Source organism: Roseovarius sp. W115 (assembly GCF_032842945.2).
GTDB classification, from domain to species: Bacteria; Pseudomonadota; Alphaproteobacteria; order Rhodobacterales; family Rhodobacteraceae; genus Roseovarius; species Roseovarius rhodophyticola.
Window position 1 is genome coordinate 683,275 of the sequence record NZ_CP146606.1, and the last position, 55,506, is coordinate 738,780.

Consider the following 55,506-nt stretch of genomic DNA (forward strand, 5'->3'; position numbering starts at 1 on the left):
GTCCATAGACCATAGACCATGGCAAGATATTCCAATGAGAGCGTTCTTGCGTCATTTCTACGGAACCCCAAGCTGCGCAAGTCGTGCACAATATTACTGGTCATGCGTCTCGTATTGATTTTCTCCAACCGGGCCAGGGCTGGCGTATTCATGGCCTGTGCGCTTATGGCAAACCAAGTCGCGACCACCCGGGGTGTGACCATTTCGGCGCTGACTTGCGCCTCAAGAACAGCGTTGAGGCGATCCAGAGGTGAGCTCGATTGTTTCAATCGCACACGTGTGGCGGCGCCCAGCCTCACGTATAAGTGGCGATAGACAGCAGCAATAACGGCATTCTTATCGCCGAAGTAGTAAAGAATATGACTTGGCGCGACGCCAGCATAACGCGCTATGGCTTTGAGACTTGTGTTTTCGAAGCCTTCCGAATGGATGCAATCCATGACGGCCTCGATTATTTGTCTGCGGCGTACCGGCTCCATTCCAACCTTGGGCATGCGATCTCCATTCGCATTCTCACACTACGGTTCAAAAATAGTTTTTCTTGACCGAACGTTCAAACAAAATAAATTTGGAATGCAATCACTCCAGAGAATCAGCCGATGACACAGGAAATCTTCGATTGGCCAAACCGCGAGCTTGAAGCGGCGCAAACCCTTCCATCACGATACTTTTTTGACCCGGCGATCTTCGATGCCGAGAAGCGCGCGATTTTCTACAAGGCCTGGCACTTTGCCTGTCATCCGAACGAAATTGAGGAGCCGGGCCAGTTTGTCGTCGTCGATATTTTCGACCAAAGCGTCATCATTGTGCGCGGAAGAGATGGCGAAATTCGTGCGTTTCACAATGTATGCCAGCACCGGGGCAACAGACTGGTGACCGAGCGCCGGGGTCATGTCAGGACATTCGTATGTGCGTATCATGCGTGGACATACGGTCTTGGTGGAGAGCTTCGTGGTGCGCCACGCACCGAACGATTGGAGGGTTTTGACAAGTCAAAGTTTGGACTGAAAGCCGTGCGTGTTGAGTATTTTGCAGGGTTTGTTTACTTTAATCTGTATGAAGACGCTGCGCCCATGACGAACCTCTTTCCAGGCGCGGAGGCTTACTTTCTCGATCTTTGTCCCGATATCAAAGACATGCGGCTTGACAGTGAGGAAGACATGGTCGTGCCCGTGAACTGGAAAGTGATCGTCGACAACGCCATTGAATCCTATCACGTAATGCTGTCGGGCCCCTGCCACAAAGAGCTGGCTGACTTTCTCGATTTCGAGAAGGATTTACCCATCTGTCGGGGAAATTGGTGGACATTGGGAGGGCCAGTAAAGCCGGGACTCGACAAGATGTTTGGCGTTCCGATTGGTGACGAGCCTTACCAGACAGAGACCTACATGAATTGGTGGCTCTTTCCCGCCACGTGCTTGTACTTCGTGCCCTACACTGACCTTGTATCGACTTTTCTGATTATTCCGACGGGGCCAGAAGAAACCTTTGTGCGCTTTGGATATTACACCCCAAACCGCCCGGAAACGAAGATCACCTCTGCGTGCAAGGACTGGATGAACGGCGGTTTGGGGCCGGAAGACATTGAGTTGAACCTCACGGTGCAGAAGGGCCTGAAGTCATTCGGCTTTGATCAGGGGCGATACATGATTGACGCGGAACGGAGTGCAGAGAGCGAGCATGCCGTACATCACTTTCACAATCTGGTCCACGGTGCGCTGACGTCGCATCAGTAGGCGTATCAGGCTCTTGGCAAGTGCGTTTCCTGATGTCCCTTCCGGACTCAAACCGGCCCTTGCTCAAAGCCGCACCCCTCATCCAATCACCCGCGCGCCCAGTTCAGGCCCGTGTTCGGCGCGGCCAAGCCTTTGGTCCCACATCTGGCCCAGATCCTGCATCTCGGCTCGCAAGAGCGCTTCGTGCTGCCTGAGCCAACCCGGCACAGAGCCAAATTCGACCACTCTTGCGCGGCCCTTTTCAATGCGCACCACGGGCCAATCGCCTATCAACGCATTGTCGATGCCAAACATATCTGTGCCCCACCATTCGGCTGGGCCAAAGGCGTGGGTGACATGGCCCAACTGTTTCATTGCGGCCAATACTGAGGACGGCGTGACACTGTCGGCCTTCTCTACTGCGGCATGCCAGATATCGAGGATGGCGGCGTATTCCCAGCTCACCGCGGTCCAGCCGTCAGGATAGCGGCTGTTATATTCTTCAAAGAAGGCATTGGGCTGATTGAAGAAGAACGCTTTTTCACTGAGTGCAGGGTCGTCAAAATCAGGGAACTGGAAGGTGACACCTTCCATGAAGTCTCGCCCCAGTCGCTCCACCAGTTTCTGGTAGTGATCCAACGTACAGGACAGGATTTGACCGCCATACCCCTGCGCGGCTGCATATTCTGTCAGGGCATGCACCATGGGCGTATAGCTGGTGCACCAGCAAAGGATATCGGGCTTGGCCGCCAGCATGGGCCCCGCGACATCCTCGGCGGAGGCACCTTCGGCGGGGTATTGCACCTCTTTGACAATCTCGATGCCCGCCGCCTTGAAGGCCGCGCGGTAGGTGGCGAGAGATGGCAGGCCCATGCCATCCTGTTGGGCGCAGAGGGCCACGGTTTTCAGCTCTGGCCGGGTACGGGTGAGCCACTCGACGCCCGTCACAACATAGACAGGGTGCACCTCGGAGGGCGCGATCAGGTATGGCGAATCCGGAGACAGATCGGAGGGCAGAAGTGTCGAGGTCAGGATGCGACGCGCGTGCAAGTCATCGGCCACAGCTGCGTAAGCATCCCCGCCTAACATCATCATCAGCTTGATGTCATGGGTCTGTAAAAGCTGTGCCGCACCTTCCCGCGCGGTCTGTTCGGTATCGCCACAGTCTTGGGCATGAATGGCAATCGGATACCGCCGCCCATTGATGAGCACGCCGCCCGCCCGGTTCAGCCAGTTTTCCCAGATGCGGCATCCGTGTAGCCCGGGCAGACCCCAAGATACAGCCTGACCGGACAAGGGCGCCAGAAACCCAATATCCACCGTATTGGTCATGCCCACCGACAGACGTGGCATGGCGCCGGAGATGGCCAGTCTTTGGGCGAAGCTGGAGGTATCGATGGGGCGTCTCCGGTTTGGCGAAATGAATCTGTTGACAGACTGGTCCAGTCTTTGGCTTAATTCAAGGAACCAAAAGAACCAAAGTGAAATATTGGTTCAATCCAATCCAGGGAGAAAGACCACATGGCCAAAAAACGCGTTGCCGTGATCGGCGCAGGCCCATCCGGGCTGGCACAGCTCAGGGCGTTCCAGTCCGCCAAACAAAACGGCGAGGATATTCCGGACATAGTTTGCTACGAAAAGCAGGACGACTGGGGCGGTCTGTGGAAATACACCTGGCGCACGGGCGTCGGCGCGGATGGTGAGCCGTGCCATGGCTCGATGTATCGCTATCTGTGGTCGAATGGTCCCAAAGAGGGGTTGGAGTTTGCCGACTACACTTTTGATGAGCATTTCGGCAAAGAGATCGCAAGTTACCCGCCGCGCGCGGTTCTGTTCGACTATATCGAAGGCCGGGTGAAAAAGGCCGGCGTGCGCGACTGGATCCGGTTCAACAACACCATTCGCGATGTGCGCTATGATGAGGGTTCGGGCAAGTTCACAGTGACAGCGCGGGATTCTGTGAACGATTCCGAGACAGCCGAAGAGTTTGATCATGTGGTGGTGGCCAGTGGGCATTTCTCGTCGCCCAATGTGCCCTACTACCCCGGGTTTGAGAGCTTCAATGGCCGCGTGCTGCATGCCCATGATTTCCGCGATGCACGTGAATTCACGAACAAGGACATCTTGATCCTTGGCACGTCTTATTCGGCCGAGGACATCGGATCACAATGCTGGAAATACGGCTGCAAGTCGGTGACGGTGGCCCATCGTACGGCGCCCATGGGTTACGACTGGCCCGATAATTGGGAGGAAGTGCCTGCGCTTGTGAAGGTCGAGGGCAAGACGGCGCATTTCAAGGATGGGTCCAGCAAGGATGTTGACGCGATCATCCTGTGCACCGGCTACAAGCATCATTTCCCCTTCCTGCCCGATGATCTGCGCCTGAAGACGGCCAACCGTCTGGCGGCGGCGGATCTCTACAAAGGCGTGGTGTGGAACAAGAATCCCAAGATGTTCTACCTGGGCATGCAGGACCAGTGGTACACGTTCAACATGTTTGACGCCCAGGCCTGGTGGGTGCGGGACCAGATTATGGGCAAGATTGATTTGCCCGATCAGGCCACGATGGAGGCCGATCCGGTGGCGCGTGAGGCGGCAGAAGACGCTTTGGAGGATGACTACGCCTGTATCCGCTATCAGGGGGATTATGTGCGTGAGTTGATTGCCGAGACGGATTATCCCAGCTTTGATGTGGACGCGGCCAATCAAGCCTTCTTTGAGTGGAAGAAGCACAAGAAGAAGGGCATCATGGAGTTCCGCAACCATGGCTATACCTCGCCCATGACCGGCAAAAAGGCCCCGGCGCACCACACACCATGGAAAGACGCGCTGGATGACAGTCTGGAGAGTTATCTGCAGACGTAAGTTTGGCGGAATGAATTTGAGACCGGCTGCACCCGAGGGGTGTGGCCGGTTTTTTGTTGGGGTGTAGGTCTGGAATGCGGACAAAGCGGACCTTGAAAGGTCACTTCTTGTCTCGCGCGGCCTTCTCTTCTTTCGTCAGTTTATTGTTCCAAACGTTTTTGCTTAAGCCAAGCTCGCTTGGAAGCGGTTTGGTTTTTCCAACGCTGACCTTGCCGCCCTTGTTCATGAACTCCCGAATAAGCGCATCATCCGTGTTTTTTCTGGGAACATATTTCATGGGTTGGACCCTACATCGTCCCCGCACCCCAAGCAACGACGGCTTTGCGGACAAAGCTGCCGTTGAACACCCTCGCGCGGAATCAAGGGCCGCAGGCCCGCCGCGCGATCGCCAGACCGCCCCATCGGGCTGGCGATTGGCTCACGCAAGCGCGCCGATCCAAGGACATGCAGACTTGGCTGACATAAAGTGTTCAGAATTTGTAAAGGGTCGCCATCCCGCGGTCTGGCGATCGCGCGCCTCTGCTGATTAACGTGCAACACGGGCTCAAACCGGTCATTTAGACATAGCAGTGCGTTGATGAGATGAACGTGTGCCCTTACCCCGCCTTCACTGCCGCGCCAAGTTTGGCGGCTTTGCGGCCCGGTTCTTCGCGGCCGATGGAGCGGCAGAGGATCATCACGGGCAGCAGGCCAAACGCCACCAGCACGAGGGATGGTACAGCTGCTTGGGAGAGGCGTTCATCTGACGCAAGGCGGTGGGCCTGGACGGCCAAGGTCTGAAAGTTGAACGGGTGCAGGATGAGCGTGGCGGGGAGCTCCTTCATCACGTCGACAAAGACGATGAGGAGTGCAGTGAGCACCGAGCTGCGCGCGACAGGCAGGTGCACACGCCAGAGCAACCGTGGCCCGGATTGCCCCAATGACCGACCGATGGCATCGAAATGACCCGGTACTGTGGCCATGCCGCTGTCATAGGCGTTGAGCGCAGCGGCCATAAAGCGCACCATGTAAGCCAGCACCATGAGCCAGATCGATCCGGTGATCAGCAAGCCGGTGTCGATGCCGAAATTGCCTTCCATGAAACGGTCGATGACATTGTCGAGCCCCGCCATAGGCACCATCAGGCCAACGGCAATCACGCCACCGGGCACGGCATAACCCAGCCCTGCCCCGATGACGATGAGCTTGGAGCCACGTGTCGGCCGTGTGCGGGCGCGGAAGCCGACGAGGATGGCCCCGGCCACGGTGAGCACCGCTGCCACGCTGGCCACCAGAAGCGAGTTTTGCATGAAATCCAGGTAGCGGCTGGAAAACAGGTTCTGCCCTGAGCCGATGGCCATGCTGCCCAGCATGATGACCGGGATGATAAAGCCCAGCAACACAGGCAAGAAGCAAATCGCGAAGGCGATCCAGCCCGGTGCACCGGTCAGGTGAGGTTTCTCCATTGTCTCGAACCGCGCCCCGCGCCCCGCGGTTTGGGCTTTGCCGCGTTGGGCGCGCTCCAGCCCCGCGATAAGAAGCGCAAAGCAGAGCAGGCAGAGGGCAAGCTGTGCGGCGGCTGCGCGATTGCCGAGGCTGAACCACGCCTGGTAGATGCCGGTGGCAAAGGTCTGGACGTTGAAAAATGCCACGGTGCCGTAGTCGGCGATGGTTTCCATTACCGCGAGTAATGCGCCGCCTGCAATCGCCGGGCGCGCCATGGGCAGGGCTACGCGGTAAAAGGCGCGGATAGGTGAACGGCCCAGTGTGCGGGCGACCAGAAAGGCGTTTGAGGATTGCTGGCGAAACGAAGCACGCGCCAAAAGGTAGACATACGGGTAGAGCACGATGGTCAGCATGACCGCCGCGCCCCCAAGGCTTCGGATTTCAGGGAACCAATAATCGCGCGGGCCCCATCCCGTCAGGCCGCGCAGGAGCGTCTGCACCGGGCCGGGGTGGTCCAGCATGTGCGTGTAGGCATAGGCCATCACATAGGCCGGGAAGGCCAGCGGCAGAGCGAGAGCGATCTCCAGCCAACGCTGACCGGGAAAGCGGTAAACCGTCACAAGCCAGGCGGTGACAGAGCCGATGATCGCAGTCGATAGTCCAACCGTGATGACCAAAAAGAGTGTGGTGGCCGCGTAGCGCGGCAGCACGGGGGCCAGCACCTCTCGCCAGACGCTGAGGTCGCCTGTCAGCGCCGAAAGTGCAGCCGCCAGGATAGGCGCGACGCAAATCGCGACCACAAGCCAGGCCAGGCGGTGCAGCGTTTTTTCGGACATCAATTGCGCCTCTGGGTGGTTTTAACCCTTCCAGTGGCCATGGCTGCCACATTGCGGCGCAACTTGCCAGAAAAACCTGACAAAAACGTTTGTGTTTAGCGCTCTTGCGTGCCTTGGAAGGCATTTGCAGTGGACAGATACACAACGGCTGCGTCTCGCATGACCGTTGGGTCGTCACCTTCGGAGGCCTTGTGCAGTACTTCCAAGGTGTCCGGAAGGTCGGCCAATTCGGCATTTATGCGAGCGAGCGCCTCTTCCAGGGTGTAGGTCAGCTCATGCACCTTTTCCATGTCTTCCGCCGTCAGTGGGTCACGCGCGAGCACCTCTTCGACCAGGGCATTGTAGGTAATAAAATTTTTCACCGCTTGCTCCAATGTTTCTGATGGTTCCGCCGCATAGTGGCTCGGCGTTTCGTCAGCAAAGGCCGCGCCAACGAGGATTGCGGTCGCGAGGCTTATGCAGAGCAGGCTCCGGTTTTGGACAAGGGGCATCATGTGTTTGGTCTTTCTGAGGTATTTGGGAAGAGTTTACTTGGTCAGGATGAGCTTGCCTGCGCGGGTGATGCGCAGGGTATAATCCTTGTCATCCAGCGTGATTTGCGCAGTCGGCCCACCTTGGGTCAGGTCGCGCGCATCGTGTAGAACATCAGGTTCGGAATGTGCGGGCTGAGGCGGGGCAAACTCTGTTCTGGGAGGATGTAGCATCAGAGCCTCTCCTCATTGCGGTCGAGCATACGCTCGATCATCACATCAAGACACAAGCCACTTGAAAGCGCTGCGTGCAAAAGTGTTACGCGGCGTGGGCCGGGTGCGGGCGTGTGCAGAGGGACGGGGTGCGGAATTATGCGGTCCTTGAAGTCAGTCGAAACAGTCATCTTGTCGCTCCAATGGTTGCGATTAAGGTGCTGGCTGACCGCGTGTGGGCTAGCTTGCTTTTATTTCTGACTAAAATACTAAGCTTTGTCAAGCGCTCAAGTTTTGCTGGGCATTGCCCCGCCGCTGATGCTGCCTCTTGGCACGGCTGTTGCGTTGAGAATGGCATGGCATTGCGCGCCCGGTGCCAACTCCATTTCCTCAGCCGCACGGGCCGTGATGCGCGCCAAAAGGACGTCCTCTCCGGCGCGCAAACGCACAGCCACACCCGGACCAGCCCCGCGGTGCAAGGTTTCGACCGTCACGGGAAGCACGTTGTGAGACGACAGCCCTCGCGGCGGGTCACGCGACAACAACACATCCTGCGCCAGCACCCGAAGACGAATGATGGTGCCAGGTGCAGCGGTGACACCAGGCAAGATGATTTCACCCCCCGACAGTACAAGACGGCTGAGACCGTCAGCATCATGCCCTATCACCTTAGCGGGAAGGATCGCACCCGCCTCGCGCACGCCCAACAGCGGCAGAGCCTTGGGGTCACTCAGCACAGTTTCGGCGCTGCCGGACAAAGCGACTTTTCCGGATTGCAAGACGATCAGATCGTCGGCCAATCGCGCCACTTCTGCAAGGTTGTGGCTCACGTAGATGATCGGCACTTGCGCCACATCCCGCAGCCGTTCCAGATAGGGAAAAATCTCGTCCTTGCGCGGTTCATCAAGTGCTGCGAGGGGTTCATCCATCAACAACAGCCGCGGCCGTGAGAGCCAAGCGCGCGCCAGCGCGACCCGTTGTTTTTCACCGCCGGACAAGGTGCTGGGACGGCGGTCCAGTACTGCTTTAAGCCCTAGCAGTTCAACAAGGCGATTATCTTCTTTTGGGTCAAGGCCACCCGGCGCAAACCGCGCGCCAAAACGGATATTGTCGCGCACGCTCATATGCGGAAAGAGACGCCCGTCCTGAAACACGTACCCTATGCGGCGTTTGGCGGGTGGAGAGTGATGTCCACTTGCTTGATCAAACAGCACTTCGTCGCCCAGCGTGATCCGTCCCTCATCCGGCTTGAACAATCCGGCAATGGCATTCACCAGCGTGGATTTACCTGCGCCGGAGGGGCCAAACACGGCTGTGACGCCCGAACCTGCACGGCAAGTCACCTCCAGCGTGAAACCTTCAAAAGCGTGGCGGATATCAACCTGCAAACTCATGTCCGACCGATCCCCCGCGACACGCGGCGCGCCAGCCATTCCGAGATCAGCACAGCGCCGATGGCTACGGCCACGGCGAGCAATGTCAGACGAATGGCCCCCTCTTCACCTCCCGGCACTTGCAGAAAGGCATAGATCGCAGAGGGCAGTGTCTGGGTCTCGCCTGGGATGTTGGCAACGAAGGTGATCGTGGCGCCGAACTCGCCCATCGCTTTGGCAAAGCCAAGCACCACCCCGGCCAGAATGCCCGGCGCAATCAGGGGAAGCGTGATACGTGTGAACCGGGCTGTGCGGCCAGCCCCAAGGGTTTCAGCGGCCTCTTCCAGCTTGGGATCCACGGACTCAATCGCCAAGCGGATGGCACGTACCATAAGCGGAAAGCCCATGATCGCGGCGGCCAATGCCGCCCCGGTCCAACGAAAAGCCAGGACAATGCCGATCTCATTGAGCCAGGCCCCCACAGCGCCGGTTTTGCCAAATGTCAGTAAGAGCAGATATCCGGTGACCACTGGCGGCAGGACCAAAGGCAAATGCACCAGCGCGCTGAGCAGTGATTTACCCGGAAAGTCGCGTCGGGCCAAAAGCCAGGCCATGGCAATGGCGAAGGGCAGACTGATCAGAACCGCCCAGAAGGACACTTTGAGCGACAGGCCAAGAGCGGCCCATTCTGCACCTGTAAGGTTCATCTGAGACCTTCGGGGCGGGCAAAGCCGTGGGCAGCGAAGATGTCTTGCGCCGTTTTGGTGGTTAAAAATTTGTGAAACGCTTGCGCATCCGGGTGATCCCGTCCCGCAACGATAGCTGCGGGGTAGACAATCGGCGCGTGGTGTTCTGGATTGACGATATGGACCACATCAACGCCCAGCTCGGCCCTTGCATCGCTGAGGTAGACCACGCCCAAAGGCGCTTCACCTCGTGCCACGAGGGCCAATGCCGCGCGAACGTTTTCGGTTTCGGCAAGATGCGGGCGCAGGACCGACCAAAGCCCTGCGGTTTCCATCCATTCACGGGCATAGATGCCAGCTGGAACAGCTTGTGTTTGCCCAAGAGCCAAGCGACCGCCATCTAGTCGGTCCAGCAGCGCATCTGCATTTGGATCACGCAAGCGGTCTGCACCCGCAGGACCAACCACGACCAACTGATTGCTCAGAAACACCTGCTGCGACCCGGCTTTCACTGCGCCTTGTCCGTCCAGCCAAGTCATCCAAGCCGCGTTGGCCAGCAACACCAGATCAGCCGGAGCGCCCTGCGCCACCTGCCGCGCCAAGAGCCCCGATCCGCCATAAGAGATCACGATGTCCACATCAGAGGCCTCGGCCACATCTTCCAGTGCGCCTTGCAGCGAGGCAGCGGCGAAGACTGTCACTTGCGCGTGCACAGGCACGACTACAAGCCCTGTTAAAACAGCGCAAATCCTTAGGAAAAGGTGAAAAAACACGATCATTGGGGCGAGTATTTCTCAGCCCCATGGCATTGGCAAGCCCATGCGGCGCACCCATATGTCGAAGAACAGAGAGTCCCGAACACAACATATTGTCTGAAATTTTCAAAAAACAGTGAAAAATATAGATATTTATGGAATTTAGCTCTAGTTTGCGCATATACATTTTGAGGGCGGTGGCAGAAAAGTCGGGAAGAACCCGGTGACCCAAGCAAAGATGAAACAATTACCTTTATCCGTTGAAATCACTGACAAACGCGACATGCGAACGCAATTTGCAGCGCTGTGTTATCGTGTCAAAGACGACAAAACAGAAGTGCTGATGATCACCTCGCGGGGAACAGGGCGCTGGATCATTCCCAAAGGCTGGCCCATGGACGGCAAGACACCTGCTGATTGCGCCTTGACCGAAGCCTGGGAAGAAGCCGGCGTCAAAGGCAAGGTGTCAGGCGGGTGTCTTGCACTCTATTCCTATGTCAAAGGTATCAGCGCGGACGAACAACTGCCCTGTGCTGTGATGGTGTATCCGGTAAAGGTGAAATCTCTGTCGAAAAACTACCCGGAACATGACAAGCGCAAACGTCAGTGGATGAGCCCCAAAGCTGCGTCCAAGCGTGTGGAGGAACCAGAGCTTGCGCATCTGTTGCGTAAATTTGACGCAAAACGTTTTGTTGCATAAGCCCTGAGATTTGTCGAAAATTCTTGCACCAGTCGTTGGCGTGATTAGGTGTAGGTATACAAGGGTAACTGGAGCGCATCCTCGTGATCAAGTTCACATTGAAATGTGACCAGGACCATCGCTTTGAAAGCTGGTTCCAATCCTCAGACGCGTTTGACAAGCTCAAGCGCGCCGGAATGGTGACTTGTAGTATGTGCGGCTCGGAGGCGGTGGAAAAGGCGATTATGGCTCCCACCGTGCGCGCCAGCCGCAGCGTGGCTGCTGCCCCGACCGAGGGGACAAAGTCACCCGCGCTCACAACGCCGACGACGGAAATGGAACAGGCGCTGGCTGCGTTGAAAAAGCAGGTGGAAGAAAACTCCGAGTATGTCGGCATGAATTTCGCGTCTCAAGCGCGGGATATTCATGACGGATTGGCGCCGAACCGGGCGATCCACGGCGAGGCCAAACCCGAAGAGGCGCGCAAGCTCATAGAGGACGGGGTACCGGTCAGCCCCCTGCCCTTCATCCCCAATCGCAAGACAAATTAACGCGCTTGCCGCGCGTGCAACGGCTTCGTACTCTGCATCACCGATGGAGGGGCAGCCATGCATGTATTGATCACAGGAGCCAACCGAGGAATCGGCGCGGCTTTGGCAGACGCATTTAAAACAAACGGCGCGCAGGTCACCGGCACGTCCCGGCAACCGGGACTTGAAGCAGAGTTGGATGTGACAGACCCCAATAGCCATGCCGCTTTGGCCCAGTCATTGGATGGAGCGGCGATTGATCTTTTGGTGTGCAATGCAGGCGTTTATCTCGACAAAGGTCAAATGCTAAGCGATGGGTTTCCACCTCAGATGTGGGCCGATAGTTTTGCCGCCAATGTGACCGGTGTGTTTCTTGGCATTCAGGCCCTGATGCCCAATCTGCAGGCGGCAAAATCGGCCAAGATCGCGATCCTGTCCAGCACAATGGCAAGCGACACCCGCGCGCCGGGTGGCAGCTATATCTATCGCGCCTCCAAGGCGGCAGCGCTGAATCTTGGGCGCAATCTGGCGGTGGATTTGAAGCCTTTGGGGATTGCAGTGGGTATTTATCACCCTGGATGGGTCCGCACGGATATGGGCAGTGATGCGGCCGATATTTCGGTTGAGGAGTCGGTCGCGGGTCTGATGGAACGATTTGCGGCGCTGGACCTGAACTCCACAGGCTGCTTTGAGAACTGGGACGGGCGCAACCATCCATTCTAGCCGCACAAAAGTCTTTCAAAGACTTTTGCCAAATCCTTACAGAAAGGATTTGGTCCCAGCGACCACCTAAACCTTGCCCTTCTGCGGCTTGCGCCGTAAACCGCCTGCGACGTGATCCAAGGACATAGGCCATGCCTCTGCTCGTGATGAAATTCGGTGGCACATCTGTTGCCAATATCGACCGCATCCGCCGCGCCGCGAAACGCGTGGGCGTGGAAGTGGCCAAGGGCTATGATGTGATTGTCATTGTCTCGGCCATGGCCGGGCGCACCAATGAGCTGGTGGGCTGGGTCAATGAAACCTCACCGATGTATGACGCGCGCGAGTATGACGCGGTGGTGTCGTCAGGCGAAAATGTCACCGCCGGCTTGATGGCTTTAACTTTGCAGGAAATGGATGTCCCGGCCCGCAGTTGGCAGGGATGGCAAGTGCCGCTTCTGACGACCTCGGCGCATTCGGCGGCACGGATTGAAGAAATCCCCACGGACAATATCAATGCCAAATTCGCCGAAGGCATGAGAGTGGCCGTGGTTGCGGGTTTTCAGGGGATCAGCCCGGAAGGCCGGATTACCACGCTGGGCCGGGGCGGATCAGACACCACGGCGGTGGCCTTTGCGGCAGCATTTGAGGCGGAACGATGCGACATCTACACGGATGTCGACGGGGTTTACACCACCGATCCACGGATCACCGACAAGGCGCGCAAGCTGGAAAAGATCGCTTTTGAGGAGATGCTGGAACTGGCCAGTCTTGGGGCCAAGGTGCTTCAGACCCGCTCGGTAGAGCTTGCGATGCGCTATAATGTACGCCTGCGTGTGCTGTCGAGCTTTGAGGAACAATCGGACAATGCGGGCACGCTTGTATGTGCCGAGGAGGACATCATGGAATCCAATGTGGTCAACGGGATCGCCTATTCCCGCGATGAGGCAAAGATGACCTTGATCTCAGTGGCCGACCGCCCGGGGATCGCGGCGGCCATCTTCAGCCCGCTCTCAGAGGCGGGCGTGAATGTCGACATGATCATTCAGAACATCTCGGAAGAGGGGCGTACCGATATGACGTTCTCTTGCCCCACAGATCAGGTGGCACGGGCACAAAAGGCCATGCAAGCGGCCAAGGACAGTGGCGAGATCAATTTCCATGATCTGGTCGCTGACACCGAAGTTGCCAAAGTGTCTGCCGTGGGCATCGGAATGCGCAGCCAGTCGGGGGTTGCTGCGAAAATGTTCGAAACACTTCGGGACGAAGGTATCAATATCAAGGTGATCGCGACCTCAGAGATTAAAATTTCAGTCCTGATCGACCGCAAATACATGGAACTTGCCGTTCAGGCCCTGCATGACGCCTTTGGGTTGGACAAGGCGGCCTGATCCCCTGCATGGTGCACGGTGAGGCCTTGCTGACTCGCGGCAGGGTGGATTGGGACAGACCATGGCGTCGAATTTTCAAACTGATACCCGACAGATGTTGGGACGGCTGCGCGGGGTTATGTCCGAGGATGCGGCAGGTCAGGCGCGACTGGATCGCATCACGCAGCTCATTGCCGAAGAGATGCGCACTGAGGTGTGCTCGATCTATCTGTTTCGCGATGAAGACACTCTGGAGCTTTGCGCCACTGAAGGTTTGAATCCGGATGCCGTTCACCAGACGCGTATGAAGCTGGGTGAAGGTTTGGTGGGGCGCGTGGCGCGGTCTGGCAAGCTGATGAATACCGATGATGCGCCCTCGACCAAGGGTTTCCGCTACATGCCGGAAACCGGTGAAGAGGCTTACAGCTCTTTTCTTGGGGTGCCGGTGCAGAGGCTGGGCGAAAAGCTCGGCGTTTTGGTGGTGCAATCCAAGGAAGCCAGAGTTTTCTCAGATGAAGAGGTTTATGCCGTTGAGGTTGTGGCGATGGTCATCGCCGAGATGGCGGAGCTGGGCGCGTTTGTGGGCGAAGGAGCGGCAATGTCCGCACGCCACCAGCAGCCTGTGCTGTTTCGGGGCGGCACGGCGCAGGAAGGTGCCGCGCAGGGGAACGTCTGGCTGCATGAACCGCGTGTTGTTGTCACCAATCCGTTTGCCGATGACCCTGACCGCGAGATGGAACGCCTCAGCGAAGCTGTTGAGACCCTGCGCGTAGGCGTGGATCGTATGCTCTCAACGGCGGCGAGCGGCGACAAGGAACAACTTCAGGTGCTGGAAGCCTACCGAATGTTTGCCAATTCCAAAGGCTGGATGAAGCGCATGGAGGAGGATATCGCGCGCGGCCTGTCGGCGGAAGCGGCAGTGGAGAAAGAACAGTCTGCCGCCCGCGCACGCATGTCCCAGGTCACGGATGCGTATCTACGCGAGCGGCTGAATGACTTGGATGATCTGAGCAACAGGCTCTTGCGCATTCTGACAGGTCAGGGATCCGTCACCGGAGCAGAAATGCCCGACAATCCGATCCTTATTGCGCGTAACATCGGGCCGGCAGAATTGCTGGATTATGGCCGGTCGCTAAAAGGCATTGTCCTGGAAGAGGGTTCTGTTGGCTCTCATGCGGCGATTGTGGCCCGCGCGCTGGCCATCCCGCTGGTCATTCATGCCGAACGGATCACCACAGAAGCGCTGAACGGGGATTTCATCCTGGTGGACGGCGATCAGGGTGTTGTGCATCTGCGCCCCGATGACAGCGTCATCAGCGCCTTTCGCGACAAGATGGCGATGCAGGCGCAGGCACAGGAACGCTATGCCTCGATCCGCGACAAACCCGCTGAAACGCTTTGCGGTCAGCGCGTGACGCTGATGATGAACGCGGGGCTGATGGCTGACCTGCCCAGCCTGGAAAGTTCTGGTGCCGAGGGTGTGGGCCTATTTCGAACTGAGCTTCAGTTCCTGGTGCGCTCGCAGATGCCCAAACGAGCCGAGCTGAGCAATATCTATGCACGGGTGATCGAAGCGGCCAAAGACAAGCGTGTTTGTTTTCGCACGCTCGATATCGGATCAGACAAGGTGTTGCCCTACATGCGCGCCGTGGATGAGCCGAACCCGGCCCTGGGATGGCGCGCAGTGCGGGTGGGCATCGACAAACCGGGCGTGATGCGCATGCAGCTTCAGGCCTTTGTGCGCGCGGCTGCGGGTCGTCCCCTGACGGTCATGTTCCCTTTTGTGGCGCAACGCGAAGAGTTCACAAAGGCGCGGGCCGAAATGGATAAGGCGTTGGAACGTGAGCGCATTCTTGGCCACCCCTTGCCTGAGCGGATTGAAGTGGGGGCGATGCTAGAAACGCCCTCACTCGCCTTTGCGCCGGACAGCTTTTATGACGAGGTCGATTTTCTGTCGATTGGCGGCAATGACCTCAAACAGTTCTTCTTTGCGGCAGACCGTGAGAATGAGTTGGTGCGTCGCCGCTATGACACGCTCAACGTCAGCTTTCTGACCTTTCTGGAACAGATCGTGGCGCGCTGCGAAGCGCATAAGACACCGCTATCATTCTGTGGCGAAGATGCGGGCCGCCCTGTCGAGGCCGCTTGTTTTGCGGCCATCGGTTTGCGCGTGCTCTCCATGCGACCTGCCTCCATCGGGCCGGTTAAATCCGTGCTGAGACGCACCAACCTTAGAGAGCTCAAGGCGGTGATTGAGGAGGCTCGGCAAACAGGCGTGATGTCGGTAAGACCCGCGGTGATGGAGTATCTTAAGGAAAAACTCTAAGAACGTTACCGTTCAGGCACGTTTTACGGGTGGCGCTTCCACAAGCTTACGAAAGTCTTCGACAAGGTTTTCATGGGCGACATCCGCCTCGATGGCCAACCTGCGCAGGCCAAAATGCACATGCGCCATTTGTTGGTAGTAGCTCATATAAGCATAGTTCGTGGCGGCTCCGGCGGCGGCCCCCAGAACAGGCACAGTTTGTGCGGCGAGCTTCTGACCCAGAACGGTGGCCAATCGCGGGGCGACACGCGCAATCAGGGCCTGCACGGCGGTGCCAGTGACGGCGACACGGGTGCTCAGGAAAGCCAGATCGGTGCCGTCATCATGATCTAGCGGCCCGGCGGCCGCGAAGATCTGAATGCAATCGTATTGCACGCCCGGCTCGGACGGATCGAAACCGTGCTCAACGGCGACGTCCTGAATGGCGCGCAAAAGTACGGCGGTGGTCACTGGAAGCTCGGCGAGAGCCGTCGGCAACCCTCCCATGCCGCCTGCGGCGCCCATGGCGGTGCTTAGGGCGCGGCTCCACCAACCGGGCGTTTCAGAGACGACATCGCGCGACCTGTGTGCGGCCTTCATGGAGACACGCAGGGCGGATTCGGTGGTTTCGCCCAGTTTCGCACGCACTGGTTCCGGCAAACGCGCCAGAAGGCCCTCGGCCTGCCCACCGATGGTGTTTAGGATCTGAATGCCGACATTTCCGGCACGAGCGTGGCGCTGCGCCAGCTCGGACAACCGCGCGTCGACCTCCTGTTTCGGAGGTTTCGGGGGCAAAACATCAATCGGATATGTAGGCTTCATATTTTCAAGATCGGGTTTTCACCGCGAATTTTCAAGCGCTGCGGGTGACTTGGCCTCTGACCCCTGACCACGCATCCGGGACCAGTGCCGCGCCCAAAACCCGTTCAGGGTTGGTGGGTGGCGGCATTTCCACGCCCTCTAGGCGGTCAAATCCGAACCGTCCGTAATACGGCGCGTCGCCCACAAGCATGGCCCGCGCCCAGCCGGTCGCCCGCGCCTTTTCAAGAACCTCCCGGATCAGATACCCGCCCAAACCTTCGCCTTGGCGCGTGGGGTGAACCGCGATGGGGCCCACCAGAATGGCGTTCGCCTCACCTATGGTGACAGGCCAGACACGAATGGCACCGGCCAGAATGCCATCGGCATCGCGCGCCACAAGACACAACTCTGGCACCGCCGCCACGCCTTCGCGCAAACGATAAGACGACAACGCCTCGCGCCCCGGCGCAAAGCACAGGTCATAAAGCGCTTCGACTTCCCACCAGTCGTCTTTTGTTTCCTGCGTCAGATCGTACACCGCAGAGCCTTCCAAAAACCAGTAGATCGCGGCCTAGCATGGGGTTAGGTGTCTTTCCATATTCAACTGATTGTCCAAGCGGCAAAAATCCTGAGGTGTTCCATGTTCTATCGCCCCGAAGACGGTCACGGCCTGCCGCATAACCCGTTCAATGCTGTTGTGTCGCCGCGCCCCATTGGCTGGATTTCCACCCGTGGATCAGATGGATCTGAAAATCTGGCACCTTATTCGTTTTTTAACGCAGTGGCTTACGTGCCGCCGCAGGTGATGTTTGCCTCAACCTCGGCCAAACCGGACCGTGGCGACACCAAGGACAGCGTGGCCAATATCCGAGACACCGGCGTGTTTTGCGTCAACATCGTGGCCCACGACATGAAGGACGCGATGAACCGGACTTCTGGGGCTTGGGACAAAACCGTGGATGAGTTTGACGATGCCGGGATTGAGCGCGTGGCGTGCGAGACAATTGCCTGCTCCCGCGTTTTGAGCACGCCGGCCGCACTGGAATGCAAACTGACACAGATCGTGCAGCTACCGGGTGAGGCGAATTTCACCGTCTTTGGCGAAGTGACCGGTGTGCATCTGCGCGATGATTGCCTGAAAGACGGGGTCTTTGACGTGCTAAGCTACAATCCTTTGGCGCGCATGGGCTACAAGGATTATACAGTTGTGCGCGATATCTTTTCGCTCAGCCGTCCGGGGGAATAGGGCAACAGGGGTTAGTGCCCTGCCCCCAGAATTCCGGTTTTCACATCATAATCCACGGCCAAACCATAGTCGGGATCATCGTCACTATCGACAACGAGGTGGCCGGCCTTGTTCAAGAGCCGATGACAATCGCGGGTCAGGTGTCGCAGTTGAATGCGTTTTCCGGCGGTTTCGTATTTGATGGCAATGGCTTCGATCGCCTGTAGAGCCGAATGATCAACCACCCGGCTTTCGGCAAAGTCCACCACGACCTTATCCGGATCGGATTTGGGGTTGAAGAGTTCAGAGAACCCCGCCGCCGAGCCAAAAAACAACGGCCCCTGCACACGGTAGACTTTGGCGCCCTCAGGCGTGGTCTCGGTGATGGCATGAATGCGCGTGGCATTGTTCCACGCATAGGCCAGCGCCGAGACGATGACACCCACGACAACGGCAATCGCGAGGTCATACTTGACCGTCACGACCGTCACTAGGACGATCACCACCGCATCAGTGAGGGGCATCTTGCGCAAGATACGCAGCGAGTTCCACGCAAAGGTCCCAATCACCACCATGAACATCACACCCACCAGCGCCGCGAGCGGGATCTGTTCGATCAAGGATGAGGCAAAGAGGATGAAGGCGAGCAGGAACAGTGCGGCGGCAATGCCTGCAACACGTGTGCGTCCGCCGGATTTCACGTTGATCATGGACTGACCAATCATCGCACATCCGCCCATGCCGCCAAAGAAGCCAGTGGCCGTGTTGGCCACTCCTTGTGCTATGCATTCCTGGCTTGCGCCGCCACGCTGGCCGGTCATTTCGCCCACAAGGTTCAGGGTCAGCAGGCTTTCGATAAGGCCAATCGCCGCGAGGATCACAGCATAGGGCAAAATGATCTCAAAGGTTTCCCACGAGAGGGGTACTGTGGGGATGTGAAAGCTTGGTAATCCGCCCTGAATGGACGCCAGATCCCCAACGCGCGGCACGTCGAGACCAAAGACCACCACGATTCCTGCCACAAGCGCAATGGCGCCAAGCGGTGCGGGCACGAGCTTGGTGACCCTTGGCATGAGCCAAATCACCGCCATGGTGAGCGCCACAAGCGCAAGCATCGTCCAAAGCTCGATGCCCGACAGCCATTCGCCGCCGCTCATCCCGTGACCAGTGTTGACCATCGTGCCGGGAACCTTGAACTGGCCCAGCTGCGCTAGGAAGATAACTATGGCCAGCCCGTTCACAAAACCCAGCATCACGGGGTGCGGGACAAGCCGGATGAATTTGCCCCAGCGCAACGCGCCGGCCGCAATTTGCAAAAGCCCCATCAACACAACTGTGGCAAAGAGGTATTCCACGCCATGCTGTGCCACGAGCGCCACCATGACCACGGCCAGCGCGCCAGTGGCGCCGCTGATCATCCCCGGACGACCGCCTATGAGCGCGGTGATCAAGCCGACGATGAACGCCGCATAAAGCCCGACAAGCGGGTGCACTCCGGCGACAAACGCAAATGCGACCGCTTCAGGCACCAGAGCAAGGGCGACCGTCAGGCCCGACAAAAGCTCAATGCGGATGCGTGATGCGCTCAGCCGTTCCTGTGGCATCAGGTTGAGGTCGGACAAATCGATCCGTTTGGCCCAGTCGGCCAGCAAACTGCGTTTCAAAGACTGTCCTGCTCTGTAGATGGAAAGCTGCGGGAGGGCCCTGTTAGCGGCAACCGAGGCGCTTGACCATTGTCAAATTCGGAACGCTGCCATGCGCGGCACGGAAGACACGCAGGCGCGTGTTACTTGTCGTAGTATTCGCGATACCAGGCGACAAACTTCGCAATCCCGTCCCGCACGTCCGTCTCCGGGCGGTAACCTGTCAAAGACTGCAACAGAGATGCGTCCGCCCATGTGGCCGGAACATCGCCCTTTTGCATCTCCATCATGTTGCGCGCGGCAGGCATGCCCAGCGCCTCCTCGATGGCATCCACAAAATCCAAAAGCTTTACGGTTTGAGAATTGCCGATATTGACGATCCGGTAGGGCGCGACGGGCGACAGGCTGTCGCCTTCCGCAATGTCATCGGGGCTATCCGGGCGTTCTGGGATGGCATCCATCAAAAGCCGGATACCCCGGACAAGATCGGTCACGTAAGTGAAATCGCGATGCATGTCACCATGGTTGTAGATGTCGATCGCCCGGCCTTTGAGAATTGCATCCACGAACTTGAAATAGGCCATATCGGGTCGCCCCCATGGGCCATAAACCGTGAAAAAACGGAACATGGTCGTCGGCAGGTTCCACAGATGGGCGTAGGCGTGGCCCATGGATTCGCAGGCCTTCTTGGTGGCCGCGTAGATTGTCATCTGGGTGTCAGCCTTTTGCGTCTCTCGATAGGGCATGTCCGTTTCCGCTCCATAGGCCGAGGACGTTGACGCCATTAGAAGATGACGCACCTCGTGGCGGCGCGCGGCCTCCATCACGTTGAACGTGCCCACCACATTGGCGTCAATATAGGCGCGCGGGTTTTCCAGGCTGTAGCGCACACCGGCCTGGGCGGCGAGATGCACGATGATGTCGGGCGCGCAGGCATCAATGGCGGCGTCCACGGCAGCCTGATCCTCAAGCATCGCCTCCGTGGCCACAAACCTCTGATTTTGCATCAACATTTGATGGCGGCGTTGTTTGAGAGAGACGTCGTAATAGTCCGTCATCCCGTCAAGCCCATGCACTTGCATGCCTTCATCCAGCAAGAGCTGTGCCAGATGATACCCGATGAACCCCGCGGTTCCGGTGATGAAAACCTTGGTCATGTGGATCGGGCCCTTGCCAGCTGTCAATCTGGCCTAGCGATACCGATCCGGAACCGTTGGCACAAGGTATTCGCGTTGCTCTTTGCTTGGCAGCGGGAACAGGACGGGTGTCTTCACCTCGCGAACCTCATCTGTTTTCGCAAATTGATCGTCTTTCGAGGTGATTCCCCGCAAGCGCTCGTCAAAAGCGATTTGACGCCCACGGCCTTCTGATTTGGCCTGATACAACGCCAGATCCGCATCCTCCATCATGCGTTCAAGGTTCGGGTGTTCATACTGGCAACTTAGGGTGCTTCCCATGCTGCCGGAGATGCGGCACGCTTGTCCGTTGAAATCAATGGGCCGTTGCAACCGCTCAATCAGGCGTGCGCTTATCTGCGCAAGTGTTCTTGCTTCGACAATGGTGGCAAATATCAGCACAAATTCGTCCCCTCCAACACGAATGATTGTGTCATCATCTCGGGTTTCTTCGCGTAAGACCTCCGCCACTTCGCGCAGAACGTGATCGCCTGCAGCATGGCCTTTTGTATCATTGACCGCTTTGAAATGATCCAGATCGAGTTGCATGAGGGCGAAATCCTCGCCAGCCTCGATCAGGCGAGATACGACCGGCTCTAACGCACGGCGATTGCGCAGCCCGGTCAACGTATCGGTATATGCACGTTCTTCGGCGGCGATCTTGGCTCCTTGAAGCCTTGTGTTGAGCTTGCGCGAGGCCTGCATCGCGGCGGATTTGGCTTCAACCAGATAAAGAAGCTCGACAGTAAGATCCGTAATGGCAAAATCCGCATCACTCAGGTTGAAGGCCTGCACAGCCTCAACAACCGATATCCCGAATGACAGGTTGATTAACGCGCCACCCGGAGGACCCAACGCCCCATTTTCCGGCAAGGGTAAAAGCACACCCTTCATTTCAGCGCGAGATCGATGCCGCAGCATGAAATGCAGGCGTTTGCCCTTGGCGCTGAGCAAATCCTGCATGTTTGGTCCAAGCTTGGGGCGTTTGAGTTCAAAAAGCTCCAAAAACCGTTTGCCGTTCAGGCGGTCGCCTCCAAACACCTTGGTCAAGGTCGGCCCAGTGTGCACAACATGACCGGTTGCATTGAGGACCACATGCATGGGGCACAGGACATCCAGCATTGACGTTACATTGGGGCTTGGCGAAGAGATCATGACGCGTTCACAGCAAGTTCGAAGCGGCGACCTTCGGTGAAGGAATTATGCAAAAGATTGACAGAAATCACCTCTGTCCCCTCGCGCCCGCCTTTGTGCTCTAACAAAACCAACGCACCAAAATCATCCGCCAGAGCGCGCAAGAGCCCCATAAGCACATGACCAAACGCCACGGGTCCTTGCATTTCGTCCCGGATTACTACCGAGAAATGATCAAGATTGTGCTCTTTCAATTCGAACTGTGGCAGGTTCAGATCATCAAGCGCCAAGCGCGCTCGTGCGGGCAAATCTTCGAGCGAATGCAGGAATTCAACGAAATCCCTTCCGGAAAACCGCAGGAGGCGGCGCAGGGATTCGGCACTGGGATGTGACACGAGGAATGTGCCGATATCCTCCAGAATGTCCGACTGGTCCTTTTTTAAATGGTCTGAGAGACCCTCCAAGACCTGCATGGTGACCATATCCTCGTACGTCAGCATCGCCTCGAACTCGGTGAAATCGAGATCCAGTTTTTTGGTCAATGCGATCCAGTCCTTGCCGCCATAGGTCTGGCGTACAAACATCTCAATGGCTCGATTTATAAGCCCATGCATGAAGACCTCCGGCAATTTCCGGGAAACTGTCGCAGGGCTGTGTTAAAAAGATGTAAATGGATTTAGTTGCTGATTGTCAGGCATTTACCTTTATCTAGAAGTCTGTTGGCGCACCGCCTTCCTCTTTGCGACGCGCGACAAAGGCTGACAGTTCCTCACGGATTGCCTCATCTATCGGCGGCGCTTCAAACCCTCCGATGATGTCCTGGAAAGTCTGGTGTGCACGTTGTGCTGTCCAGATACCGCCTGCGGCCTCCCAAGCTTCAAAATTGCGCCAATCGCTCAGGTAGGGCTGATAAAACGCGGTGGTGTAGCGATCTTGCGTGTGCTGAATGCCAAAGAAATGGCCCTGATTGCCGACTTCGCGAATGGCGTCGAGGGCGATGTCATCGGGGCCTGTCGCCGTGATCATCGGATCCATATATCGCTGAATATGCTGCAGGATTTCGCAATCCATCACGAATTTCTCCGGGGATGCGATCAACCCGCCCTCTAGCCAGCCTGCGGCGTGATAAACCATATGCGCGCCGGATTGAACAGCCGACCACAGGCTGTTGGAGGTCTCCCACATGGCTTGCCCATCTGGCACATTGGCCGCGCAGACGCCACTGGCGCGCATGGGCAGCCCGTAGAACCGGGCCATCTGACCGGTCATTTGGGTGGCGCGCATGTATTCCGGTGTGCCAAAGGCGGGTGCGCCAGATTTCATATCCACGTTGGACGTGAACGTGCCAATCGCACAGGCAGCCCCTGGGCGGATGATCTGTGCAAGGACGATGGCGCAAAGCCCTTCGGCGAGAGATTGTGCTACAGCACCTGCCATGGTCACAGGCGCCATCGCACCGGCCAAAGTAAAGGGTGTTACCACCAGCCCTTGATTGCGCCGGGCCAGACGCATCCAGCCATCGAGCATCGGGAAATCATGTTTGAGAGGCGAAGTTGAATTGATGTTGGAATACATCTTCGGTCCAGCCTCGAACTCTTCATCCGAATGCCCGCCTGCGATGCGCACCATCTCCATCACGTCTTCGACCCGTTCTTTGCCCAGGCAATACGCATGGGCCACCTTGTCTGTGAGGGTGAGCTTGTCATAGAGCACATCCAGGTGACGGATGCTGGCATGGATGTCTTGCGGCTCAACAGGGTAGCCCCCGACAAAGTGGATGCAGTTGAAATACTGGCTCAATTTCAAAAGATTGGCACACATCTCGCGCGTACCGGTGACTTTCTTGCCAATCTCCATATCCCAATAGCTGGGCGGCGAGGAGACGTTGCCAAAGTTCAAATGCTTGCCACCGATGGTGATGGTCCGCTCTGGATTGCGCGGCGTGATGTCAAACTGTGACGGCGCTTTGCCCACCATCTCCATCACAAAATCCCGCCCCATGCGGACGTTTTCCCCGTCAATCGTGCAGCCCCCTGATCCTTTCAGAATTTCCACAGCCTCAGGGTTCAGAAACTCGACGCCTATCTCTTCAAGAATGCGCATCGCACCGTCATGGATCGCCTGAATGCCCTCTTCGGTCAGCGGCTCGATTGGACGATCAGTGTTGATTGGCGGGTTCCAGGGCATCTGGTCGATGATGGTCGTGCCGCGTCGCGTGGCGTTGCCCGCCCGTCCGCCGCTGCGTCGTCTGCGTGTGGATGCCTCTGCCATGACCTTGGCCCTCCTTGGTGGCTTGGTCTTATGCAAGCATCGGTTTGGAGCGGAGGTTTGTCACTTTACGACACATGCTGTCGCGGATGGCCTATGGTATCACACGCAACGCCTGCCGCCGCAAATGCCAGAGATACAGCCCAAGGCTGCTCACCACGATAGCTCCCCCCAAGAGCATTGCTTGTGTCGGCACTTCACCCACACCAATCCAGACCCAGAATGGTCCCAGCACAGTTTCAAGTAACATGATCAGACTGACATTAGCGGCCAATGTATGGCGCGCTGACAGCGAGAGCATAAAGAAGGACACAGGCAACACAACAAGTCCGGTGACAGCCATGGCCCAGACAGCCCCCTGCATCATTTGCGCTGGGCCTGTGATCGTCCAGCCAATGATACCTGCAATCCACGCACCGATTCCGATGGCAAGAAGGATCGGCAAATCAGGTTGCGCACGCAGGGTGACGAAATTGAGCGCAAGCGCAAAAGCCACACCGAGGCCAAAGCCCGCCCCCGCGATCAAACGCCAATCGAGCGCAACTGTGCCATGCCCACCGCCCAATACGGCGATGCCAATTCCGGCCATAACAGCCGCGATGGCAGCCCAGGTCGCCGCCGACGTGGTCTCTTGCGTCACATAGCGGCTGAGTAAGGCGGCAAAGACAGGCACCGCCGCGACACCCATCAGCACAACAGCCGCAGGGGCCGCGGCGATGCCCAGGCAAAACAGCGTGGAGTTGAACACTTGCGCAAGGACGATGAGCGCACCGGGTTTCGTGCGCAACCTCGCAAGATCACCAGCACGGCTTCGACTGGTCATAGCCCAGGCCAGCACCATCATGGATCCCATAAAGAGCCCGCGCCACCCGGCCATTTGAAACCCACTCATGTTTGAGAGCCGCATCAGCAGCGCATCGGGCGTCAGGATTACCGTACCCACGAATGCAAGTAGCACCCCATAAAGCGGTGCTTTGGTCATGCAGGCAGCCAGGCCGGGATGTGGCCGATATCGGGAAAGACGACGTCCGCAAAGGGCGCAAGATCAGCCTCCAAAGCCGTACCAGTGAGCACACCGATGGTTTGCATGCCCGCCGCGCGACCCGCGAGAAGATCATGGGTGCTGTCACCCACCATAGCAACACGGGCCGGGTCCAACTCCAGGGCGCGTGCAAAAGCCAGACAGGGATCAGGAGAAGGTTTGGCCCCAAAGCCGGAATCGAACCCCGCGATGAAATCGAAATGGTCCGTTACACCCGCTGAGCCCAGATGCGCGCGTGCACCGTATTCGGTGTCATTTGTCATGACGCCCAAAGAGACACCGTTTTCGGCCAGCGACGACAGGAAAGGCGCAAGCGGTACGGTCTCGGCCTGGGGTGCTGTGGATGAAGTGTGCATCAGGTAGTCTTCTAGCTCTTCCACCGAGCGATCCGTAATGGCTTGGGCCACGCATTCCGCCGCTTCTCGATTTGTGCCTGCGATGATCGGGCTTGTCGGCGCGAACTGCCCTTGGACCAGATTGTAATGCATGGCATCGGCCAGGCGCATACGCAGCGCAGCGTCACCCTCAGACAGGTTGTCGATGATGTGTCCCGCCCAACTGCTCCAGGTGGTGTGGAAGTCAAACAGCGTGCCGTCTTTGTCAAAGAGCAGACCATCAACCTTTCTTGACACGTTGCTTACCATGTTTTGTTCATGTCCAGTTCACTTCCGCCCCACCAGGCAGGGCTGCACGCGCCTGCATTGGGGCTTCGTTTGGGTGGTTGTGGGCTGTGCAAAACTCCATAACCCACGCATCGTCCATCATCAGAAAATCCAGCACAGAGACAAGAAAATCAGGGTCTTGTACCCTGTCGCGCAGGTCATCCCGCCCGGCACCAGTGGCCCCCATGAACACGTCCAGAAGATCCGGCTTTGCCGCAAGCCATCCCAGGACCTGCAGCGCAAGCGTTTCAGCGGCCTCTTGCGCTGCATGCATCCGGTTCAACTCCGTGAAAGGGTTTCTTAACCAATGCCATGGATAGTCGATGCCACAAATTGAAGGCAAGTGCGAAAGGCTGTTTCCTTATGTCAGGCGATATCCTGATCGTGGATAGTATCACGACCAATCGGATTGTTTTGAAAGTCAAACTGTCTTCTGCGTTTTACTCGGTGTTTCAGGCATCTTCCGCGCAAGACGCGCTTGCAATCTGTGCGACTGAAATGCCGGATTTGGTCCTCGTCACATCCGAGTTGACGGATATGGGATTCGGCGCGTTTCACGATCAGCTTCACGCACTTCCAGGATGCCGAAAAACACCCATTGTTGCTTTGACAAGCGAGGATGATGCCCAACTCCGCATGCGCCGCTTTCGCGAAGGGGCGGCAGATGTGATCACATCTCCCATTTCGGATACGGTTCTGTTGGCTCGGCTGCGCACCCTGATGCGCAATGCACATCGCGACACGGATCAGTGGATCAAACCGGAAGCCGCCGAAGTCTTTGGGTTTGCCGATGCACGCGCAACGTTCCTGCGACCCGGTCGCATTGCCGCGATGACCCCGCGCGCCCATCCAGCGCGCGATTCGAAATCAGCTGGCGTTTCCTGGCACCGGTTCTACAAAGAACTGTCCTCGGCCACGACACATCAACTGGAACGGTACGACATGCGCCGCGGGCGCGGTTTGAAGGACCTGCAAACACATCCCGACGCTGTCTTGCTTGAAATCGGTAGGGCGCGCGACGAACACGGGCTTGCCCCTCTGGCAGAACTACGCACAGCGCCACAAACACGTGATGCCAAGATCATTGCGCTCATGGATTATGCCAAAGCCCCCTTGCGGCCACTGCGCTGGATATGGGGGCACATGATGTGATCGATTACGGCACTCATATTGGCGAGGTTAATTGGCGTCTGAACCTTCAGATCAATCGCAAGATGGAAGACGACCGATTGCTGGCCGGTGTCAAATCCGGGTTGCAGGCGGCGGTGACAGATCCCTTAACAGGGCTTTACAATCGCCGGTTCGGCATGTCGCAACTTGATCGGCTTGCGACAGAAACATTGCAAAACAAGGGTGAAATGGCGCTGATTCTTGCTGATCTGGATCATTTCAAACTGGTCAATGACCGGTATGGTCACGCTGCTGGAGACGCGGTTTTATCCCAGGTTGCACAAATCATGTCAGGGTCCTTGCGCAAGGAAGACATCGTGGCGCGGATCGGCGGCGAGGAGTTCATGATACTTCTGCCCAATGTCACACCGGCTCAGGCCAATCAGACAGCGCGTCGTATCTGCCAATCCGTGCGCAACACGCGCATCCAAATCGGGTCTCTCTCCGGCCCGGCGTCGCAGTCTATCACAGTGACGACGAGCCTTGGCGTGGCCTTGCTGAACGGAGCAGATGGCCATTGCCTTACACCTGACGCACTCTTCCGGCGCGCAGACCGCGCGCTTTACGGCTCAAAATCAGGTGGGCGCGGCACGGTGACAGTCTGCAGACGCTCTGCGGCATGATCCATTAGCGTCTGCGGCGGCGCAGTTCTTGTTCCAGACGATCTGCCAAGACTGAGCGTTCCGCATCACTCATCTTCGCAATGTGATCCGTCAGGACATTTTGTGCGCTGTTGAAACGTTGCCCGAGTAGGTCGCGGACATTGTTCATTTCCTGACGCACCGCTTCAGCATCGTAGGGTGTTTTCCGCAAAGCTTGCGCTAGGTTCTTCATCGCGGAACGGTGCGCGCCCCAAGTGTCTCGTTCTGAGATAGCCGCCATGGCCATCCGCCGTTTGAGAACGCGTTGATCCTCTTCGCTGAATGCGCGCGTCAGAGGACCGCCAAAACGGTCGCCATGCCCACCGCTACGCCATTTTCCGCCTCCCGTGCTCGCAGCACCAATAATTGCCCCAATGATCAGCAGATTCAGCGCTAAGGACATAACAAGCGTCACGCGCATCCATCGTGGTGCCCTTGGTGTTGCAGGCTGCGGGTCTGCCGGTTTGCCAGTTTGATCCGCCATCACAACATCTCCTCAAAGAAATCAAAACCATCACTGGCAGTCGCGTCATCTCCATCCGCCACCTGTGTTGGCAGCAAGTCCTGCGCCACAAGTGTGAGTGCATCAGGCGGCGCTATGCCAATCCAAAGACCGACAGCTGCGGCGCTCGACAAACTGGCCGCAGCAGGCCAGCCGCCCAGCGTTTGCAAAAGCGCCACGATCCCACGTGGCGCGGATCGCACGGAGACCTCAGGAGAAACGGAAAGTCCAGATTGCACCTCATTGGCATCCGCAAGGATACGCTGAACCAGATCTTTGCCAGGCGCAGGCGCGGTTTGGCGCGCGGCTTCGAAATGCGTCTCCAGAAAGGAACCTTCCGGATTGCGTTTAGTGTCTTTGTCATGTGTCATTCCGAATACCCCAGCTCTTCGCTTTGATCCCTCAAACTGGCGCTCAGCGCCCTCTTTCCGCGTGCAACAAGGCTTTCAACAGCCTCAATGCTGATTTGCATGATCTCGGCAATCTCCGGATTGCCCAGTTCCTCGATATGGCGCAACACCACGGCTTGTCTCTGCCGCTCCGGCAACGCATTCAGGGCAACCTGGAGCGCTTGTGCGCGTGCCGCCTCTTGCATGTTTTGCGCCGGTCCGGCGCGATCATCCGCCGGATCGCCTGCCGCTTCCAGTGGCGCGGACCTGGCCCCGCGGCGCAACCGGTCTGTGCAGAGATTGGCCACGACCCGGTAAAGCCATGTGGTCACTTGCGCCTCACCCTGCCGCCAGTTTGGGGCCTGCTGCCAAAGGCGCAACATGGCCTCTTGCGTGACATCCTCTGCCTCCGCGCGGTGCCCCAAGAGCCGATAGGCGTGTCCCATAACCTTGGGCGTCAGGCGTAAGGCCAACGTCTCGGCCGCCCCCCTGTCGCCATTGGCAAAGAGTACCAAAAGCGCCTCGTTGGGCGCGTCACTCAATGGGTCTGAACGGTCTGCCATCCTGCCCAAGTATCCTGCGCCTTTTCCTGTGAGGTCAATCAACCGAAACCCGATGGCCCGCACGGGTTGTGCAGGCCACGGAGTTTATCCCGTTAATCTTGGCTCTTCTGACGCGATTTGTGGCGCTCGACCATTCTCTCTTTCATCGTGTCAAATTCGGCCTTTGACACAGACCCGCTGCCGTCGCTGTCGGCTCGATCAAAGAACTTGTTGCCGCGCCCTTCGGACATTTCGGCCAGACTGATCGCACCGTCGCGGTTTTCATCAAGACGTTTGAACATCCGGTCGGCAAACCGCTCAGCCCGGTCTTGTCCGCGCGCAAGGATTTCATCGCGCGACAAAAGCCCATCACTGTTTGTATCAGCCTTCGCGAACCGTTCGGCGCGATGCGCATCAAATTCGGCTTTCGACACCTGTCCGTCCTTGTTGGTGTCCAGCGTTTCAAAACTGTGCCGTGGTCCATGACCGCCGGATGCAGCCAACCCTTGCGCTGCGCCGCCCAAGACAATTGATACGGCCAGGGTTCCGATCAGAACTGAATTCTTCATTTGTTTGCTCTCCAATTTGCAAAACCTTCGCTCTGTGCCGTGACCGCCTCTGTCGGGCGGTTCACATGACGTTCAACGCGCGGCCCTGCGTATTCCGTCGCTCATTTGTCGGATTTTCGTGCTGACGTGGCGTCACCCGACACGAACTTTGCGACATCGCGACGCGGTGGCGGATTGTCAGGTTCAATTCCTGCGCAACTTCCGTCAGGGTCCCGCCATTGTTCTACGAGGTTTCCAATGAGCGACGTGCAGGTACAGCAAAGCGAGCGTGATCTCTGGCCCGCCGTGCGACGAGGGTTTCGCCGGAAATGCCCGAATTGCGGCAGCGGCCCTTTGATGAAAAGCTATCTCAAGGTGCGCGACACCTGCACAGTGTGCCGTGAGGACCTGTCCCATCATCGGGCAGATGATGGCCCGGCTTACCTCACAATTCTGATTGTCGGCCATCTCATGGCGCCCCTGTTGCATATCGTGTTTACCACTTGGCGGCCCGAGCCTCTGGTTCTCTTCACGATTTTCGCTATTGGCTGCGTGACCTTGTCGCTCTACCTTCTGCCCAGATTGAAAGGGGCGATTGTAGCGTTTCAATGGGCGCGCATGATGCACGGGTTCGGAGCAGCCGGTTAACCCTTTCCTGACAGGAAGGGCGCGCATGAGCGACACGCAGACCATCGACAAAACGGCTATTCGCGATGCGGCAACAGTGATCGTGCTGCGCGACCGCGCCACGCGGCCTCAGGTGCTGATGGGTCAACGCGGGGCCAACGCGGCGTTCATGCCCAACAAATTCGTCTTTCCGGGTGGCGCTGTGGACGCGGGCGATGCCGACATTCCCTTGGCCAGACCCCTTCCCGCGCTATGCGCCGACCGGTTGCGTGAGGACAGCGCGCGTGACCTGAGCCATGCTCTGGCGACTGCAACCATTCGCGAGTTGTGGGAGGAAACCGGCCTCGTCCTTGGCCAGCGCGGGGACTGGCCGGTCGCGCCTGCGCCGGATTGGGTGAGCTTTGCTCAAACGGGTCATGTGCCCACCGCCGAGGCGCTGCAATTTGTGTTTCGCGCGATCACACCACCCGGTCGCCCCCGGCGCTTTGACGCGCGGTTTTTCCTGATTGATGCCGGTGACATTGCCAGCGATCTGGATGACTTTTCTGCCGCCTCGGAAGAACTCAGCCACTTGCAATGGGTGCCGCTCTCTCAGGCGCGCAGCTTTGATCTTCCGTTTATCACTGAGGTCGTTCTGGCCGAGGTCGAGGCGCGCGTGCACGACCCGCCCCCCTGAGACGGTGCCGTTTTTTCGCAACGATGACGAGGCGAGCCTGTTTTTACGCCTGCGCGGCTATGAGCCAAGAGACTCGGACTAACCCAAGGCCACGAGCGCAATGATACTGGCGCTCAAGAGCGCCATGCCAAGCACCTCTCGCGAGGTGATCTTTTCCTTGAAAAACAGCACCGACGCCATGATTGAGAAGATCACTTCGACCTGCCCCACAGCAAACACATAAGCCGCATTTTGCAGGGTGAAGGCGGTGAACCATCCCACGCTGCCCAAAAGGCTTGTAAACCCCATCCAGATGGCCTTGGCCCGTGCCGCCCAAACGCGTGACAACTGACTCGGCTCTTTCCAGCGAAGGTAGAGCGCCATGCCAAAGGTCTGCGAGGCTGTGACTGCGGCCACCGAAAGCATGGCGCGCAAAAACGCATCGTCACTGGCCACTTCAAGCGTTGCACCCCTGTATGTCACTGCTGAAATGGCAAAAAACGCACCGGAGACCAGCCCAAGACCGGCGGCGCGATTGACGAAACGGCTTGTCCATTTGGTCGCGCCCTCTGGCGGGTCAGACAGCACCAGAACGCCGATGAGCCCCAGAAAGATCGCAAAGAACGCAGGCAGGCTTATGTGATCTCCAAGGATGATAAGGCCCACAAGCGCGGTCTGGATCACTTCGGTCTTCTTAAAGGTAATGCCCACCGCAAAATTGCGCTCGGCAAAGAGCAGCACGACGCACCATGTGGCCAGGATTTGGGCCAGTCCGCCGCTCAGAACATAGAGCCAAAAGAGCGATCCGACCTGCGGCAGCCCCTCGCCCAGCCACATCGTATACCCAAATGCTGTGCAGGCGGCCAAAGGCGCGGCATAGGCGAAACGCGCAAAGGTCGCGCCCAGCGCACTGAGCGTGCCCATGCTGAGCGATTTTTGCAGCATGAAGCGCAGCGTCTGAAACAACGCCGCCATGATGGACAACAGGATCCAGGGCTCGAACATGAGCCCCTCTTGCCCTCAAATCACTCCTTGTGCCAGAGCGGATGCGGAACCGGGTCTTTGGCGCGCAAAAAGTGTTTGCGGAATATTTCGGCATAGGACCGGTAGTAATACCCGTCATTGCGCCGCAAATAGCAATCTCGGTTAGACGCCCAAAGCGATGGCAGGCGATACCAAGCGACCTTGGGGTGCATATGGTGCACGACATGCAAATTGTTGTTCAAAAAAAGCAGCGCCAGTGGCCCGCGGTCTTCGATGACAACGGTGCGCCCACTGGCACGCTCATGCGCGCGGTGTTCCAGAAAGGTGCGGATTTTCAGGATGGAAAACCCAGCATAGGCGGCGATCAGATAGGCCCAAACCGGCATGGCCGAGAGGCTCAGCCACCACATCACCAAAGCCACGCCTGGCACCTGCAAAACCCATGCCTGGGTGACGGCCCAATCGCCTTGGCGCATCGCGCGGACATCTTCGCGCACAAAAGCATATAGACCTGCCGCAGGACCAACGATCAGGCGACCAAGCAGCGTGTTGTTGAACCGCAAAACCATCTGCCCCCAGCGCGGCAGGGTCAGCCAAACTTCCGGGTCCATGTAGTTGGACTCCGGGTCGTCATATGGATCTGTCAAAATGGAATCCTGATGATGCGCCAGATGCAGATCACGGAACCGACGGTATGGGACAAAGAGGCTGAGGCAAGGGAAGACGAGCGCTTCGTTTAGGATCTGATTTTTGAACGGATGACCATGCACCATTTCGTGGGTCAGCGAAGAATGAAGAGCAATGGTCAGAGTGGAAATGACCACTCCCAATGGCAGCCAAAGCGCGGCCAACCAAGTCGTGCCCAGCGCCCAGACGCCATAGCACGCCACCAAAAGCACCAAAGTGGGCCACTCAAACCCACCGTCTTTGCGCACCGGATCAGCCATGCGTGCGGCCCCACCGGATATGTGCCCAGACACGTTCGTAAATGAGATAAACAGCAAAGCCGATGGCGCAGTTGATGGCTGCCATAGCCCCGCCGACCGCGATGGACCCAGTTAAGGCCAGACCAACAAGGGCCATTGAGACCAATCCCAAAACATTCCAAACGACCGCCTTGACCAGCGTGCGCGACCTCGTCTCCATAAGTTGCTCCAATTCCCCATTCACAAAAGTGTTACGTCAAAAAATGTCAGTAAGACATTCGGAATACGGTTAACAAATCTCGGCAATGTTGATAAAACTAAACATATGAGCCTCAAAACAGATAAACGCGACCGGGCTGAACTGTTTCGCAGCCGTTTGCGGGATGCCATGCAGGATCGGTCCATGTCACAAAGCGCCCTTGCGCGGGGTGTGGGCGTGGACAGGTCCACTGTGTCGCAATTGTTGAAGGGCACAGGCGCGCGGCTTCCTAATGCACAGGTCGTTGGCGAATGTGCAGCAACTCTGGGCGTGTCCGCCGACTGGCTTTTGGGGCTCAGTGAGAGGCCAGAAACTGCCGCGGACGTATTGGCCAACACACTGGCCCTGACCGAGGCGCCGCGGGCTTTGGTCGATGAGCAGATCTATCAGTGGCACAAAGAGGCGGCAGGGTACAAAATTCGCCATGTACCAGCCGGCCTGCCCGATATGCTCAAGACGCGTGAGATGCTGGAATGGGAATACACACCGCATCTGGGGCGCTCGACGGAACAGGCGATTGGCGCTTCTGAGGATCGGCTAACATGGATGCGCAGCACGCAATCGGACTACGAGATTGCCCTGCCGATTTATGAGGTGGAAAGCTTTTCGCGCGGCGAAGGGTATTATTCTGGGTTACCGACTGAGATACGCGCCGCACAGATGGCGCATCTGTTGCAGATCACGCAACAGCTTTATCCGCGCCTTCGGCTCTATATCTATGACGCGCGGCGGCTCTACTCTGCCCCGATTACTGTCTTTGGACCGCTTCTGGCCGTGCTCTATGTGGGGCGCAACTACATGGCGTTTCGCGATACAGAGCGGGTTCAGGTATTGACTGCACATTTCGACAGCCTGGTGCGCGAGGCACATGTCTCAGCCCGGGATGTGCCTGACTATCTGGAGACGCTCCGGGGGTAAGCGCAGCTGGGGCTCTGCCCCAGACCCCGGGGTATTTCAGACAAGAAAGAAGCCGTTCAATAGGGCATGGGATGCGCCTTGTGCGCCGTGGCGATATCGGACATGACCTCGTCCGAAAGCGTGACATCCGCAGCACCCAGAGCCAGTGTGAGCTGATCCATCGTGGTGGCCCCGAAGATGGCCGAGCACATGAAGGGCCGGGTCAGGCACCAGGCCAGCGCCATCTGCACCGGCTCCAGCCCGTGTTTGCGCGCGATCTGCAGATAGGCCTCAGTGGCGTCAAACACGCGTTCAGTTTTGCGCCCACCGAGATCACCGCTGATATCAAGACGGGAGCCTTTGGGCACTTCGTTGTTCTGGTACTTGCCCGTGAGCATGCCAGCCGCGAGAGGGGAAAAGGCCAGAAGTCCCACGTCTTCGTTCACACTTAACTCAGCGAGATCGGTGTCATAGAGGCGGCAGAGCAGCGAGTATTCATTCTGGATTGAGGCCACGCGCGGGCCGCCGCTCTCTTGAGCGATCTTGAGCCACTGCGCGGTGCCCCAGGCGCTTTCGTTACTAAGCCCAAAGGCGCGGATTGTGCCTCGCTCGACTTCTTTGGCCAGTGCGCCCAGCGCGTCTTCCATATGTGCCTGCGTCTCGGCAGGGTTCTGTTTGGACGGATCATAGGCCCAGTTCTGGCGGAACATGTAGCTGCCGCGATTGGGCCAGTGGAATTGGTAGAGGTCGATGTGATCGGTCTTTAGGCGCTTGAGTGAGTCTTCGATGGCTTTGGGAATGCTCTGGGACGTAATCGGCGCGCCATCTCGGATGTGGCGCATGCCTTCGCCGGCATGTTTCGTGGCGAGGATGATATCCTTGCGTCGCCCGGTCTTGGCCAGCCACGTACCGATGATCTCTTCAGTCCGACCCACGGTTTCGGCCTTAACGGGATAGGTCGGGTACATCTCGGCGGTGTCGATGAAATCCACACCATGGTCCAACGCCATGTTGATCTGAGCGTGCCCTTCGGCTTCGGTGTTCGAGCTGCCCCAGGTCATCGAGCCAAGACACAGTGCGCTCACTTCTATGCCCGTCCGCCCCAATGGTTTGCGCTGCATGGTCTGCCCTTCCCCAACTTTGTTTTCCCATATCTAGCGGATTTGAAACTGGCGTCACGCTGTATTTGGCGGATTGAGAACATTTAGTGAACATTATACAATTGCCGCATGGACAGCACCCTTCTCACGCGCCGCAGCAGCCATGCGCACCGCCCCCTCTCAAAGTGCTGGGCGAGATGACCTTGACGCCCGGTCGGGTGCATGAGCTTTGCGGATCTGCGCGCCACACGCTGGCTATGCTGGTGGCGCGTGCAACGGACGGCCCAGTGTTCTGGATCAGCGCCGCCTGGGCGACAGACCGGCTAAATCCCGAGGGAATGTGCGCCTTTGCAGAACCTGGGCGGTTCACCTTTCTCACCCCACGCCAACCCATTGACCTGCTTTGGTGCTTAGAGGAGGTGCTGCGCGCGGGCGTGGTGCCACTGGTGGTGGCGGATTTGCCCAGCCTTCCGGGGCTGACGGCGGTGCGGCGCCTGCATCTGGCAGCCGAGACCGGCGCAGGTGAAGGTATGGGCGCGCCCTTGGGGTTGATCCTGACCGAAGGGGATGGAGGTGCACCGGGGGTGGAAAGCCGCTGGCATATGGCGCCTGATCATGGCTCAGGACGCCGTGCGTGGCATTTGTCCCGCCGCCGGGCACGGACCCTGCCCCCAGCGGAATGGGAGGTGAGCCGGGTGAAGGGGCAATTTGCGCTTGAACGGCGCGTGGAGAGCGTCCATATAAATTAAGTGACTGATAAAAAAAGAAATTCAGAAATTACGCATGCAGTTTGGCGCAATACTCTGCGAGACCGAAAACTGTGGATCAACTTGGCAAAGTTAGTGGTTGTTATCGCTCTGCTTGCACTCTTCACAATGCGCATTCCAGCCTCGATCACCCATGCTAAAGCTCGGATCGACACAGTCGCACAGCACCATACAGACTACGGCAGTCGACCTGTCTATAGCGCCACCGGGCTTGACGGCACACACTACCCGCTCGTTGCGCGCAGTGCAGACATGCCTGGTGCGCTTGATATCGGCCAAACCGTCTGTCTCCGCGTCCAGAAAGACCGCTTCACTGGCCGCATCTCGGCCCGGCATGCGCCAGAAAACCCCACTTGTCGCCCCAATTTGCACACAACCAAGTGAAAACTTGTCAGGAATAAATTCAGACCATCGCGCGTATATCTCCCAAACAACGCGAAAAGGTTTTGTCATGCGCATTTTGGTTTTACTGTCTCTGCTTCTTGCCGCCCCTGCTTTTGCAGCCCCCGAAACATACCGGCTCAACGCGCCGGACTCGGTGGTGGGCTTCACCTATCAATTCCAGGGCAACCCCAGCCGCGGGCGCATGCCCGTAAAAGCTGCGCGCATGGTGCTTGACCTGGACAATGTGCCGCGTAGCCAGGTGGATGTGACACTTGATGCGCGTCGGGCCAAGGCGGGATTCATCTTTGCCACGCAAACGATGAAGGGGCCAGAAGTGCTGCACACCCAAGCCTATCCAGAGATCCGGTTTCAGTCCACCAAAGTGACTGGGGATCTGAGCGGAGCCAAGGTTCAGGGCAATCTCACCGTGCGCGGTGTGACACGGCCTGTGACGCTCAATGCCGGGCTTTACCGGCAAGGTGGCACGGAAGTTGGCGACCGAAGCCGCCTCATTGTGCAACTGACCGGATCCATAAGCCGCGCCGCTTTTGGTGCGGGCGGGTTTCCCGGATTTGTAGATGATCAGATTGATCTCAACATCATCGCCCGGATTGAGAAGTAACCGCTCGGGCAAAAAACGACATTGCCCCGTCGAAAAGGCTATGGCCTGAGAGCCATGCGCATGCAAAGTTGCAATCATGCGCATGCTCATTTCCTTTGCCGCCCTGTTCTTGTCGGTTGTGCTGATGCAGCTTTCAACAGGCGGGGTGGCCCCGCTCGATGCGCTTTCAGGCATCACGCTTGATTTCTCAACACAACAGATCGGCTTTCTCGGCTCGGCACATTTTTTTGGCTTTTTCATAGGCTGCTGGTGGGCGCCGCGCCTTATGGGATCAGTGGGGCATTCGCGCGCCTTTGCAGCCTTTACCGCCGCCGGGGCCATTGGGCTTATCTCCCATATGCTGGTGGTCGATCCTATCGCCTGGGCGGTGATGCGGGTGGCCTCAGGTATCTGCGTGGCGGGGTGTTACACGATCATCGAAGCTTGGTTGCAGGCGAAAGTGACCAATGAGACACGTGGGCGGGCCATGGGCACCTACCGGATCGTCGATATGGCTGGGCAGCTTGTCGCGCAATCGCTGATTTCGGTTCTGGAGCCCGCGTCTTATGTCTCTTACAACATCCTCGCGATCATCTGCTGCGCGTCGCTTTTGCCGCTGACCTTGACCACGGTGCGTCAGCCAGAAACCCCGGCCGCACCGCGCCTGCGCCCCAAACTGGGACTAGAGATTTCACCTTTGGCCACGGCGGCTGTGGTCGTCGCAGCCCTGTCGAGCGCCACCTTCCGCATGGTCGGGCCGCTTTATGGCGAACAGGTGGGGTTGAGGCTGGATCAGATCGCCTGGTTCCTTTCGGCCTTCATCCTCGGCGGGGCACTGGCGCAATACCCAGCGGGCTGGCTTGCGGATAAATTTGACCGGCGCAAGGTGATGATCTGGCTTTCGGTCGCGGCCATCCTGTGTTGCGTGATAACAGCTTTGGTCGACACGATGCATCCCACTGGCGTCCTGCTGACGGCCTTCTTCTTTGGCGCGACTTCCTTCCCGATCTACTCGGTCGCCGCCGCGCACGCCAACGACTTTGCCACATCCGAACAGCGCGTCGAACTCTCTGCCGCATTGATGTTCTACTTTGCCATCGGAGCCATCGCAGCGCCGTTTGTGGCGTCCAGCCTGATCGAATGGTACGGGCCGCAAGCCATGTTCCTGATGATCGCCAGCGCCCATGGGATTTTGATCTTTTTTAGCATGCTGCGCATGCTGGCCCGTCCGACACTGGTGCTTCGAACACGCTATGTCTGGGCCCCGCGTACATCGTTTACAATTGGACGACTGACCAAGACAGATCGGGAAGCTGGTGAAGGGCAATAATCCAGCCAGTGTCACAAAGCGCCCTTTTGCACGTCAAGATCACCCGAACGCCATACTATCGCCGCAGCCAACCCGTACAGCTTAAGCGTGTAAATGCGAGGTTTGGCCATGTTTCGATACCTTCAATGTCTTGTAATCGCGCTTTTATTTCTACTGCCCACCCTCACCCAGGCAGGGGACATTTATGACGACCTGTCCCAAGATGACCTGTGGGAGATAATCGAGGCAAAAGATTATGCTGCGGCTGAGGAAATGTTCGCACAGTCTCACAGACTGTCTTTGCGGGATGCGGAAGCCGTGGATCATACGCGGTGGCTTTTTGGTGTGTTTGGCACCAACAACCCCAAGGTCGCGCATTTCGCTGAAGAGTGGCTCGAGGCCTATCCACAATCCGCCTATGCACACACAGGGCAGGTGTGGGTCTTGCACAGAACCGCCTGGTATATTCGGGGCGAAGGGCTTGCGCGTACGCTCTACTACGATGCCATGGCCACGTTTGGCGCTATGCACCGTGAGGCGTGGCAACTCGCAGAGCGCGCTTATGAGTTGGCCCCAGATCTTCTTCCGGCGTCCGATGCCATCATAAGACTGGCCAATTCAACCCGCAATCAGGACAAGGCATTGGCCGTCCTCGATACTGTAATGCGCGAGGCCCCGAACTACGGCACGCTCAATCGCGCTATTGATTTGACCAATCCGGGATGGGGCGGCAGTTGGGAATTGGTTGAATACATGTGCAGCCAATACGCGCCCCTTGTCGAAATTCACGGCAGTGACGATAACGTGTTATGGTGCAAGCTTTTTGCCGCAGGCACATACCACCTGCCAAGCCGCAGGGATTGGTTCATGGATGAAGCGGCAAAACGGCAGTTTCGCAATCTGGAGGACCTCTACGCAAGAAATATCTGGACCAGAACCGCGACACAGGAGGAGGCTGCATTTCTGAACGAATACCTGAGTGATCCAAATGTGACGAACGCAAATCTGGCTTATAACTTCGACTCTGACCTCGCGCGAAAATATGGCTACGAGTTTGTCTACGAAAGCCACATACGTCGCGCCAAGGAGCATGCAAATGCCCAGATTGAGCGCGACCCTTACAACCCGAGACTGTTGGAAATACTTCTGAAGGATATCAGCGGATTTTCCATCACTGAGGACGACCGTTTGCGCATGTCTGTGATTGAACGCACACCGCGTGAAGACAAGGTCGAGTACTCCCGACGTCTGCTGCAATCATCCCCATATGACCCGGAGCTATGGAAACAATTCGCTCAGTACAAATTCAATGCCAACAACGCACGCCACGCTTTGCTGGACGAGCCATACCTTACGAATTCCATCGTCTACGAAAACCACAACAGCTCTGCCCTGCAGGGGTTTGCAACATCGAGATGGATGTTGTTGTCGCAACTGGAGCGTCTGGAATGGGAGACCGAGCAACCACGGTGGAAAGAACAAAGTCCAGAACAGCTTGAACAGAACACAGCTATTCTCGAAAGCTGGATTGCACGTCGGGAAACTCTGGATCTTGATGCTCAAATTCGCTGTCCGATGATGCGGGCATACAGGCTCTACAAAATGTTATGTGGAAGGCCGGGCCAGGGGGCGTGCCAGATTCAACCTCAGATGAAGGACATGCTGCAACTCGTGCGGGATGACGTCAACAAACGCCGTGTTTGCACAGGCGTGATGGCCGCGTCAGAATATGACCTCTATTTTCAGCCCATTAATGTTGATCTCTACGCCCCTGTGCCAGACTAGGGTTTGCCGGTTCTGCTGCTGGCCAACCTATCTGCCTGTGGTCGGCCAGCACCAACAGCCATCGGGGCACTGGTCCTAACGCCCACCATGGGCTAAAGGACGACGAAACACCCCAAGGATTTCGTCATGGCGCGTCACCTGATCACCTCTGCGATCCCTTATATCAACGGGATCAAACACCTGGGCAACCTCGTCGGCAGCCAACTGCCTGCCGATCTCTATGCACGGTATCTGCGTGGGCGCGGACATGAGGTGCTGTTTCTATGCGCCACCGATGAGCACGGCACACCCGCAGAGCTGGCCGCGGCCAAAGCAGGCAAGCCAGTGGCTGAGTACTGCGCCGAGATGTGGGAGGTGCAGGACAAGCTCGGCAAAGGGTTTCGGCTTTCGTTTGATCATTTCGGCCGCTCGTCCAGCCCACAGAACCATGCCCTGACCCAGCATTTCGCCGGACGCTTGGCCGAGGCTGGCCTGATCGAAGAAGTCTCAGAAAGTCAGGTCTATTCCAATGCCGATGGCCGCTTCCTGCCCGACCGCTACATCGAGGGCACCTGCCCCAATTGCGGCTATGACAAAGCCCGCGGGGACCAGTGTGAGGACTGCACCAAACAGCTTGATCCGACAGACCTGATTGAGCCGCGCTCGGCCATCTCCGGCTCGACCGATCTGGAAGTGCGGGCGACCAAGCATCTTTATCTCAAGCAAAGCGGGATGCGCGATCAGTTAAATGCCTGGATTGATGGCAAGAAAGACTGGCCCATTCTAACCACGTCCATCGCCAAGAAATGGCTCAATGACGGCGATGGGTTGCAAGATCGTGGCATCACGCGTGACCTCGACTGGGGCATTCCGGTCAAGCGCGGGGATGATGATTGGCCGGGGATGGAAGGCAAGGTATTCTACGTCTGGTTCGACGCGCCGATTGAGTACATCGCCTGCGCCGGAGAATGGGCCGAGGCCGCCTCTGGCCGGAACTGGGAACGCTGGTGGCGCACCGACAATGGGGCCGAGGACGTGCGCTACACCCAGTTCATGGGCAAGGACAACGTGCCGTTTCATACGCTGAGCTTTCCCGCCACGATCCTGGGCAGCGGGGAGCCGTGGAAGCTCGTGGATTACATAAAATCGTTTAACTACCTCAACTACGATGGTGGGCAGTTCAGCACGTCTCAGGGCCGCGGTATCTTCATGGATCAGGCGCTGGAGATCTTGCCCAGTGATTACTGGCGCTGGTGGCTTCTGTCCCACGCACCGGAAAGCAGCGACTCTGAGTTCACATGGGAGAATTTCCAAACCTCCGTGAACAAGGATCTCGCCGATGTGCTGGGCAATTTCGTGAGCCGTGTCACCAAGTTCTGCCGCTCCAAATTTGGCGAAGCCGTGCCAGCGGGTGGGGCTTATGGCGCACAAGAAGACGCGCTGATCGCCGATCTCACCAAGCGCCTACGCGCCTATGAAAGGCATATGGAAGCCATCGAGGTGCGCAAATCGGCGATGGAGCTGCGCGCCATCTGGGTGGCGGGCAATGAATACCTGCAATCCGCCGCCCCCTGGGCCACGTTCAAGGAAGACCCTGAAAAAGCCGCAATGCAGGTGCGTCTGGCGCTTAACCTGATCCGCTTTTACGCAGTGCTGTCAGCTCCCTTTATCCCGGACGCAGCCGCCCGGATGCTGTCGGCGATGAACACGCTTGATACGCAATGGCCTGAGGACGTGACAGCGGCACTCGCCGCTCTGCCCGCCGGGCATGAATTTGGTGTGCCAGACGTGCTTTTTGCGAAGATCAGTGATGAGGATCGTGAGGCTTGGGAAGAAAGGTTTGCCGGGGTGCGGGGGTAATTGGATGTCCGCTTGGCGGACTTTGCTGCCTTTGAATACCCTCGCGCGGAATCAAGGGCCGCAGGCCCGCCGCGCGATCGCCAGACCGCCCCATCGGGCTGGCGATTGGCTCACGTAAGCGCGCCGATCCAAGGACATGCAGACTTGGCTGACATTAAGTGTTCAGAATTTGTAGAGGGTCGCCATCCCGCGGTCTCGCGATCGCGCGCCTCTGCTGAATAACGTGCAACACGAGCTCAGTGCGGTCGTTCGCCCCAAAATCAGCATCCGTACATTTACTTGCGCCTACCGACCCGAAGTCTTTTCTGAAAAGACTTTCCCAAAGCTTTTGCCTCTGGTACCCGCGGCCGGACTCGAACCGGCACGGCCTATCCGGCCTGGAGATTTTAAGTCTCCTGTGTCTACCATTCCACCACGCGGGCACGAGGGGCGTGGGCGGACCATATCGGCTTGGGCGCGGGTGTAAAGTTCTGCCTTTAGGGCGCGGGCAAAAGGACGGCGGTTTCTGTGTTTTTCGGCGCAAGCTGCTCATGCACGGCGTGGCAGATGTCTTGCGTGCGGACCATAAAGAAATTTTCCTGTGCTTTCTGGTTGGGATGAAACGGATCCTTCACCCGACCTGACTTGTTGCGCCGAAAATAGAGCCGATTGCCCTGATTGGCGGCAATGGTCTCGGGCGTAAACCCTTCAACAAAACTGCACTGAGACCCGGCTTTCATGAAGGCATATTTCAGGTTCTCCTGCGCTTTGAGGCGCAGATCCACGGTCTTTTTCTTGTAGGTCGGCGCGGTGGTCAGGAAGACGCAGGGCACACCTTCGGGCAATTGCTCCATCGCCTTTGTGACATCGGCCAAGGCCTGATGCTTGTCTTCGGCCCAGCGGCGCGCGGAGTTCCCCAGAAAGTTCATGACGATCAGTTTGGGTGCATAATACCCTTCCGCAAACATCGCCTCAAACGGCGATTGGCCTTTCTTGCAGAACTGGTAATTCCGTCCCTTGCCGATCTGGACGTATTTGTTCTTACCTGTGTTGACGGTCCCGAAAGTGGCGGCGTTTGCTTTCCACTTTTTGTCGACCTCACACACCGCAGCCTTGCCCCGGCGACTGCGCGCCACCCAAGAGCCAAGCGACGTGGAACGCACGCCGAAGATCGCGACGCTTTTTTCACCCAGTTGGGTGTAATCAGTTTCTCCTTGCGGACCTGCACCGCAATGCTGATCAATGTTCTGAAAAAACTCGAGAAACACCGGCCCCGCACCGAAGCTCAACTGCGAGTCCCCTAAAACCACGATATCAGGTGATTTGAACTCTTCAGCAGCAAGTGGCGGTGCCGCGATCACGGCAGACAAAAGCATCACCAACACACCCCGGCACGCGTTTTTCAAACCCTTCGCCATTCCGACCCGCCTTTCCCCAATTCACCTGCAAGGTCTATACGGCAATAAATCCGCAGCGGTTATGCAAAGTGTTTGAACTTTTCGTGCATTCCTGAAGTAAAAACGGCTCAGAGAGGGCCAAGCTGGTCAAAGACAGCCGCGCAAATGACCGGGGTGGCACTTTGGAAAAACCGCTCAAAGCCTTTGGTATTGGGATGAAACCTGTCCAGAACCTCTCCGGCCTCATTGGTGCGGAAGTGATCCGGATTGCCCGTCACCGACGCGACCAGATCCGGCGTCAACGCTTCGGCAAAACTGCAGCGTCCGCCCGTTGTCGCAACAGCACGCGCCAGGTTTCGCTGGGCCAGTTGCCGCTTTGCATTCACCTCTGCGTCAAAGGCCGCCGCAGTGCTCATGACGACACAGGCGCTCTCTTCGGGAATCTGCGCGATGCTTGCCCGCAGATCGGCTGTCGCCGTCGCATGATCGGCCCAGCGATCCACGGAATTGCCCAGAAACGCCAGCACGACCAGTTTGGGACGGTAATATCCCTCACGAAACATCGCCTCGAACGGAGATTGGTTCGGGCGGCAAAACTCATAGGGCCGGCCGTCGCCAATCTGCACATAGCTGCGCGCCGGGCCGGTCACGCCATATGTGCCTGCATTCACCCCGAACCGCGCATCCTTGTCGCAGATCACGCCTTTTGTGTCCGCGTCCCGCGCGCTCCAGTGATTGAGAGACGAGGACCGCACACCAATGGCCGCAACTGACTGTGCGTCAAGATTGTCAAGAAAGCGTCGCTCTTGCGGATTTGCGCCGCAGGCACGGGCCAGATTGCCAAAGAGTGCCAGATGCCCCGCACCCGCGCCAAAGGAAATCTGGCTGTCGCCGACCACAAGGATATCAGGTCCGAAGGGCGGCTCCCGAAAGCTGGGCAATGGTGACTCTGCGGCAGGCAATGCAGCAGGGATCGGTTCAGGAATGCTGGTCGGTTGGGGCTCCGGCGCAGGTGGCACGGGACGGTCTGGCACAGCCGCGCTGCAGCCCAAAAGCGCGGTCAAAGCGACCAAATTCGCCACTCTGCGCCACATGGCCTGTCTCATTCGCTTTGTCAGAGATCCTGTTCCTGTTGCTCCAGTTGCTGCAGCAAACGCCGCTCGCCCAGCCAAGGGTTCAGATCCAGCGCCGCGCGCAACGACAGCGTCGCTTCCGCGTTCCGTCCCAACGCGGCCAGTGTCAACGCCCGGCCCGTCAACGCGCCGGTGTGGCGCGGTGTGATCTCCAAAGTGCGGTTAAGGTCAGGCAAAGCGGCGGCAAAATCCTCTCGCAGGAAATTGATAAAGGCGCGTTGGTTGTAACCTTCAGAATAATCCGGGCAGTAGGCAATCAGCGCATCCACGGCCTTGGTGGCCCCGTCGTAGTCGGCCACACGCCGCCGCTCCATCGCTTCATCCAAAAGCTCTTGTGCCTTGGCGTCCGGCGCGTCGGCCCAAAGTGCCCACATTTCCCCCGAAAGCGCCCGGCCCGTGGCCTCATCCGGCGCTTCTCGCGCCGCCTTGATCAAATCAGATAGGGCGGCGGCGTGGTCGGGCGGTTCGGGGCAAGCGTTGGCCCAGACCGGACCAGCGACAACACAGGCTAGGATCGTAAGTCTCATGCGCCAAAGATGCCGCAGAGGGATGGAAAATCAAATCACATCTGGGACAGTGTTTTCTTTCACCGCCTCCATAGCCACATAGGTTGAGGTCTTGGAGACGTGCGGCAGGTTGGAAATCTGATCAGCCAGTACGCGACGATAGTCGCTCATGCTTTGCGTGCGTATCTTTAGAAGATAGTCGAAATTTCCAGCAATCAGATGCACTTGTTCAACTTCCGGGATCTTCAGAACAGCCGCGTTGAACGCCGCCAGTGACGCCTCTCGCGTGTCGGTCATGCTCAACTCAACAAAGCTGACGTGATCTAGGCCCAGACGAATGGGATCAATCAGCGCACGGTAGCCTGAGATCACCCCGTCTCGCTCAAGCCGACGTAGCCGCGCCTGTGTCGGTGATTTGGACAGCCCAATCTCTCGCGCCAGATCAGTAATGCTGATCCGCCCATCGCCCGCCAACACATGCAGAATCGCCTTGTCGTACCGGTCCAGCTCCAACTCTTCCATTTGACCTATGCAACTCCATTTATGCACGTATAAATCCTGCAAAAAATAAATTTTCAGGAAATATGACCTGCGTATAAGTGATATGTTAGGTCAATTCCCTGCCACTCTGCAAGAGACACACCATGCCGTATGACACCGACCTGCGCCGCGAAATTGATCTGATCACCTACGCCGATGAAGCCACCACAATTGACCAGCTTGTGGAGCAGGCGGGATTGTCACCCGAGGACCGCACGCGCATCGTGGCCCGTGGTGCCGCGCTTGTCGGCGACATTCGCGATCATTCCGATCCGGGATTGATGGAGGTTTTTCTGGCGGAATACGGGCTGTCAACCGATGAAGGCGTCGCCCTAATGTGCCTGGCCGAAGCGCTTTTGCGGGTGCCAGATGCCGACACGATTGACGCGCTGATCGAGGACAAGATTGCCCCCTCTGACTGGGGCAAGCATATGGGGCATTCCACCTCGCCTCTGGTCAACGCCTCAACCTGGGCTTTAATGCTCACAGGTAAAGTGTTGACCGAAGAGGCCCCCGGCCCCGTCGGTCATCTTCGTGCCGCCATCAAGCGTTTGGGCGAACCGGTCATCCGCACCGCTGTGGGCCGCGCGATGAAAGAGATGGGCCGTCAGTTTGTCCTGGGCGAGACAATCACATCGGCTATGGATCGCGCCGCCGGGATGGAGGCCAAGGGGTACACCTATTCCTACGACATGCTGGGAGAGGCCGCACGCACAGACGCCGACGCAACGCGCTATCATTTGGCATATAGCCGCGCCATTACTGCCATTTCCTCGGCCTGCGTGCATGAGGACATCCGCAAGAACCCCGGCATTTCCGTCAAACTTTCGGCCCTCTACCCCCGCTATGAGGTCGCACAGAAAGACGGTGTGATGGACATCCTGATGCCGCGCCTGCGCAGTCTGGCCTTGTTGGCCAAGTCAGCCCGCATGGGGCTCAACATCGACGCGGAAGAGGCGGACCGCCTGTCGCTGTCTCTGGATGTGATCGAGGCGACATTGGCCGAGCCTGCTTTGGCGGGTTGGGATGGCTTTGGCGTGGTGGTGCAGGCCTATGGCCAACGCGCGGCCCATGTGATCGATCATCTGCACGCCCTTGCCACCCGACTGGACCGGCGCATCATGGTGCGGCTGGTGAAGGGCGCCTATTGGGACACCGAGATCAAACGCGCGCAGGTTGAGGGGATTGACGGTTTTCCAGTCTTCACCTCAAAAGCCGCCACCGACATTTCCTACATCGCCAATGCGCGCAAATTGCTGTCTCTGACCGACCGCATCTATCCGCAATTTGCCACCCACAACGCCCATACGGTCGCGGCCATTCTCGACATGGCAGACGACAAAGAAACCTTCGAGTTCCAGCGCCTGCACGGCATGGGAGAGGCCCTGCACAACATCGTCATGCAGGCAGAGAACACCCGCTGTCGCATCTATGCCCCTGTAGGCGCACATCGCGATTTGCTGGCCTACTTGGTGCGCAGGCTTTTGGAGAACGGCGCAAATTCCAGCTTTGTGAACCAAATCGTGGATGAAGACGTCTCGCCAGAGCAGGTCGCGCGGGATCCGTTCGAGATTTATCATGAGACGCAAGCCACTTTGCCCACAGGGCCAGAGCTTTTCGCGCCTGAGCGGATCAATTCCAAGGGATTTGACCTGACCCATCAACCAACGCTGGATACAATTGAGGCCGCCCGCGCACCCTTTGCCACCGCGACATGGCAGGCGGCACCGCTCTTGACAGGCAAGGCCGCCCCGCAAGACCCGCATCCGGTTCAAAACCCCGCCGACCCGGCAGATCAACCCGGTCAGGTTGCCTTTGCCAGCCCAAAAGATGTTGAAACAGCGCTCAAAAACGCCAAACCGTGGAACGCGGATCCCAAAGAGCGGGGGCGGGTCTTGGCCCGAGCCGCTGATTTCTATGAGGAGAATTTCGGAGAACTTTTCGCCATTCTTGCGCGCGAGGCAGGCAAATCCCTGATGGACGCCGTGGCCGAGCTGCGCGAGGCGGTGGATTTCCTGCGCTACTACGGGGCCAACGCGCCCGACGCCAAACCGGTCGGCACATTCACCTGCATTTCACCGTGGAATTTCCCCTCGCCATCTTTTCCGGTCAGATCAGCGCTGCTCTGGCCGCGGGCAACGCCGTTCTGGCCAAACCCGCTGAACAAACACCACTCATTGCGCATTTGGCAATTTCCCTAATGCACAAAGCGGGTGTACCCAAAACCGCGCTACAGCTTCTGCCCGGGGCAGGCGACGTCGGTGCCGCACTGACATCTGATCCGCGCGTCAGCGGCGTGGCTTTCACAGGCTCAACAGAAACAGCCCTCAAAATCCGCACCACCATGGCGCAAAATCTTGCCCCCGGCGCGCCTCTCATTGCCGAAACCGGTGGCTTAAACGCAATGATCGTCGACAGCACGGCCCTGCCAGAACAGGCGGTTCAAGCTATTGTCGAATCCGCCTTTCAATCCGCCGGGCAACGTTGTTCAGCCTTGCGGTGTCTATATGTTCAGGAAGATATCGCCGAGGGACTGACCGAAATGCTAACCGGAGCCATGGATGCGCTTGTCATGGGGGCACCCTGGCACCTGAAGACCGATGTGGGCCCGGTGATTGATGCCGAGGCTCAGGCCGGTATTGCCGCACATATCGAGGCCGCCCGTGCCGAGGGGCGTCTTTTGCATGAAATCCCCACGCCAAACTCAGGTCACTTCATCGCCCCGACCCTGATCCGCGTGCAGGGCATTGGGGACCTGAAACGCGAGATCTTTGGTCCTGTCCTGCATATTGCCACGTTTGCCTCAAATCAATTGGATCAGGTCATCGCCGATATCAACGCCACCGGCTACGGGTTGACCTTCGGCCTGATGACCCGGATCGATGACCGGGTGCAACACGTGACCGAGGCGGTTCATGCTGGAAATATTTACGTCAACCGCAATCAGATCGGCGCCATCGTAGGCAGCCAACCCTTTGGCGGCGAAGGGCTTTCCGGAACTGGGCCCAAGGCAGGCGGGCCGCATTACCTTTCCCGCTTTTCAGCGCGCCCAGTTACACAAACCGATGCCACATGGCCAACGGACATGTCACCTGACGCAGCACAGGCCGCACTGGTTGCGGCACAAGACCGCGACATCCCAACCTCACCGGCCCTTGTACTGCCGGGTCCGACCGGAGAGTCCAACCGCCTCACACTTCATGCCCGCGCGCCCCTGCTCTGTCTTGGCCCTGGCGAAGACGCGGCCAAGGCGCAAGCCGAAGCCGTCATGGCCCTTGGTGGCCGCGCGGCAACGGTGACTGGTGCTCTGGCAGCAGAGGTCCTGACCACACAGTCCAATTTTGCAGGCGCTCTGTGGTGGGGCGATGCCACCAAAGCGCAGGCCTACACCACCGCTCTCAGCAAACGAAACGGCCCGATCCTGCCTCTGATCACGGGGCAACCAGACCTTGGACATGTCATGGGAGAGCGTCACGTCTGCGTCGACACAACCGCGGCTGGCGGCAACGCGGCGCTCCTCGGCGGGATGGATTAAACTCTACCCTGCCCTTTCATCGTTCCCAAAATACTCAAACCCCACACCATCCAAACGTGCCAACACTGATCGCTTGACCCCTCGTCTGTCCCTCGCCACAGTCGTCGCATGTTTCCTATTCGCGATCACAACCCGTCTGGTCGGGTGCCTTACGTCACCTACGTGCTGATGGCGCTCAATATTGGTATTTTCCTCAGCTACTGGCCGCTTTTCAGCGATCCCCGCGCACTCAACGGGTTTTTCTACGAATGGGCTATGGTGCCGGTCCTTGTCAGCCAACAGGGCACATATGAGACATTGCTTACTTCGATGTTCCTGCATGGCGGCTGGATGCACCTTGCGGGTAACATGCTGTTTTTATGGATATTCGGCGACAACATGGAGGACGAGATGGGCCATGTGGGCTACCTTGTCTTCTACTTGGCCTGTGGCATCGCGGCGGGGGTCACGCATCTGATCTCAGCTCCCCTCAGCCAAGTGCCAACCGTGGGCGCATCTGGTGCGATTGCCGGGGTCATGGGCGGCTATCTTCTGCTCTTCCCACGGGCCAAGGTCGATATTCTCATCATCCTGATCATCATTTTCCGCATCATCAGCATTCCGGCCTGGACCATGCTGGTGCTGTGGTTTGCCATACAGATCTTTGGCGGGCTTGGCGCCGATCCCGAGACCGGCGGCGTCGCCTATTGGGCGCATGCGGGCGGGTTCATCGCGGGTATCCTGCTCACCATCCCCGTCTTTCTGCGTCGCGGCGGGCAACGGTTCTGGGAACAAACTGACGGCCATCCGCCACATCCGGACGCCACCTATCGCTTTGTGCGAACGTCAATCCCGAAAGTGACCCGCAAATGAGCGTCTACAAAGCCACTTGCCACTGCGGCGCGGTTGAACTCTCGCTCAATCTGCCCGATGGCATTCCCTCTCCGCATCGCTGTGACTGCTCATTCTGCCGCCGCCGCGCCGCGCCAACGGTCAGCGTGCCATTAGATGATCTCAAGGTGACCAAAGGCGCTGACAACCTTTCACTTTACACCTGGAACACCGGCACAGCGCAGCACTTCTTTTGTAAGACCTGCGGGATTTACACGCATCACCAGCGCCGCTCTAACCCGAACGAATATGGCGTTAATTTCGGGTCTATCGAAGGGCAGAACCCCGCCGAGCACGAGCCCATCCCGTGGGATGATGGCGTCAACCACCCATCAGATCGATAACCTCATCCAATGTCTTTTTGAAAGACATTGGCAAAAGCCTTCAACAGGCTTTTGCCCAGCGCTTAACCCAGGTTCTTGATCAGCAGAATCCACTCTTTGGAGTCCGTCTTCCATCCGTCACGCACCACGGGGCGGCGCGTAATCTGGCGATTGCCGACATGCTCATAAAGCTTGAGCGCGGGATTGTCGTCACTCGTGATAATGCTCATCCGCGTTTGTCCCGATGCTCTGGCCTGCGCTTCGGCATCTTGCAAAAGCGCTTTTGCCGCGCCCTTGCAGCGCGCCTCCGGAAAGGTCGCCAAGACATTCACATACCAACTGGGCACCGCCTCGTTTTCAAGCTCTACCAAGGGGCGGAACAGCGGTGGAAGATCGTCAAGCTCGGCCTCGGGCACCACCTCATCCAATGGGTATCCCACCAGTGAGGAGATCACCGTACCATCCCGTCGAATGACGCGCGCCTTGCGATAGGAAAACTGCCCTTCTTCGCGCGCGGCTCGACGCGCACCCACGTCCCAGACATCTTCTCCTGGTTCGCGCATCTCTTCCCACACCAGCAAAGGCATGCCATCACCGGCCATCACGACGAGTTGCGCCAATGCAGGTGCGTCTTCAATCCGGGCGTCTTCTGGCATCATGTGTGTCATAAGATCCTTCATCCTTTCGCCCCTTCCTACGCCGCGCGCTGGTCAGAGGCATGATGTGACATGCATTCCACATGTCGGTGGTCCGTGCCACAGCAGCCGCCGAACACGCGAACATTCGGCAACATCTCGAGCAAATCAGCGTTCAACCGACCCAGCTCTTGCGGATCACCATCATCCAGCTCTTCGGCGGCATCCAGTTCCGCGTGGCTGAGGCGCGAGGCGTTGCAGCGCAATCCACCAATCCGACGCAGCCAGTCTGAACCACCAGACAGCTTGTCGTGGAAGTGATCAGGATGAGCACAGTTGATCATGTAGTAGATCGGCCCGTTTTCCGTCGCGCCGTCCACCTGTGCAATCGCCTCGCCCAGGGGTTGGCCCGAGGGCAAATGCCCATCGGTTTCCAGTGTGAAGGCAATGGCCACAGGCGCATTTGCCTTTTGCGCAGCTCGGACAATACCTACGGCCTCCTCAGCATGGGTGAGCGTCAGCGCACTGATCAAATCCACACCGGCCCCTGCCAGCGCGGCAATCTGTGGTGTGTGTGTGTCCAAGGCTTCGTCCTCAGACAAAAGCGTGCCCGGCGCATAGGCATCACCCGCCGGTCCGACCAATCCATTGAGCAGGATCGGACATGCCTCGGCCTCGTGCCGCGCGCGGATGGCCTCAACAAAGCGCACTGCGTCGGTGTTCACTTGCATCTGCTCCGCAGCACTTTTGCCCAACGCTTCGGCCCAGGCCATTCCAGAGCGCCACGTCGGCACATCCAGAACATAGCCGCGCTCATCGGCCTTGGCCAAGCCAATGAACCGGTCAAAATAGGCATTCAGCTCAGCGCGCCCGTCTTCGGTTTCAAGCAAGACAGCTGCGGAAAAACACGGCAGGTCATACCCTTTGTCAAAGACCATAAAGGTTTCCAGACCTCCATCCGTGAGATAGTAACGGTCGCTCTTTGAAAATTTTGTCAGTCGCATAAATTTCACTCCAAAATGAGAATGGTCGGGACATATCCTGTGCCACATGTCACCGCGAGTGCGCCTGTGGTACAGTTCTGAACGCTATAAATTTTGTTTAATTTCAAAACTTTAAAACGTGTGCTGGAATGAACTACCGGACCAGATTAGTGTCAACTGGACTCGCAGTACAGGAGAATGGGCCGTGAGTGAGAAACCCAACACAAAAACACAGATATTGGATGTCGCCGAAAAGGCCGTGCTGGAAAAAGGGTTCGAGGCCACGTCCATCGAGGAAATCGTCGCTGCCGTGGAAATTTCGCGCAGCGGGTTCTTTTACCATTTCAAGGACAAAAACGCGTTGGCCCGCGCCCTGCTGGAACGCTACATCGACGCCGAGAACGCGCTCTTTGATGATGTGTTCGGCCGGGCGCGAGAGCTTAATGACGACCCGCTGCATGCCATGCTCATCGGCCTCAAACTTCTGGCTGAAATCCTTGCGGATCTGCCAAATGGCCACCCTGGCTGTGTGATCGCCGCCGCCGCTTATCAGGACCGCCTTTTTGATCGCGGTGTGCGGGAGTTGAACCGTGAGGCGATTCTGGCCTGGCGCGCCCGGTTTCGCGCAATGTTCGAAGAAATCGCCGAGCGTTACCCCCCAGCGGAACCAGTCGACCTTGATGCCCTAGGCGACATGGTGTCCGGGGTCGCCGAAGGGGCAATTGTGCTGCAAAAGGTGCTGGGCGAGCGCGAAACCCTTGCCGCACAAATCCTTCAGCTTCGGACCTATGTGAAACTTCTGTTTTCGCCGCGCGTGCCTGTTTCGACCTAACGCTCCAAACGTCTTTTTGAAAGACGTTGGCAAAAGCCTTCAGAAGGCTTTTGGTCCACGCGTCGCGGATCACTTTGGTAAAAGTCGAAAAGATCGCTTCATTTGCGCAGACGATGTCGCCATCTTCCAGGATATTGCCACCTGGCACCAAAGGTTCGGCCAACCCGCCTGCTTCACGCAGGATGATCAGCCCTGCGGCCAGATCCCAGGCATTCAAACGCCGTTCCCAGAACCCCTCATAGCGCCCGGCCGCGACATAGGCCATGTCCAGCGCAGCCGATCCCCACCGGCGCACCCCAGCACATGTGGGCATAAGCCGTGCCAGATCCTGCAGAGTCTCAGGCAAATCCGCACGGCCGCCAAATGGCACGCCTGTCGCAAAAATCGACTCGATCATGACCTTGCGGTCCGAAACTCGCAAGCGGCTGTCATTCAAAAAAGCGCCTTCGCCTTTTTCGGCGAAATACATCTCGTCCTTGGCTGCATCGTAAATCACGCCGGTCACAACCTGGCCTTTGTGCTCCAATGCGATAGAGATGGCCCAGTGCGGCAAGCCATGCAGAAAATTCGTCGTGCCATCCAGCGGATCCACAATCCAGCGGCGCGTGGGGTCCTGCCCCGCTTCTTCGCCACCTTCTTCGGCCAGCCAGCCATAGGTCGGGCGCGCACCCATCAGCTCTTCTTTCAGAATGGCCTCGGCAGCGATATCCGCGCGGCTGACGAAATCGCCTGCGCCTTTTGAACTAACCTGAAGGTTTTCAACCTCACGGAAATCCTTGACCAGTGACCGCCCTGCCTTGCGGGCGGCCTTCAGCATAATGTTAAGATTGGCACTGCCCGGCATGATGCATTCCCTTTGGGGTTCAGGCCGCGCGTATACGCCCCGCCGACCCGTCCCGCAAGGGGCTAAGACCGCTCCGCACAATAGGCAACCAACCACTCGCGAAAGCGGCGCGCCGCTGGCCGCAGGGCCGCACGATCCGGGTAGACCAGATGATACGCCTCTTGTCCTGCAACTGAGAACCCTTCGAGACATGGCACCAGCCCCGCCTCTGCCATCGACCGATCACTGGCAGGCGCACGCGCCAGGGCCACACCTGTGCCCGACCGCGCCAACGCAAAGGCCATGATCGTGCTGTCGGCAAAGATGTATTTGACAGCCCCCGGCCAGATGCCCGAGCTTTCAAACACATGTGGCCAGCCTGCACGATGCGTGCCAACTTCAATGAGGGTCTGGCGCAAAAGGTCTCCGGGCGATGTGATCTGCGCCGCGATCTCGGGCAAAGCCACCGGGTAGAGCCTTTCAGAAAACAGGGCGTCGCCCTGCGCGCAGTAAGCTGACGGATTACCAAACACGATCTGAAGGTCGCTGAAACCCTGCGAGAAATCACCAATGCTATTGCCGGTATCAATCTGCAACGTGATCTGGGGATGCTGGGCCGAGAAATCGCCATGCCCTTCGGCCAGAATGCCATGAGCAAAGAGCAGGACGGCACGTACATAGAGTTGCTCGGCCCGATTGGCCCCGAATAGCCCTTCTGTTGTACTTTGCAGCGTCAACAAAGCCTGTTGAACCCCAGGAAGGTAGGCGCGACCTGCCTCCGTCAAGCGCACGGCATGTGCTTGCCGTTCAAAGAGTCGCGTTTCTAACCGCTCTTCCAGCGCGCGCACCTGTTGGCTCACCGCTGCGGCGGACATGTTAAGCTCTGATGCGGCGCGGGCAAAGCTCTCGGCCCGAGCGGCGGCCTCGAAAACGCGCAGCCAATTGAGAGAGGGGACAGAGACAGCCATGGGTTGAGACTAAGCTGAACTTAGCCTCAGCGTCCAGTATCACAGTTTTGAGCCTGATCAGCCCGACGCTAGGCTATACTCAGCGCGAGGAGGAGGCGTTCCACGATGCTTGACATGACCCTGCTTCAAAATGGCCGTCTGAGTGAGGCGCAAGTCGACCAATACTGGCGCGACGGTTTCCTGTGCCCCATCCCGGTGCTGGACGCGACCGAGGCCCAAAGCCTGCGCAAAGAACTGGAAACGCTGGAGGCCGAGTGGCTCGACAATGGTTTGCCGCTGCCGCTCAATACCTACAAACGCATCAACTCCCACTGCGTGATCCCCATGGCGCATCAGATTGCAGCAGATGACCGGTTTTTGGATGTGATTGAGGGTCTGCTTGGCCCGGATATCCTGATCTGGAGCGTGGAATTCTTCATCAAGGAACCAAACACAAAAGCCATTGTGTCCATGCATCAGGACCTGACCTATTGGGGCTTTGGCGCGGTGGATCAGCTGTGCACCGCTTGGATTGCGCTTAGCCCAGCCACGCGCCAATCGGGCTGCATGGATTTTGTGAAGGGCTCGCACAAGAACCCGATCCTTCCACATAACGACACCTATGATGACAACAACCTGCTGTCGCGCGGGCAGGAGATTCGCGTGGACGTGGCACCAGAAGACAAGGTGGCCGCCGAACTACAGCCGGGGCAGATGTCACTGCATCACGGTCTGATGATTCATGGCTCTGGACCAAATGTGTCGAGTGACCGTCGCATTGCGGTCGCCATTCGCTACTGCACTCCGCAAATTGCGCAGGAAGTGGCTGCCAAGGACTATGCCATCCTTGCCCGCGGCGCGGACCGCACCGGCAACTTCATCAACTTCACCCCACCCCGCGCGCCCTTTACGCCAGAGAGCCTTGCGATTTACGATGAGATCAGAAAAGCGCAAGCCGCTGCCTTGATGGACGGGGCTGAAGCGGACACGAAAGGGTTTTACGGATGATCGACAAAGTCAGCTTCACCCAGATGAAGGATGGCACGAAGGAAGATTACGAATTCCTGACCGCTCATGAAATTGACCACACCAAACACACCGCCCGCCGCCTGATGAAGGCGATGGTCGAGTTGGACGAAAGCCTGTCAGGCTATCAGGTCACACGCCTGGGCCATTCGGTGCAATCGGCCACCCGCGCCTGGCG

The 55,506-nt window shown here is 58.0% G+C and carries 58 protein-coding genes, 1 tRNA gene and 3 pseudogenes (2 of these 62 cut by a window edge); 25 read left to right on the forward strand and 37 right to left on the reverse strand.

Translation table 11 applies throughout. The features are described from left to right. A protein-coding gene (gene betI, locus RZS32_RS03440) for a transcriptional regulator BetI (RefSeq protein WP_317055634.1) crosses the window boundary here: on the reverse strand, nt 1-494 show its 5' portion. 106 nt of this gene lie to the left of the window's left edge; 494 of the gene's 600 nt are visible here — the first part of the coding sequence; the start codon lies at nt 492-494; its stop codon lies beyond the left edge, outside the window. Between the two features lie 105 nt (nt 495-599). On the opposite strand from betI, the gene RZS32_RS03445 reads away from it, so the two are divergent. Beyond that, nucleotides 600-1,736 (forward strand): aromatic ring-hydroxylating oxygenase subunit alpha, encoded by a 1,137-nt coding sequence (locus tag RZS32_RS03445; protein ID WP_317055635.1) that lies wholly within the window; start codon nt 600-602, stop codon nt 1,734-1,736. A 78-nt stretch (nt 1,737-1,814) separates the two neighbouring features. Here the strand turns inward: RZS32_RS03445 and RZS32_RS03450 are convergent, their stop codons facing one another. Then, on the reverse strand, nt 1,815-3,113 hold the full coding sequence (locus RZS32_RS03450) for an ABC transporter substrate-binding protein (RefSeq protein WP_317057839.1): 1,299 nt from the start codon (nt 3,111-3,113) through the stop codon (nt 1,815-1,817). Between the two features lie 123 nt (nt 3,114-3,236). Here RZS32_RS03450 and RZS32_RS03455 point away from each other — a divergent pair, with 123 nt between their 5' ends. Further along, on the forward strand, nt 3,237-4,580 hold the full coding sequence (locus RZS32_RS03455) for a flavin-containing monooxygenase (RefSeq protein ID WP_317055636.1): 1,344 nt from the start codon (nt 3,237-3,239) through the stop codon (nt 4,578-4,580). A 100-nt stretch (nt 4,581-4,680) separates the two neighbouring features. On the opposite strand, the gene RZS32_RS03460 is transcribed toward RZS32_RS03455, so the two are convergent. From RZS32_RS03460 to modA, 8 genes are all read right to left on the reverse strand, one after another. Next, a complete protein-coding gene (locus RZS32_RS03460) occupies nt 4,681-4,857 on the reverse strand; it encodes a hypothetical protein (protein ID WP_317055637.1) in 177 nt (58 codons plus the stop codon). A gap of 319 nt (nt 4,858-5,176) precedes the next feature. Next, nucleotides 5,177-6,841 (reverse strand): ABC transporter permease, encoded by a 1,665-nt coding sequence (locus RZS32_RS03465; RefSeq protein WP_317055638.1) that lies wholly within the window; start codon nt 6,839-6,841, stop codon nt 5,177-5,179. A gap of 95 nt (nt 6,842-6,936) precedes the next feature. Beyond that, on the reverse strand, nt 6,937-7,335 hold the full coding sequence (locus RZS32_RS03470; RefSeq protein WP_317055639.1) for a DUF6746 family protein: 399 nt from the start codon (nt 7,333-7,335) through the stop codon (nt 6,937-6,939). A 33-nt stretch (nt 7,336-7,368) separates the two neighbouring features. Continuing rightward, nucleotides 7,369-7,545 carry a hemin uptake protein HemP gene (locus RZS32_RS03475; protein WP_317055640.1) on the reverse strand — a complete coding sequence of 59 codons (177 nt, stop codon included), beginning with the start codon at nt 7,543-7,545 and terminating at the stop codon, nt 7,369-7,371. Continuing rightward, complete coding sequence (locus tag RZS32_RS03480; protein WP_317055641.1) at nt 7,545-7,715, reverse strand: hypothetical protein; 171 nt, start codon at nt 7,713-7,715, stop codon at nt 7,545-7,547. The genes RZS32_RS03475 and RZS32_RS03480 overlap by 1 nt, the downstream gene beginning before the upstream one ends. A gap of 96 nt (nt 7,716-7,811) precedes the next feature. Further along, nucleotides 7,812-8,918: a molybdenum ABC transporter ATP-binding protein gene (gene modC / locus RZS32_RS03485; protein WP_317055642.1), complete on the reverse strand. Its 1,107-nt coding sequence runs from the start codon at nt 8,916-8,918 to the stop codon at nt 7,812-7,814. Further along, complete coding sequence (gene modB, locus RZS32_RS03490) at nt 8,915-9,604, reverse strand: molybdate ABC transporter permease subunit (RefSeq protein ID WP_317055643.1); 690 nt, start codon at nt 9,602-9,604, stop codon at nt 8,915-8,917. Before modB ends, modC begins: the two co-directional genes overlap by 4 nt. Further along, complete coding sequence (gene modA / locus RZS32_RS03495; RefSeq protein ID WP_339106805.1) at nt 9,601-10,302, reverse strand: molybdate ABC transporter substrate-binding protein; 702 nt, start codon at nt 10,300-10,302, stop codon at nt 9,601-9,603. The genes modB and modA overlap by 4 nt, the downstream gene beginning before the upstream one ends. Nucleotides 10,303-10,621: 319 nt before the next feature. On the opposite strand from modA, the gene RZS32_RS03500 reads away from it, so the two are divergent. The 5 genes from RZS32_RS03500 to ptsP all read left to right on the forward strand — a co-directional run bounded on the left by RZS32_RS03500 (nt 10,622) and on the right by ptsP (nt 15,945). Next, entirely contained in the window at nt 10,622-11,038 is a 417-nt protein-coding gene (locus RZS32_RS03500; protein ID WP_317055645.1) for an NUDIX hydrolase, read from the forward strand. An 83-nt stretch (nt 11,039-11,121) separates the two neighbouring features. Continuing rightward, complete coding sequence (locus RZS32_RS03505) at nt 11,122-11,568, forward strand: DUF1178 family protein (RefSeq protein ID WP_317055646.1); 447 nt, start codon at nt 11,122-11,124, stop codon at nt 11,566-11,568. 57 nt (nt 11,569-11,625) lie between these two features. Then, nucleotides 11,626-12,270 carry an SDR family oxidoreductase gene (locus tag RZS32_RS03510; protein ID WP_317055647.1) on the forward strand — a complete coding sequence of 215 codons (645 nt, stop codon included), beginning with the start codon at nt 11,626-11,628 and terminating at the stop codon, nt 12,268-12,270. Between the two features lie 131 nt (nt 12,271-12,401). After that, nucleotides 12,402-13,640, forward strand: a complete 1,239-nt coding sequence (locus RZS32_RS03515; RefSeq protein WP_317055648.1) for an aspartate kinase — start codon at nt 12,402-12,404, stop codon at nt 13,638-13,640. A 61-nt stretch (nt 13,641-13,701) separates the two neighbouring features. Further along, nucleotides 13,702-15,945, forward strand: coding sequence for a phosphoenolpyruvate--protein phosphotransferase (gene ptsP, locus RZS32_RS03520; RefSeq protein ID WP_317055649.1), 2,244 nt, complete (start codon nt 13,702-13,704; stop codon nt 15,943-15,945). A 12-nt stretch (nt 15,946-15,957) separates the two neighbouring features. Here ptsP and RZS32_RS03525 read toward each other — a convergent pair whose 3' ends face one another. Next, complete coding sequence (locus tag RZS32_RS03525) at nt 15,958-16,746, reverse strand: EcsC family protein (RefSeq protein WP_317055650.1); 789 nt, start codon at nt 16,744-16,746, stop codon at nt 15,958-15,960. A 31-nt stretch (nt 16,747-16,777) separates the two neighbouring features. Continuing rightward, on the reverse strand, nt 16,778-17,263 hold the full coding sequence (locus RZS32_RS03530) for a GNAT family N-acetyltransferase (protein ID WP_317055651.1): 486 nt from the start codon (nt 17,261-17,263) through the stop codon (nt 16,778-16,780). A 102-nt stretch (nt 17,264-17,365) separates the two neighbouring features. Between RZS32_RS03530 and RZS32_RS03535 the strand changes: the two genes are divergently transcribed. Next, nucleotides 17,366-17,971, forward strand: a complete 606-nt coding sequence (locus RZS32_RS03535; protein ID WP_317055652.1) for a flavin reductase family protein — start codon at nt 17,366-17,368, stop codon at nt 17,969-17,971. A gap of 11 nt (nt 17,972-17,982) precedes the next feature. On the opposite strand, the gene RZS32_RS03540 is transcribed toward RZS32_RS03535, so the two are convergent. The 8 genes from RZS32_RS03540 to RZS32_RS03575 form a co-directional block, all read right to left on the reverse strand. Continuing rightward, nucleotides 17,983-19,554: a SulP family inorganic anion transporter gene (locus RZS32_RS03540; RefSeq protein WP_422395953.1), complete on the reverse strand. Its 1,572-nt coding sequence runs from the start codon at nt 19,552-19,554 to the stop codon at nt 17,983-17,985. A gap of 182 nt (nt 19,555-19,736) precedes the next feature. Then, entirely contained in the window at nt 19,737-20,750 is a 1,014-nt protein-coding gene (locus RZS32_RS03545; RefSeq protein WP_317055654.1) for an SDR family NAD(P)-dependent oxidoreductase, read from the reverse strand. 33 nt (nt 20,751-20,783) lie between these two features. Beyond that, nucleotides 20,784-21,923, reverse strand: a complete 1,140-nt coding sequence (locus tag RZS32_RS03550; protein WP_317055655.1) for a diguanylate cyclase domain-containing protein — start codon at nt 21,921-21,923, stop codon at nt 20,784-20,786. Then, nucleotides 21,920-22,516, reverse strand: a complete 597-nt coding sequence (locus RZS32_RS03555; protein ID WP_317055656.1) for a heme NO-binding domain-containing protein — start codon at nt 22,514-22,516, stop codon at nt 21,920-21,922. Before RZS32_RS03555 ends, RZS32_RS03550 begins: the two co-directional genes overlap by 4 nt. 94 nt (nt 22,517-22,610) lie before the next feature. Then, entirely contained in the window at nt 22,611-24,173 is a 1,563-nt protein-coding gene (locus tag RZS32_RS03560; protein ID WP_317055657.1) for a trimethylamine methyltransferase family protein, read from the reverse strand. Between the two features lie 91 nt (nt 24,174-24,264). Further along, nucleotides 24,265-25,152: a DMT family transporter gene (locus RZS32_RS03565; protein WP_339106806.1), complete on the reverse strand. Its 888-nt coding sequence runs from the start codon at nt 25,150-25,152 to the stop codon at nt 24,265-24,267. Further along, nucleotides 25,149-25,856, reverse strand: coding sequence for an HAD family hydrolase (locus RZS32_RS03570; RefSeq protein WP_422395932.1), 708 nt, complete (start codon nt 25,854-25,856; stop codon nt 25,149-25,151). The genes RZS32_RS03565 and RZS32_RS03570 overlap by 4 nt, the downstream gene beginning before the upstream one ends. 7 nt (nt 25,857-25,863) lie before the next feature. Then, on the reverse strand, nt 25,864-26,148 hold the full coding sequence (locus tag RZS32_RS03575) for a DUF3572 domain-containing protein (RefSeq protein WP_317055660.1): 285 nt from the start codon (nt 26,146-26,148) through the stop codon (nt 25,864-25,866). Nucleotides 26,149-26,237: 89 nt separating this feature from the next. Here RZS32_RS03575 and RZS32_RS03580 point away from each other — a divergent pair, with 89 nt between their 5' ends. Together RZS32_RS03580 and RZS32_RS03585 are read left to right on the forward strand one after the other, a co-directional pair. Then, nucleotides 26,238-27,026 (forward strand): response regulator, encoded by a 789-nt coding sequence (locus RZS32_RS03580; protein WP_339106807.1) that lies wholly within the window; start codon nt 26,238-26,240, stop codon nt 27,024-27,026. Continuing rightward, entirely contained in the window at nt 27,008-27,667 is a 660-nt protein-coding gene (locus RZS32_RS03585) for a GGDEF domain-containing protein (RefSeq protein ID WP_339106808.1), read from the forward strand. Before RZS32_RS03580 ends, RZS32_RS03585 begins: the two co-directional genes overlap by 19 nt. A 4-nt stretch (nt 27,668-27,671) precedes the next feature. On the opposite strand, the gene RZS32_RS03590 is transcribed toward RZS32_RS03585, so the two are convergent. The 4 genes from RZS32_RS03590 to RZS32_RS03605 form a co-directional block, all read right to left on the reverse strand. Then, complete coding sequence (locus RZS32_RS03590; protein ID WP_317055662.1) at nt 27,672-28,169, reverse strand: periplasmic heavy metal sensor; 498 nt, start codon at nt 28,167-28,169, stop codon at nt 27,672-27,674. After that, a complete protein-coding gene (locus RZS32_RS03595; protein WP_317055663.1) occupies nt 28,169-28,558 on the reverse strand; it encodes a hypothetical protein in 390 nt (129 codons plus the stop codon). The genes RZS32_RS03590 and RZS32_RS03595 overlap by 1 nt, the downstream gene beginning before the upstream one ends. Next, the gene (locus RZS32_RS03600) at nt 28,555-29,139 is read right to left on the reverse strand and encodes an RNA polymerase sigma factor (protein ID WP_317055664.1); all 585 of its coding nucleotides are present in this window, start codon (nt 29,137-29,139) and stop codon (nt 28,555-28,557) included. Before RZS32_RS03600 ends, RZS32_RS03595 begins: the two co-directional genes overlap by 4 nt. 92 nt (nt 29,140-29,231) lie before the next feature. Further along, on the reverse strand, nt 29,232-29,687 hold the full coding sequence (locus tag RZS32_RS03605; RefSeq protein ID WP_317055665.1) for an EF-hand domain-containing protein: 456 nt from the start codon (nt 29,685-29,687) through the stop codon (nt 29,232-29,234). A 237-nt stretch (nt 29,688-29,924) separates the two neighbouring features. On the opposite strand from RZS32_RS03605, the gene RZS32_RS03610 reads away from it, so the two are divergent. Both RZS32_RS03610 and RZS32_RS03615 read left to right on the forward strand, forming a co-directional pair. Further along, nucleotides 29,925-30,314 (forward strand): DUF983 domain-containing protein, encoded by a 390-nt coding sequence (locus RZS32_RS03610; RefSeq protein WP_317055666.1) that lies wholly within the window; start codon nt 29,925-29,927, stop codon nt 30,312-30,314. A gap of 25 nt (nt 30,315-30,339) precedes the next feature. Continuing rightward, nucleotides 30,340-31,051, forward strand: a pseudogene (locus RZS32_RS03615) (NUDIX hydrolase). Here RZS32_RS03615 and RZS32_RS03620 read toward each other — a convergent pair. From RZS32_RS03620 to RZS32_RS03630, 3 genes are read right to left on the reverse strand one after another with little or no spacing between them, the layout of a single operon-like run. Then, on the reverse strand, nt 31,048-31,953 hold the full coding sequence (locus RZS32_RS03620; protein ID WP_317055667.1) for a DMT family transporter: 906 nt from the start codon (nt 31,951-31,953) through the stop codon (nt 31,048-31,050). The pseudogene RZS32_RS03615 and the gene RZS32_RS03620 sit on opposite strands and share 4 nt — an antisense overlap. A gap of 20 nt (nt 31,954-31,973) precedes the next feature. Further along, nucleotides 31,974-32,879 (reverse strand): fatty acid desaturase, encoded by a 906-nt coding sequence (locus RZS32_RS03625; RefSeq protein WP_317055668.1) that lies wholly within the window; start codon nt 32,877-32,879, stop codon nt 31,974-31,976. Beyond that, nucleotides 32,872-33,078: a DUF2061 domain-containing protein gene (locus RZS32_RS03630; protein ID WP_317055669.1), complete on the reverse strand. Its 207-nt coding sequence runs from the start codon at nt 33,076-33,078 to the stop codon at nt 32,872-32,874. The genes RZS32_RS03625 and RZS32_RS03630 overlap by 8 nt, the downstream gene beginning before the upstream one ends. Before the next feature lie 105 nt (nt 33,079-33,183). Here RZS32_RS03630 and RZS32_RS03635 point away from each other — a divergent pair, with 105 nt between their 5' ends. Continuing rightward, complete coding sequence (locus RZS32_RS03635; protein ID WP_317055670.1) at nt 33,184-34,035, forward strand: helix-turn-helix domain-containing protein; 852 nt, start codon at nt 33,184-33,186, stop codon at nt 34,033-34,035. A gap of 56 nt (nt 34,036-34,091) precedes the next feature. Here RZS32_RS03635 and RZS32_RS03640 read toward each other — a convergent pair whose 3' ends face one another. Further along, complete coding sequence (locus RZS32_RS03640; RefSeq protein WP_317055671.1) at nt 34,092-35,135, reverse strand: aldo/keto reductase; 1,044 nt, start codon at nt 35,133-35,135, stop codon at nt 34,092-34,094. A 176-nt stretch (nt 35,136-35,311) separates the two neighbouring features. Here RZS32_RS03640 and RZS32_RS03645 point away from each other — a divergent pair, with 176 nt between their 5' ends. From RZS32_RS03645 to metG, 6 genes are all read left to right on the forward strand, one after another. Further along, the gene (locus RZS32_RS03645; protein ID WP_339106809.1) at nt 35,312-35,863 is read left to right on the forward strand and encodes an ImuA family protein; all 552 of its coding nucleotides are present in this window, start codon (nt 35,312-35,314) and stop codon (nt 35,861-35,863) included. 81 nt (nt 35,864-35,944) lie between these two features. After that, nucleotides 35,945-36,265: a hypothetical protein gene (locus RZS32_RS03650; RefSeq protein ID WP_317055673.1), complete on the forward strand. Its 321-nt coding sequence runs from the start codon at nt 35,945-35,947 to the stop codon at nt 36,263-36,265. Nucleotides 36,266-36,332: 67 nt separating this feature from the next. Continuing rightward, on the forward strand, nt 36,333-36,887 hold the full coding sequence (locus tag RZS32_RS03655; protein ID WP_317055674.1) for a YceI family protein: 555 nt from the start codon (nt 36,333-36,335) through the stop codon (nt 36,885-36,887). A gap of 76 nt (nt 36,888-36,963) precedes the next feature. Then, nucleotides 36,964-38,196, forward strand: a complete 1,233-nt coding sequence (locus tag RZS32_RS03660; RefSeq protein ID WP_317055675.1) for an MFS transporter — start codon at nt 36,964-36,966, stop codon at nt 38,194-38,196. 108 nt (nt 38,197-38,304) lie between these two features. Next, nucleotides 38,305-39,960, forward strand: a complete 1,656-nt coding sequence (locus RZS32_RS03665; RefSeq protein WP_339106810.1) for a hypothetical protein — start codon at nt 38,305-38,307, stop codon at nt 39,958-39,960. Between the two features lie 126 nt (nt 39,961-40,086). Next, nucleotides 40,087-41,799 carry a methionine--tRNA ligase gene (metG, locus tag RZS32_RS03670; protein ID WP_317055677.1) on the forward strand — a complete coding sequence of 571 codons (1,713 nt, stop codon included), beginning with the start codon at nt 40,087-40,089 and terminating at the stop codon, nt 41,797-41,799. 335 nt (nt 41,800-42,134) lie between these two features. Here metG and RZS32_RS03675 read toward each other — a convergent pair. From RZS32_RS03675 to RZS32_RS03695, 5 genes are all read right to left on the reverse strand, one after another. Beyond that, nucleotides 42,135-42,221: transfer RNA gene (locus RZS32_RS03675), tRNA-Leu, on the reverse strand. A 54-nt stretch (nt 42,222-42,275) separates the two neighbouring features. Next, nucleotides 42,276-43,196, reverse strand: a complete 921-nt coding sequence (locus RZS32_RS03680; protein ID WP_317055678.1) for an SGNH/GDSL hydrolase family protein — start codon at nt 43,194-43,196, stop codon at nt 42,276-42,278. A gap of 107 nt (nt 43,197-43,303) precedes the next feature. Further along, entirely contained in the window at nt 43,304-44,269 is a 966-nt protein-coding gene (locus tag RZS32_RS03685; protein ID WP_317055679.1) for an SGNH/GDSL hydrolase family protein, read from the reverse strand. Nucleotides 44,270-44,289: 20 nt separating this feature from the next. Further along, the gene (locus tag RZS32_RS03690; RefSeq protein WP_317055680.1) at nt 44,290-44,835 is read right to left on the reverse strand and encodes a tetratricopeptide repeat protein; all 546 of its coding nucleotides are present in this window, start codon (nt 44,833-44,835) and stop codon (nt 44,290-44,292) included. 30 nt (nt 44,836-44,865) lie between these two features. Beyond that, complete coding sequence (locus tag RZS32_RS03695) at nt 44,866-45,336, reverse strand: Lrp/AsnC family transcriptional regulator (RefSeq protein ID WP_317057840.1); 471 nt, start codon at nt 45,334-45,336, stop codon at nt 44,866-44,868. A gap of 122 nt (nt 45,337-45,458) precedes the next feature. Here RZS32_RS03695 and putA point away from each other — a divergent pair. The 3 genes and pseudogenes from putA (at nt 45,459) to RZS32_RS03710 (ending at nt 50,103) form a co-directional block, all read left to right on the forward strand. After that, nucleotides 45,459-48,889: pseudogene (putA, locus tag RZS32_RS03700) on the forward strand (bifunctional proline dehydrogenase/L-glutamate gamma-semialdehyde dehydrogenase PutA). A gap of 108 nt (nt 48,890-48,997) precedes the next feature. Then, nucleotides 48,998-49,741: a rhomboid family intramembrane serine protease gene (locus tag RZS32_RS03705; RefSeq protein ID WP_317055682.1), complete on the forward strand. Its 744-nt coding sequence runs from the start codon at nt 48,998-49,000 to the stop codon at nt 49,739-49,741. Then, on the forward strand, nt 49,738-50,103 hold the full coding sequence (locus RZS32_RS03710) for a GFA family protein (RefSeq protein WP_317055683.1): 366 nt from the start codon (nt 49,738-49,740) through the stop codon (nt 50,101-50,103). Before RZS32_RS03705 ends, RZS32_RS03710 begins: the two co-directional genes overlap by 4 nt. Before the next feature lie 62 nt (nt 50,104-50,165). Here RZS32_RS03710 and RZS32_RS03715 read toward each other — a convergent pair whose 3' ends face one another. Together RZS32_RS03715 and RZS32_RS03720 are read right to left on the reverse strand one after the other, a co-directional pair. After that, a complete protein-coding gene (locus RZS32_RS03715; RefSeq protein WP_317055684.1) occupies nt 50,166-50,762 on the reverse strand; it encodes a GNAT family N-acetyltransferase in 597 nt (198 codons plus the stop codon). 14 nt (nt 50,763-50,776) lie between these two features. Next, on the reverse strand, nt 50,777-51,721 hold the full coding sequence (locus RZS32_RS03720; protein ID WP_317055685.1) for a homocysteine S-methyltransferase family protein: 945 nt from the start codon (nt 51,719-51,721) through the stop codon (nt 50,777-50,779). Between the two features lie 238 nt (nt 51,722-51,959). Here RZS32_RS03720 and RZS32_RS18975 point away from each other — a divergent pair, with 238 nt between their 5' ends. After that, nucleotides 51,960-52,532, forward strand: a complete 573-nt coding sequence (locus tag RZS32_RS18975; protein ID WP_422395954.1) for a TetR/AcrR family transcriptional regulator — start codon at nt 51,960-51,962, stop codon at nt 52,530-52,532. Nucleotides 52,533-52,596: 64 nt separating this feature from the next. Here RZS32_RS18975 and RZS32_RS03730 read toward each other — a convergent pair. Beyond that, nucleotides 52,597-53,376, reverse strand: a pseudogene (locus tag RZS32_RS03730) (inositol monophosphatase family protein); the annotation flags it as partial. A 62-nt stretch (nt 53,377-53,438) separates the two neighbouring features. Beyond that, complete coding sequence (locus RZS32_RS03735) at nt 53,439-54,323, reverse strand: LysR family transcriptional regulator (protein WP_317055688.1); 885 nt, start codon at nt 54,321-54,323, stop codon at nt 53,439-53,441. A 105-nt stretch (nt 54,324-54,428) separates the two neighbouring features. On the opposite strand from RZS32_RS03735, the gene RZS32_RS03740 reads away from it, so the two are divergent. Both RZS32_RS03740 and RZS32_RS03745 read left to right on the forward strand, forming a co-directional pair. Further along, nucleotides 54,429-55,310 (forward strand): phytanoyl-CoA dioxygenase family protein, encoded by an 882-nt coding sequence (locus tag RZS32_RS03740; protein WP_317055689.1) that lies wholly within the window; start codon nt 54,429-54,431, stop codon nt 55,308-55,310. Then, a protein-coding gene (locus tag RZS32_RS03745; RefSeq protein ID WP_317055690.1) for an HD domain-containing protein crosses the window boundary here: on the forward strand, nt 55,307-55,506 show its start. It continues 424 nt past the right edge of the window; only the first 200 of its 624 coding nucleotides appear in the window; its start codon is at nt 55,307-55,309; the stop codon falls past the right edge of the window. The genes RZS32_RS03740 and RZS32_RS03745 overlap by 4 nt, the downstream gene beginning before the upstream one ends.

Excerpts from the sequence above, each read along its gene's own strand:
- RZS32_RS03510 (WP_317055647.1), top strand. The coding sequence starts at position 11,626 with ATGCATGTATTGATCACAGGAGCCAACCGAGGAATCGGCGCGGCTTTG.
- RZS32_RS03465 (WP_317055638.1), bottom strand. The coding sequence starts at position 6,841 with ATGTCCGAAAAAACGCTGCACCGCCTGGCCTGGCTTGTGGTCGCGATT.
- RZS32_RS03625 (WP_317055668.1), bottom strand. The coding sequence starts at position 32,879 with ATGGCTGATCCGGTGCGCAAAGACGGTGGGTTTGAGTGGCCCACTTTG.
- RZS32_RS03715 (WP_317055684.1), bottom strand. The coding sequence starts at position 50,762 with ATGAAGGATCTTATGACACACATGATGCCAGAAGACGCCCGGATTGAA.
- RZS32_RS03565 (WP_339106806.1), bottom strand. The coding sequence starts at position 25,152 with ATGACCAAAGCACCGCTTTATGGGGTGCTACTTGCATTCGTGGGTACG.
- RZS32_RS03620 (WP_317055667.1), bottom strand. The coding sequence starts at position 31,953 with ATGTTCGAGCCCTGGATCCTGTTGTCCATCATGGCGGCGTTGTTTCAG.
- RZS32_RS03535 (WP_317055652.1), top strand. The coding sequence starts at position 17,366 with ATGTTCTATCGCCCCGAAGACGGTCACGGCCTGCCGCATAACCCGTTC.
- RZS32_RS03575 (WP_317055660.1), bottom strand. The coding sequence starts at position 26,148 with ATGCATGCAGCGCAAGAGGCCGCTGAAACGCTTGCGCTGCAGGTCCTG.
- RZS32_RS03475 (WP_317055640.1), bottom strand. The coding sequence starts at position 7,545 with ATGCTACATCCTCCCAGAACAGAGTTTGCCCCGCCTCAGCCCGCACAT.
- RZS32_RS03595 (WP_317055663.1), bottom strand. The coding sequence starts at position 28,558 with ATGACACATGACAAAGACACTAAACGCAATCCGGAAGGTTCCTTTCTG.
- RZS32_RS03740 (WP_317055689.1), top strand. The coding sequence starts at position 54,429 with ATGCTTGACATGACCCTGCTTCAAAATGGCCGTCTGAGTGAGGCGCAA.
- RZS32_RS03525 (WP_317055650.1), bottom strand. The coding sequence starts at position 16,746 with ATGAAGCCTACATATCCGATTGATGTTTTGCCCCCGAAACCTCCGAAA.
- RZS32_RS03560 (WP_317055657.1), bottom strand. The coding sequence starts at position 24,173 with ATGGCAGAGGCATCCACACGCAGACGACGCAGCGGCGGACGGGCGGGC.
- RZS32_RS03720 (WP_317055685.1), bottom strand. The coding sequence starts at position 51,721 with ATGCGACTGACAAAATTTTCAAAGAGCGACCGTTACTATCTCACGGAT.
- RZS32_RS03585 (WP_339106808.1), top strand. The coding sequence starts at position 27,008 with ATGGGGGCACATGATGTGATCGATTACGGCACTCATATTGGCGAGGTT.
- RZS32_RS03655 (WP_317055674.1), top strand. The coding sequence starts at position 36,333 with ATGCGCATTTTGGTTTTACTGTCTCTGCTTCTTGCCGCCCCTGCTTTT.
- metG (WP_317055677.1), top strand. The coding sequence starts at position 40,087 with ATGGCGCGTCACCTGATCACCTCTGCGATCCCTTATATCAACGGGATC.
- RZS32_RS03735 (WP_317055688.1), bottom strand. The coding sequence starts at position 54,323 with ATGGCTGTCTCTGTCCCCTCTCTCAATTGGCTGCGCGTTTTCGAGGCC.
- RZS32_RS03635 (WP_317055670.1), top strand. The coding sequence starts at position 33,184 with ATGAGCCTCAAAACAGATAAACGCGACCGGGCTGAACTGTTTCGCAGC.
- RZS32_RS03445 (WP_317055635.1), top strand. The coding sequence starts at position 600 with ATGACACAGGAAATCTTCGATTGGCCAAACCGCGAGCTTGAAGCGGCG.
- RZS32_RS03690 (WP_317055680.1), bottom strand. The coding sequence starts at position 44,835 with ATGAGACTTACGATCCTAGCCTGTGTTGTCGCTGGTCCGGTCTGGGCC.
- RZS32_RS03645 (WP_339106809.1), top strand. The coding sequence starts at position 35,312 with ATGACCTTGACGCCCGGTCGGGTGCATGAGCTTTGCGGATCTGCGCGC.
- RZS32_RS03470 (WP_317055639.1), bottom strand. The coding sequence starts at position 7,335 with ATGATGCCCCTTGTCCAAAACCGGAGCCTGCTCTGCATAAGCCTCGCG.
- RZS32_RS03460 (WP_317055637.1), bottom strand. The coding sequence starts at position 4,857 with ATGAAATATGTTCCCAGAAAAAACACGGATGATGCGCTTATTCGGGAG.
- RZS32_RS03695 (WP_317057840.1), bottom strand. The coding sequence starts at position 45,336 with ATGGAAGAGTTGGAGCTGGACCGGTACGACAAGGCGATTCTGCATGTG.
- RZS32_RS03555 (WP_317055656.1), bottom strand. The coding sequence starts at position 22,516 with ATGCATGGGCTTATAAATCGAGCCATTGAGATGTTTGTACGCCAGACC.
- RZS32_RS03685 (WP_317055679.1), bottom strand. The coding sequence starts at position 44,269 with ATGTGGCGCAGAGTGGCGAATTTGGTCGCTTTGACCGCGCTTTTGGGC.
- RZS32_RS03590 (WP_317055662.1), bottom strand. The coding sequence starts at position 28,169 with ATGGCGGATCAAACTGGCAAACCGGCAGACCCGCAGCCTGCAACACCA.
- RZS32_RS03480 (WP_317055641.1), bottom strand. The coding sequence starts at position 7,715 with ATGACTGTTTCGACTGACTTCAAGGACCGCATAATTCCGCACCCCGTC.
- RZS32_RS03570 (WP_422395932.1), bottom strand. The coding sequence starts at position 25,856 with ATGGTAAGCAACGTGTCAAGAAAGGTTGATGGTCTGCTCTTTGACAAA.
- modC (WP_317055642.1), bottom strand. The coding sequence starts at position 8,918 with ATGAGTTTGCAGGTTGATATCCGCCACGCTTTTGAAGGTTTCACGCTG.
- RZS32_RS03605 (WP_317055665.1), bottom strand. The coding sequence starts at position 29,687 with ATGAAGAATTCAGTTCTGATCGGAACCCTGGCCGTATCAATTGTCTTG.
- RZS32_RS03705 (WP_317055682.1), top strand. The coding sequence starts at position 48,998 with ATGTTTCCTATTCGCGATCACAACCCGTCTGGTCGGGTGCCTTACGTC.
- RZS32_RS03550 (WP_317055655.1), bottom strand. The coding sequence starts at position 21,923 with ATGATCTCTTCGCCAAGCCCCAATGTAACGTCAATGCTGGATGTCCTG.
- RZS32_RS03580 (WP_339106807.1), top strand. The coding sequence starts at position 26,238 with ATGTCAGGCGATATCCTGATCGTGGATAGTATCACGACCAATCGGATT.
- RZS32_RS03710 (WP_317055683.1), top strand. The coding sequence starts at position 49,738 with ATGAGCGTCTACAAAGCCACTTGCCACTGCGGCGCGGTTGAACTCTCG.
- RZS32_RS03540 (WP_422395953.1), bottom strand. The coding sequence starts at position 19,554 with ATGCCACAGGAACGGCTGAGCGCATCACGCATCCGCATTGAGCTTTTG.
- RZS32_RS03600 (WP_317055664.1), bottom strand. The coding sequence starts at position 29,139 with ATGGCAGACCGTTCAGACCCATTGAGTGACGCGCCCAACGAGGCGCTT.
- RZS32_RS03515 (WP_317055648.1), top strand. The coding sequence starts at position 12,402 with ATGCCTCTGCTCGTGATGAAATTCGGTGGCACATCTGTTGCCAATATC.
- RZS32_RS03665 (WP_339106810.1), top strand. The coding sequence starts at position 38,305 with ATGTTTCGATACCTTCAATGTCTTGTAATCGCGCTTTTATTTCTACTG.
- ptsP (WP_317055649.1), top strand. The coding sequence starts at position 13,702 with ATGGCGTCGAATTTTCAAACTGATACCCGACAGATGTTGGGACGGCTG.
- RZS32_RS03660 (WP_317055675.1), top strand. The coding sequence starts at position 36,964 with ATGCGCATGCTCATTTCCTTTGCCGCCCTGTTCTTGTCGGTTGTGCTG.
- RZS32_RS03610 (WP_317055666.1), top strand. The coding sequence starts at position 29,925 with ATGAGCGACGTGCAGGTACAGCAAAGCGAGCGTGATCTCTGGCCCGCC.
- RZS32_RS03630 (WP_317055669.1), bottom strand. The coding sequence starts at position 33,078 with ATGGAGACGAGGTCGCGCACGCTGGTCAAGGCGGTCGTTTGGAATGTT.
- modB (WP_317055643.1), bottom strand. The coding sequence starts at position 9,604 with ATGAACCTTACAGGTGCAGAATGGGCCGCTCTTGGCCTGTCGCTCAAA.
- RZS32_RS03680 (WP_317055678.1), bottom strand. The coding sequence starts at position 43,196 with ATGGCGAAGGGTTTGAAAAACGCGTGCCGGGGTGTGTTGGTGATGCTT.
- RZS32_RS03455 (WP_317055636.1), top strand. The coding sequence starts at position 3,237 with ATGGCCAAAAAACGCGTTGCCGTGATCGGCGCAGGCCCATCCGGGCTG.
- RZS32_RS03545 (WP_317055654.1), bottom strand. The coding sequence starts at position 20,750 with ATGACCAAGGTTTTCATCACCGGAACCGCGGGGTTCATCGGGTATCAT.
- RZS32_RS03640 (WP_317055671.1), bottom strand. The coding sequence starts at position 35,135 with ATGCAGCGCAAACCATTGGGGCGGACGGGCATAGAAGTGAGCGCACTG.
- RZS32_RS03500 (WP_317055645.1), top strand. The coding sequence starts at position 10,622 with ATGCGAACGCAATTTGCAGCGCTGTGTTATCGTGTCAAAGACGACAAA.